Origin of the sequence: Alcaligenes aquatilis, from assembly GCF_003076515.1 — a bacterium.
Classification (GTDB): domain Bacteria; phylum Pseudomonadota; class Gammaproteobacteria; order Burkholderiales; family Burkholderiaceae_B; genus Alcaligenes; species Alcaligenes aquatilis.
Genome location: NZ_CP022390.1, coordinates 1,036,044 through 1,092,942, shown reverse-complemented (window position 1 = coordinate 1,092,942; position 56,899 = coordinate 1,036,044). Strand labels below are relative to the sequence as shown.

Sequence of the window (56,899 nt, the reverse complement as noted above, 5' to 3'; positions counted from 1 at the left end):
CTTGGGGCGGCCCGGCGGTAAAAAATGCCCCCACGCTGCGCCTTCGGCTTACGTCCCACCTCGCGGCCTGCATGCCGCTCGGATTCGTCTGGCGCACAGCAGTCCGCAATGGACTACTGTGTGTCCCGGCTCATCCCCGAGGGGGCGTTTTTACCTTGGGACGGCCCGGCGGTAAAAAATGCCCCCACGCTGCGCCTTCGGCTTGCGCTCCACCTCGCGGCCTGCATGCCGCTCGGATTCGTCTGGCGCACAGCAGTCCGTAATGGGCTACTGTGTGTCCCGGCTCATCCCCAAGGGAGCGTTTTTATCGGGGGCACCGTGCTTTAGGACGGCCCGGCGGTAAAAAAAACGCCTCCGAAGAGGCGTTTTAAGGGGGAAGCGACGACTAACTAGCGATCATTCAGCTTAGTAAGCAACGAAGGAGCCGTTGTTGTTGTTCCAGTCGTTGGCTTGAGCTGCAACTTGATCACGGCTCAGTTCGGAGCGGGTATCAATACGTGGGTAATCGCTCATGGAACCCGCGCTAACGTAGCCTTGCTCTTGAGCGGTAGCCAGTTCCTGAACCACTTGCTGACGGCTCAAAGGAGCGTCGGTCGATTGAATCGTTGGGTAGTTCAGGTTTTCACCGGTGGCGACGTTGTTGGTGGCTGCCATGGCGGTGCCGCTCAAAGCGGTAGCACCCAGAATCAGGCTGGCGATAGTTGCGCGTGTGATGCTTTTCATTATTTACTCCAAATATCTATGGTGTGTTTTTCGGTCGTTCGCTGTGGTGTTTAGCGAATCGTTAGATGGAGTATGAGCCTTTCTAAACCTAGTAAAAACCCTTAATATTGCAAATGTATTTCCATTCATGGAACAATCCAAATGAGTACCATTATCGCCGGCCCTTTGCTCAACGACATCGCGATCTTCGTGGAAGTGGCCCGCGCTCGCCACTTTAGTCGCGCTGCCCAGGCCTTGGGAATGCCCGTCTCCACGGTGTCACGCCGTATCCGTGAACTGGAAAAAGAAGTGGGGGTGGCTTTGCTAAAACGCAGCACCCGCAATGTGGATGTGACCGATGCCGGGCAAGTGTATTTCGAGCGTTGCCTGGCCGTAGTTGAACAGGCCCGGCTGGCCCACGAGCAGTTGCTGGATGTGGCCCAAACCCCCAAAGGCCGCTTGCGCGTTTCCATGCCGGCTAGCTTCAGCATTGTGCTGATGCCGTCCATTATCCGAGGCTTCAATCAGCAGTACCCCGATATCGAGCTGGAGTTTGATTTGACGATTCGGCCTATTGATTTGCAGTCGGACAATTACGATTGCGTCATTCGCGTGGGTGCCCAGCCCGACTCCAGCGCGGTCGCCACCATGTTGGGACAGATTCGATTGGGGCTGTATGCAACCCGCAATTATCTGGATCGCAAAGGGCGGCCCAAACACCCTTCAGAGTTGGAAGGACACACGTGTATCTGCGCCCGCCCTGCTCGTGCGGATCGTATCTGGTCCCTGCGCGGCCCGAATCAAGAGCGTTATGACGCTGTTGTGGAAGGGGCTATCACTGTGAATAACGCCATCATGATGCGCAAGCTGGCTGTGCATGATTTGGGAATTACCGCCGCATCCTTGCTGGAGCGCCGTCTGGATCCGGATTGTGCGCAACTGGAGCGTGTTTTGCCTGATTGGGAGTTTGCGCCTTTCCCCATTCTGGCGCTATTGCCATCCCGCCTGATGCCACAAAAAACTCGTGTGTTTTTGAACTATTTACGCAGTGAACTGGACCGATTGATGTCGCAACCGGAGCTGGATGTCGCAGCGGCCGGTCAGGCTTATCCCTAAAAATATAAGTGCTATGGCCGTGACGCGCTATTGATCAAAACCTAACTATGCTATTTATAGACGTTTGGCCCCTTTGGCCAAAGCCATGAAGGGGGAACGTACATGAGCGCAACAATTCAAGGCTTGTTGGCAGGACTGTTGATGGGCCTGGCCTTAGGAAGTGGCAACGTGTACTCGCAAACCGTTTTGCTGGAAGCAGTCGAACAAGGCGATAGTGCCAAGGTGCGCGAAATTCTGTCAGAAAAACGAGCACGCGCCAGTGTCAGTGTCAGCGATGATCAAGGGCAAAGTCCCTTGCTGCGTGCGACCTGGTTGAACCATGTGGATATTGCTGAGCAGTTGATACGCGCGGGCGCGGATGTGAACCAGACTGACTCCATTCACGACAGCCCTTATCTGGTTGCCGGTGCACAAGGCCGTTTGGAAATTCTACGCATGACTCTGAAAAATGGGGCTGATCTGCGTAGCGTGAACCGTTATGGTGGCACCGCTTTGATCCCAGCCGCTGAACATGGCTATGTCGATATCGTACGTTTGCTGCTGGCAGCGGGCGTAGACCCTAATCACGTGAATTATCTGGGTTGGACTGCCCTGCATGAGGCCATCGTGCTGTCCGATGGGGGGCCAGATCATCAGGAAGTGCTGCGCTTGCTGATCAAGGCCGGGGCGGATGTGAACTTGCCGGATCGTCAGGGTGTGCGACCGTTAAGTTTGGCGCGCCAACGTAGCCAAACCGAAATGGCCGAGATTCTGGAGCAGGCCGGGGCGAATCCCTAAGCCTGGTCTGTTCGTCCCTCTATTTTTTTCTTCTCATCAACAACAATAACGATTTTATGTCTTTTACTCAGACTGCGCCCGCACGGTCGGGCGCATTGGCCAGCCCAGGCTTGTGGCTGGCTTTCGTCATTTTGGTCGGGCTGAACCTGCGCCCTTTTCTGACATCCAGCGGTACTTTGGCCAGGCAGGTGGCCGAAGGCTTGGACATGCCTTTGAGCAGCCTGGCCTGGTTGACCTTGCTGCCTATGATGGTGATGGGGCTGGGGGCCTTTTGCATGCCCTCTTTGCGGCGTGTCCTGGCGCTGCGTCACGTGCTGATGACTGCTTTGCTTTTGCTGTGTCTGGGCTGCGTGTTGCGCTGGTTTGTGCCCAATGGAGCCAGCCTGATTGCCACAGCCCTGATCTGCGGTTTTGGGGTGTCTTTGTTGCAGGCTGGGATGCCCGGTTTGATCAAAGAGCAGTTTCCGCATCATATTGCTCAGGTAACCGGAATTTACTCGGCCACCCTGATGGGGGGTGGTGCTTTGGGCGCGCAGATTACGCCTTTGCTGAGTGCCTTGACGGATAGTTGGCGTATCGCCCTGGCATTCTGGGCCTTGCCCATTAGTGTGGCCTTGTGGATTGCGTGGAAAGTGGTGCCACGCCAGGAGCCGGGCGCGAATTTGTCGCCGCCCTCCTTGTCTTTGCTGGCTCGTCCCCGCACCTGGACCTTAATGGTGTGTTTTGGCCTGATCAACGGGGGTTATGCCTCCTTGGTGACTTGGCTAGCGACGTTCTACCAAGATCGAGGCTGGTCAGCGCAATCCAGCGGTAGCCTGGTGGCGGTTTTGTCGGTGGCGCAAGCGATTGCGGCGTTTGGTTTGCCCACCTTGGCGGCCAAGAACAAAGACCGCCGTATGTGGGTATGGCTGGCCCTGGCTTGCCAATGTGTTGGCTTTCTGGCCTTTACTTTTGTGCCCGATATGGCCCCATATTTATGGGCGATTATTATCGGCATCGGTCTGGGCGGTTGTTTTTCTTTGCTGCTGTTGGTGGCTCTGGACCATTTTCCGGATGCGGCTCGTGCCGGGACGTTGAGTGCCTTGATGCAAGGCGGTGGCTTTCCGATTGCGGCCCTCTTTCCCATGATCAGCGTGCAGTTGCGTGAAATGAGTAATGGCTTTCAGGCAGGCTGGCTGTTGCATGCGGCAATGGCGGCATTGGTGGCCATCATGGCCTGGAGCTTTCAGCCTGCGCAATACGCCAAAAAGATGAATCGGGACGACAGTCTTTAAGTCAATCTGATCATGTAGAAAAAAGCCTGGCTATTGATGCCCCCAGGCTTTTTTATCGCCTTGGGATTCTGTGGTCTAGCCGTTGACCGCAGATGCTGCGTTTGTCTTTTCCTATCAAAATGATGATCGTAGGATGGCACGGAAAATCGCAATCCTGCGCAGCCAATAAAAACGGCCATCCTTGGATGACCGTTTCCCTGTGTGCCAACACCCTGCTTATTCTTTTGGCGCACCCGCCATGATCCAGTCCACGACTACCTGGATGTCCGCATCGGAAATGGCCGGATTTGCAGGCATGGGTAAAGGACCATAAACCCCCTTGCTACCTTGACGAATATGCTGGGCAATCACCTCAGCATTGGCCGGATCGCTCTTGCGCATGGCAGCAATGTCTTTATAGGCAGGACCGACCACTTTCCTGTCCACAGTGTGGCAGGACAGGCAAGCGTTTCTGGTCAACACATCCTGGACCGATTCAAAACTGGCTTGGGCTGCCTGAGCACTGAAACCGGCACTGAACAAGGCTGTACAGACCAGTAGCTGCTTTACTCGCATGAGGGGTATCTCCTAATTAAAAGGCTGGTGCGCCAGAACGGTGGGCGAGAAAGGTGCGTCGCACTTGTATTTTTCCGCACATAAGTGGGGCTATGTGGCATGCACATCGTGATCATACGGTTATGATAGAACAAGCTTTCATAAATTGCGGTGGGTCTTGATGCTGATCAAGCGGGTCGCTGCGCTTATTCTGTAATGTCCTAGTAGAAGTTAGTGCTTCATACTTAAACAGTTCATACACTACAAGAGGTCTTCATGCTTAATGTTCTCGTTCCTGTCGATGGCTCAGATGCTTCCACGCGCGCTTTGAAAGCAGCGGTTGACATCCTAACGGGCAAACCAGAAGCCACTTTGCACGTACTGGCTGTTCCTACACCGATCGTGTCGGGCAACGTTAAACGCTTTTTCTCGGAAGACGTGTTGCAGGCGTACTACCAGGATGAAGGCAGCAATGCGCTTTTGCCTGCGCGCTCCGTGTTGGCTGGATCGCCCTTGAAAGTCAAAGAGAGCATTATTGCCGGCAACGCCGCTCAAACTATCAAAGAATATGTAGAAAATAACCAAATCGATCACGTTGTGATGGGGACTCGCGGTCTGAGCGCCCTACCCGGCCTGGTGCTGGGTTCGGTTACAACCAAGGTGCTGAGCCTGGTGCATGTGCCCGTCACCTTGATCAAGTAATTGAGCTGATTGTTCAGTCTCTGCAGGCCGTCCTTGAGACGGCCTTTTTTATGACTGTGTTCAATACAGCCATCACAACTACAAACGCGCCCCTTATGCCAGATTCCAACTTACTCGAACACAATGCCCGTGCCTGGGACAAGCAGGCGCAAACCGAAAGCCCCTGGTCCTTGCCTGTCAGCAGCGAGCAGGTTGAACAGGCCCGTCGTGGGCAATGGCAAGTGCATTTGCTGCCCTCGCCTGTTCCTGCGGATTGGCTGGGTGATATTCAAGGTAAATCCGTTTTATGCCTGGCCAGTGCCGGTGGGCAGCAAGCCCCTATTTTGGCCGCAGCCGGGGCTAAGGTAACGGTGTTTGATCTGTCTGCCGGGCAACTGGACAAAGACCGTATGGTGGCCGAGCGTGACGGCTTGTCCTTGCAGATCGAACAAGGCGATATGTGCGACTTATCGCGCTTTGCGTCCGAGAGTTTTGATCTGATCTTACACCCGGTGTCTAACCAGTATGTGCCTGATATCAGCGTGGTGTGGAAAGAATGCGCCCGCGTTTTGCGTCCAGGCGGACATTTGCTGTCCAGCTTCTTCAATCCGGCTGTGTTTATTGCCGACCGGGATCCCAGTTATGCCCAGCAGGGCTTGATCCGTCCCAAGTTCACGGTCCCTTATTCGGACTTAAGCAGCCTGGAGACCGAGGCCCTGCAAGCCAAGCAGGCTCGCATGGAGCCCTTGATTTTTGGGCACTCCCTGGCGCAGCAGATTGGTGGGCAGTTGCAGGCAGGTTTGCATCTGGTCGATTACATCGAAGAAATGCACCCCGCCCCGCGCTTTGAGATCGAGAAATACTTGCCCAGCTTTATGGCGACACGCAGTCGCAAACCGGCTTAAGGGATTAGGGCTTGGCTTGTATGCGCAGGAGCTGGCCGTTGTTTTCGTCGGTCAGCACATAGACATCGCCATCCGGCCCGACGCGTACATCCCGGATACGCTGCTTCAGGTCTTGCAACAAGCGCTCTTCTCCGACGATATGGCCGTCCTCTTCGTCAAATTGCAGACGAATCAAGGCTTGCTCTTTCAGGGCCCCAACAAACAGGCTGTGCTGCCAGTCCGGGACGCGCTCGTCGTTATAGAAAGCCATACCGCTGATAGCAGGCGACACTGACCAGTAGTGGAAGGGTTCGATCAGGCCCTCAATCAGTGTGGTACTGGCGTTGGGAATGGGTTTGCCATCATAGCCTTGACCCTTGGTACGCAAAGGCCAGCCATAATTGGCGCCCGATTGAATGCGGTTCAGCTCATCGCCGCCTTGCGGGCCATGTTCAGCGACCCAGAGTTCATTTGTCCAGGGGTTCCAGGCCATGCCCTGCGGGTTACGGTGGCCGTAGCTCCAGATCTCCGCCCTGGCACCGCGCAGACTGCGAAAGGGGTTGTCGCGTGGGACCATGCCATCCGGACGGATACGTACGACTTTGCCTTGCAGATGATCCAGTTGCTGGGAGGTTGCGGGCTGGTTGTTCTCGCCCAAGGCAATGTACAGGTCTCGTCCACCCGGATCAAAGGTCATGCGCACGCCATAGTGCTGCCCGGTGGACAAGGCGGGTTCCTGGCGGAAAATCGGACGGAAGGCATCGATACGTTTCAGGTCCGAAGACAGCACGCCATAGCCTACGGTGGTGGCCGAGTGTTGCTTGTCGCGCCGCTCTGCATAAGCCAGATAAATCCGGCGGCTGCGGAAAAAATCCGGGGCCAGAGCCACATCCAGTAAACCGCCCTGAGAGTGCGCGTGGACTTTGGGCACACCGGTAATGGGTTCAGACAAGCCGTTTTCTTTGGTCCAAATGCGCAGGCGACCTGGGCGTTCGGTAAGGAGAATTCCGGCATTATTGGGCAAAAAAGCCATGGCCCAAGGGTGTTCCAGTCCGCTGGCCAGGATTTCAACCGAGACAGCCGGCCCGCTGATAACAGGAACAGGTTCAGATTGTGCCCGGGCCGGCGTCGGCGCAATGGCGGCAGCCATGCCCAGCACGGTGGCAGCAAACGCCGAGGACAAGCCGAGAATTTTCTTTATACGCATAGGGCAGTGAAAGGCAGCTAGGTGGGGTGAAACACTCCCCTACTCTTTCATAGAGACACAGGGCCGTCTTCTTAGGTGTTCGCTCCCTTGATGGAGCGAACACGGTCAAGCATAACCGAGGCTGAGGTTTAGCCCGGGTGAGTCATATCCAACGGCACAATCCACTGATCGTACTGTTCGTTAGTCAGGTAGCCCGATTTCAGGGCGGATTCACGTAAGGTCAGGCCCTCTTTATGGGCGGTCTTGGCAATGTAGGCGGCCTTGTCGTAACCGATGTGGCGGTTCAAGGCGGTAACCAGCATCAGGTTCTGATCCAGATTGTGCTGGATTTTCTCCATGACAGGCTCCAGGCCCTGGGCGCAATGCTCATCAAAGGCTAGGCACGCATCGCTGATCAAGGCAATGCTCTCCAGGACGTTATGCACCATCACCGGTTTGTAGACGTTCAGCTGGAAGTTGCCTTGGCTGCCGGCAAAGCCGACAGCAGCGTCGTTACCGTAGACCTGCACGGCTACCATGGTCAGAGCTTCGCACTGAGTCGGGTTGACCTTGCCGGGCATGATGGAGGAACCGGGCTCGTTCTCGGGGATTTGCAGTTCGCCAATCCCGCAGCGAGGACCGCTGGCCAGCCAGCGCACGTCGTTAGCCATCTTCATCAAGGCACCGGACAGGGTACGCAGGGAGGCGGACAGGTTCACCAGCGCATCGTGGGCCGACAGTGCGAAGAACTTGTTTTCGGCAGCCTGGAATGGCAGACCTGTGATCTTGGCAATATGGGCCGCTGTGCGCTCGCCAAACTGCGGATGGGCATTCAGACCTGTACCCACGGCAGTGCCGCCAATCGCCAGTTGGTAAATGCCGTCCAGTGCCTTGTCCACGGTTTGCAGGCCGAAATCAATCTGCGCAACCCAGGCACCGATTTCCTGACCCAGCGTGATGGGCGTGGCATCTTGCAAGTGGGTACGGCCAGTTTTCACAATATTGTTGAATTGCTTGGCTTTGGCGGCCAGGGTGTCGCGCAACTGGCCCACGTTTTTACGCAGGCGGCGCTGACATTCCAGACCCACTGCGATGTACATGGCAGTCGGGAACGTGTCGTTAGACGACTGGCCGCGATTTACGTGGTCATTCGGGTGGACGGGCTTTTTGCTGCCCTTCTCGCCACCGGCCAGCTCAATGGCGCGGTTGGAGATCACCTCGTTCACGTTCATATTGCTTTGCGTGCCAGATCCGGTCTGGAACACTACCAGCGGGAATTCGGTGTCCCACTGGCCTGCAATCACTTCATCAGCCGCTTTGACAATCAACTGGGCTAGCTCGTCGGGCAATTCGCCCAGTTCCTGGTTGGCCAGGGCCGTGGATTTTTTCAGGATGCCCAGCGACTCGATCATGCTGCGGCCCCACTGGAAGCGGTCGCGACCAATCGGGAAGTTCAGAATCGAGCGCTGTGTCTGTGCGCCCCAATAGTGGTCGGCGGGAACCTCAATGGTTCCCATGGAATCCTGTTCAATACGTGTCGTACTCATCATGGCTCCTGTAAGAATTCGGAAGACAGTTCAGTTTGGAAATGGGGTGTTCACGGCTGGCGCAAAAAGCGCGCAGCCCACACACAGGCAATATCGAGCATGCGGTTGGAAAACCCCCATTCGTTATCAAACCAGACCAGCATATTGACCAGCCCGTCCCCATTGGTTCGGGTTTGTGATCCGTCCACCACGGCAGAGTGTGGATTGTGATTGAAGTCGATCGAGGCATGGGCCTGATCGGAGTAGTCAAGAATACCAGGCCATTGCTGTGCCGCTTTCTGAAATAGCTGGTTAATTTCGTCCCGGCTGGTGTCACGCTCCAGATTGACCATCAGATCAATGGCCGACACGTTCAAGATGGGCACACGTATGGACTTGGCCTGAACCTTGCCTTTTAGCTGCGGCAAAAGACGTTCTACGCCGCTCGCCAATCCGGTAGAGACGGGAATCATGGATTGCAAGGCGGAACGGGTACGGGCCAGATCGCTGCTGTGGTAGCCGTCGATCATGGGCTGATCGTTCATCACCGAGTGCAGCGTGCTTAAAAAGGCGTGGCGTATGCCAAAGGTTTTATCCAGTTCAGCCAGAACTGGGATGATGGCATTGGTGGTGCAGGACGCATTGGAGACAATCCGCTCGTCGCCTTGCAACTGCTCATGGTTAATGCCCAGCACGGTGGTGAAATCCACATCCTGGGCGCTATTGCCAGGGTTTGATACCAGCACACGAGGGCAACCGGCGTCCAGGAACTGTTGCAGCTCGGCGCGGCTGCCAAAGGCGCCACTGCACTCGATCAGCATGTCCAGATTCAGCGCCGCCCAGTCTATGGCTTTGGGGTCGGTTTCATGCAGAACCCGTATGGCTTTGCCACCCACAATCAGTTCGTGTTCGTTGTGCTCTACCTGGGCCGGGAATACGCCATGAGTCGAATCAAAGCGCGTCAGGTAAGCCATGGTGGCTATCGTGGCGGGCTCGTTGATAACCACCACATCAAACGCCTGACGTTGTGGGGATTCGTAAATGGCGCGCAGCAAGCAACGGCCTATGCGGCCATAGCCATTGATCGCGATGCGGATGGGACGAGGTAGCGGCATGATCAGGAAAAATCAGAAAGTAATGGAGAATCCGCCGTCTACAACCACGATATGGCCATTGACATAGGAAGCAGCCGGGGAGGCCAGAAACACAGCAGCAGCGCGGATTTCATCCGGATTGGCCCAGCGTCCCAAGGGATTGCGGCCAACCACCAGAGGGCCTTTGACCGGATCCTGGGCCAGCGCCGCATTGCTTTCTGTGGCAAACGTGCCAGGAGCAATGCCGTTGCTGGTAATGCCCTGCCCGCCAAATTCTACTGCCAGCGCACGCACCATCCCGGCCAGTCCCTGCTTGGCGACGGGGTAAATAGCGTCACCCGGACGGGCCAGCGGGCCTGCAATGGAGGTCAAGGTCACAATACGACCTTGCTGGGTTTGGGCGTGCAGCATGGCCTGGGCCGCGTATTTGGACAATTTCAGCGTCGCCAGCAGGTCCACATTCAGCAAATGCTCAATATCGTCCCAATTGGCGTCCTGCAAGCGGCTGCGCAGTCGCACGCCGACATTGTTCACCAGAATATCGGGCGTGCCGACGTGCTGGCATAGGGCTTGGTAGGAACCCGGCAAGGAGTCCAGATCGGCCAGATCGTACTCCCAGGTATCGACATGGGCGCCAGCGGCTTTCAGTTCCTCGGCAAGCGGCAGGAGTTTGCTGGCGTTACGACCATGCAGAATCACATGGGCGCCATGGGCGGCGTAGGCACGGGCGATTTCCAGGCCCAGACCAGCAGAAGAGCCGGTCACCAGAGCGCACCGGCCGGCCAGGGAAAAATTGGCTTGATAGGAGCTTAAATCAGTCATTGTCTACAGCGTATGGCGTGCTTCGCCACGGTGGAAAGCCGCAATGTTTTCGATCAGCTGGTTTGCCAGGGCTTGCATGGCTTCCTGACTGGCCCAGCCTATGTGCGGCGTCAAAATGTAATTGGGCAAGTCTAACAAGCGCATCAGGATATGGTCCGCGGGTGGCGGTTCGGGCGTGCAAACATCAATGCCGGCGCCACCCAGCCAGCCTTGCCGCAAGGCGTGCTCCAGCGCCTGATTGTCAATCAGCCCGCCACGGGCGGTATTGATCAGCAAGGGGCGGCGCGGGGCCATACGCTCGAATTCGGCCATGCCCAGCATGTTCTGCGTTTCTGCTGTCAGCGGGCAATGCAAGGAGAGGATGTCCGCCTGCTCCAGAACTTGCTCGAAAGGCAGGCGGTCATCAGCATGACTGACGATGGTCTGACCACGGCGCTGGGCAAAGATGACTTTCATGCCCAAGGCGCGGCCCATGGTGGCAACGGCTTGCCCCAAGGAGCCCGAACCGATCAGCCCCAAGGTGGAGCCGGCCAGATCGCGTATGGGATAGTCGAAATAACAGAACTGTTGGGCTTCTTGCCAGCGGCCTTCTTTGACAGACTGGCGGTAAGCGCAGATATTGCGACGCAAGGCAAAGATCAGCGCAAAAACGTGCTCCGGAACACTACGTACGGCATAGTCGCGGATATTGCTGACGACAATCTGGTGTTCGCGGGCGGCATCCAGGTCGATATTGTCGCTACCGGTAGCGGCCAGCGCGATCATTTTCAAGTTGGGCGCGGCCTGCAAATGCTCGCGCCGCAGCGCCACTTTATTGCTGATGACAATGTCGGCATCAGCAATACGTTCGGCCACTTGATCGGGAGCCGTACGTCCGTACACTTGCAGTTCATGCTTAAAGGGAACCTGTGGCAGCTGTACGCTGTCTGACAGTGTCTCTCTATCCAGAAAAACGATACGAGTCAAAGAAGTCATGCCTGTCCTTGTCCTGGGTTGTCCCCGCTATTCTGGCCCTATTTTCAGAGGGCTCTTAGCTTTGCCGGGTACCATCATCCGATATAGTAATGGGATTGACGCAGGCTTGTCCTTGGTCTGATCCTCATAACCCTGTTTTATAGGTTATTGCTTATGCTCTTGTCCCTCTTGCTTTCGTTGGGCGCCCACGCCCTGATACCGGATAACGTCGCTAGCACCACTCCCCCACTGTACGACATACGGGACTTCTTTCAGAATCCCAAGCGTAGCGGTTTCCGGATTTCGGACCAGGGGCGCATGATCGGCTTTATGGAGCCCGTCAAAATTGATGGCAATCCCGCCCGTCAAAATATCTTTGTGCAAGAGTTGAAAGGCAGTGAACCGGTCGGTGAGCCTCGTCGAGTCACCGCTGAACATCAGCGCGATATTGCCGAATACTTCTGGAAAGGCGACCAGACCGTTATTTACGCCAAGGACGTCAATGGCGACGAGAACTATCACGTACTGGCCGTGAACGTGATCACGGGCAAAGTCACTGATCTGACACCGCTGGAAGGTGTGCGCGCCGGTGTACAGGATGACTTGCCCGACGACCCGGAGCATATCCTGGTGTCACACAATGGCCGCAACCCGGAAGTGTTTGATGTCTACAAGGTGAATGTCCTGACCGGTGAAAGCACCCTGGCCGCTGAGAACCCAGGCGATGTACTGGGCTGGAGCACGGACCATCAAGGTCGTGTGCGTTTGGCGATCTCGATCTCGGGCGTAGATTCCGAACTGCGTTACCGTGACAGCGAATCCGAGCCCTTCCGCAGCATTTTGCAAACGGACTTCCGTACCGAAGTCAGCCCCCTCTTCTTTCACGCGGATAACCAGCGTTTTTACGCGCTGAGCAATCGTGGCCGTGACACTTCGGCCTTAGTCCTGATTGATCCTGCCAAGCCGCACGAGGAAGAGAAAATTTACGAATTGCCTGATTACGATTTGATGGGGGCCGGTTATTCCCGTCTTCGCCAGGTGCTGACCTCGGTGGATTACTACACCGACAAACCGGGTCAGCATTTCTTTGACGAGCACAGCGAGAAAATCCACGCGGCAATTGCGCGCCAGCTGCCCGGCTACGAGATCAGCGTTCAGTCCATCACCCGTGATGAAAAGAAAATGATTGTGGCCAGCTACAGCGACCGCAATCCAGGCTCACGCTACCTCTATGACGTGGATAGCAACAGCCTACATAAGCTGGCTGTCATCAATAGTGCGCTGCCTGAAAGCGATATGGCGACCATGCATCCCATCGAATTTACGGCACGCGATGGCATGAAAATCCACGGCTACCTGAGTCTGCCGCTGGGTGTACCCAGCCGTAATTTGCCAGTGGTAATCAACCCGCACGGTGGCCCTTGGGCGCGCGACTATTGGGGCTTTAACCCCGAGGTGCAGTTCCTGGCCAACCGTGGCTACGCCGTCTTGCAAATCAACTTCCGTAGTTCGACCGGTTATGGCCGCAAGTTCTGGGAAGCGGGCTTCAAGCAATGGGGCCTGAGCATGCAGGACGATATTACCGATGGCGTGCAGTGGCTGATTGATCAAAAGATTGCTGATCCCAAGCGTATTGCCATTTACGGTGCCAGCTACGGTGGTTATGCGACCTTGGCCGGTATCGTCAAAACCCCGGACTTGTACGCGGCTGCAGTGGACTATGTAGGCGTGTCCAACTTGCTGACTTTCATGAACACCATCCCGCCGTACTGGAAACCGCTGCTGGTGAAAATGCACGCCATGGTGGGCGATCCGGAGAAGGATAAAGAGCTGCTGGAAGCCAACTCTCCGGTTCTGCACGCCGACAAAATCCGTACTCCGCTATTTATTGCTCAGGGCGCACATGATCCTCGGGTGAACAAGGCGGAAAGCGATCAAATGGTCGAGGCTTTAAAAGCACGTGGTGTAGACGTGGAGTATATGGTCAAGGACAACGAAGGCCACGGCTTTCACAACGACGAGAACAAGTTCGAGTTTTACGAGCGTATGGAACGCTTTCTAGCGCGACATTTGCAGCCTTGATTGTTTTGGAGTGGCGCGACAAGCTCGCGCCATTTTGTTTATCGCAATTTTGGAAGGGGAACGTATGAAACTGTATTACATGACCGGTGCTTGTCCTTTGGTAATCCGCATTGCATTGGAGTGGCTAGGCAAGCCATTTGAATCCCAGCGCGTTAGCCGCGACGAACTGCAACAAGAAGCCTTCCTGAAACTGAACCCGAGCGGCGCTGTGCCGGTTCTGGTGGACGGTGATCTGGTCTTGACGCAAAGTATCGCTATTCTGGAATACTTGAACGAAAAGAACCCGCAAGCCAATTTGATTGGCAGCACGATCGAACAGCGCTTTGAAGCGCGCCGCTGGCTGGCTTTCCTGAACGCTGAAATCCACCGTAACGTGGGTGTGGTGTTCGGTGTGCATCGCTACGCTGATCAGGAAGCGACCCAGGCCGAAATCAAAGCCAAGACCGCTGCTTTGCTGACCAAACAACTGGGCGTGATTGACAAGCACCTGGAAGGCAAAGAAACCCTGTCGGGCTCCTTGTCTGTGGCCGATGCTTACCTGTACGTGGTGCTGCGCTGGGCTGGCCTGATGAAGCTGGACCTGTCGGGCATGAAGAACCTGAACGCGTTCTTTGCTCGTATGGAGCAGAACGAGGGCGTGAAAGCGGCCTTGCGTGGTGAAGGTCTATTGAAGGATTAAGCTTGTGTGCAAAGCGAATAGTGAGTGATTGATCCTTCAGATAGCACGAGACGAATCACACACTTATCTGGCGAGCCACACAGCATCATGCTCTGGGACAGGTTGATAGTGAGTAAAAACAGACTGTTCAGTTTTTATCGGCAAAGACACGATGGGCCTGCTCCCAGAAACCTCGGCTATTATGCGGCAAGCTGGCTTGCCGCATTGGCCGTCTTGGCCTTGTTTGCCTTCATTAATTTTCATGTATTAAAACCCACGGATGTCAGCGGAACGCTATTGGGCGGTATGTTTGGCGCCCTATTCAATCTTAGCTACTGGGTTTTTGGCGTATCAGGCCTATGCGCTCTAGCGTTGTTCCGGCTCTCGGGATGGCATATTACCTGGGTATTAGCGGGGCTACTGCAAGTGGGTATCAGTGCGCTGTGGCGGATTCAATATTGGCAGGCGTACGAACGACATGAGCAGATGTTGTCACCTGGGCTTGGCGAGCTCTATGTATCCATGCTGGTAGGGGCGGGCCTCGCGGCGATCGGCATTGTGAAATATCGACAGGCCGGACCTTACCCGATAGCATCCCGACCAAGCAAGGTTAAAACAGTCGTTGCGTTATTGTTGGTCGTGCTTTACTTGGTGCTGCCGCTGCATTTCAATTTACGTACCCCTCTTCCTGATTGCGCCTTTGGCCCCAACGGGCAGCAGCTCACACTCTGTTTGGAAAACGAGTAGAAGTGAACGGTGGCCCAGCCTCTTTTTGCCTTGCGCCACTTTTTGTTGAAACGGATACTTATTTGAGACTGAGCAGGGGTAAATAAAAAAACCAGAGATTGGCAGATACGCCATCTCTGGTTTTTTGGGTGTTCAGCTTTTTTCTGGGGTGCAAATACGTCAAGCCCCCAAATACGCCTTCCGAATATCCGGATTGGCCAACAGATTGGCCCCGGTATCCTGCATCACCACTTTCCCGGTTTCCAGCACATAACCACGGTCTGCAACTTGCAGAGCCTTATTGGCGTTTTGTTCCACCAGGAACACCGTCACACCTTCTTCCCGAATCATGCGGATGATGTCGAAAATCTGGGCGATGATCAGTGGGGCCAGGCCTAGCGTAGGTTCGTCCAGTAGCAGCAAGGAAGGCTTGCTCATGAGCGCACGCCCGATGGCCAGCATTTGCTGCTCACCACCTGACATGGTTCCGGCACGTTGGGCTGCGCGCTCTTTCAGGCGGGGAAACAGTTTGTAGACGTGCTCCTCCCCTTCTTCGATCTCGCTGCGGCTCAGAAAGAAGCCGCCCATCTTCAGATTTTCCGATACGGTCAAGTCTGGAAAGACGCGGCGGCCTTCGGGAGAGATAGCGATGCCTTTGCGCATGATGCGGTGCGTATCGGCTTGGGTAATGTCCTCGCCCATGAAGCTGATGCTGCCCGAGCTGGCTCGGGGTGAGCCACATACGGTCATGAGCAAGGTGGTTTTGCCAGCGCCGTTCGCGCCAATCAGGGTGACGATTTCGCCCTGATTCACGTCCACGCTAACTTGATCCAGCGCCTGAATAGCGCCGTAATGGGTAGATACGGAATCCAGCTTCAGCACTTATTCTTCCCCCAGATAGGCTTTGATGACGCGCGGATCATTGCGCACTTCTTCAGGTAGGCCGGTGGCAATGGGTTTGCCATACTCCATGACCAGGATCCGGTCTGATACGCCCATAACCAGGCTCATATCGTGCTCGATCAGCAAGACAGCCACGCCAAACTCCCGGCGTAGCTGGTCGATCAGGGCCTGTAGATCGCGTTTCTCTTGGGGGTTCAGGCCCGCTGCAGGCTCGTCCAACATCAGCAAGCGAGGCTTGGTAATCATGCAACGTGCAATTTCCAGGCGGCGCTGGTGGCCGTAGGCCAGGTTGCCCGCTTCACGGTTGGCCAGATCGGTCAGACCCATGAAGTCCAGCCATGTCACGGCTCGTTCTTTGGCCTGTTTTTCTGCCAGCTTGTAGCGTGACAGGTTTAACAGGCCAGACAGAAAGCCGGCCTTGAGCTGACTGTGCTGGGCAACCAGCAGGTTTTCCAGTACGGTCAGTTTCTTGAACAGGCGTACGTTCTGGAAGGTACGCACCAAGCCTTTTTGTGCCACTTTATGGCTGGACAAGCCGTGGATGGGCTGGTCTTCCAGGGTGACCGAGCCGGAGGTGGGTTTGTAAAAACCACCGACACAGTTAAATACGGTGGTTTTCCCAGCGCCGTTAGGGCCAATAATGGCAAAGACTTCGTCTTTCTTTACATCGAAGCTGACGGAATCGACTGCCAGCAAGCCACCAAAACGCATCGACAGGTTTGATACTTGGAGTAATGGGCTCATGTACGCAACTCCACATGAGGGCGTTGTACAGGTAACAAGCCCTGTGGACGCCAAACCATCATGGCAACCATGACCAAACCAAAAATCAACATCCGATACTCCGCGAACTCTCGGGCCAATTCAGGAACCACTGTCAGCACAATGGCAGCCAGAATGACGCCAATTTGTGAACCCATACCACCTAGCACGACGATGGCCAGGATTAAGGCTGATTCAATAAAAGTGAAGGACTCTGGGTTGACCAGCCCCTGACGGGCAGCAAAGAAAGCACCGCCAAAACCGGCAAACATGGCGCCCATGGTAAAGGCGGACAGTTTGATGGTGGTGGGGTTCAGACCCAGCGATCGACAAGCAATCTCGTCCTCGCGCAAGGCTTCCCAGGCACGGCCAATAGGCATGCGCACCACACGGCTGGAGACTAACAAGGTAATCAGGGCCAGAGCCAAGGCCATCAAATACAGATACACCACGACGTCCTGATTGCTGAAGGTCCAGCCCATCAGATCGTGGAACGTGGTCTGCCCTTCTGGTGCACGGCGGGCCATGGGGAAACCGAATACGGTTGGCTTTGGAATACCGGAGATGCCGTCTGGGCCACCGGTCAGGTTATACATATTGATGAGCAAGAGGCGGATGATTTCACCAAAGCCCAGGGTAACAATGGCCAGGTAGTCGCCGCGCAAGCGCAGTACGGGGAAACCCAGCAGGAAGCCAAACAGGGCCGCCATACCACCCGCCAGCGGCAGCGCTTCCCAGAAGCCCCAGCCTGCGTAGTGATAGAGCAAGGCGTAGGTATAGGCACCTACGGCATAAAAACCCACAAAGCCCAGGTCCAGCAGACCGGCAAAGCCGACCACAATGTTCAGCCCCAGGCCCAGCATGATGTAGATCAGCACCAGGGTGGCAATGTCCACTTGGGCACGACCACCAAAAAAGGGCCAGACCACGGCACAAGCGATCACGATGTACAGCAGGATCTTCTTGTGCTGCATGCTCAGTTTGGGCAAGGTCCAGCGGCTTTCACGCACCTTGGTGCGATTGACGTTAGGGCGGATCAACTGGACGACAAAGACCAGTGCCATGCCGATAAGGATGATCTGCCAATCGCTTTCCAGGTGGGTGGTCATCCCGGTGCGTATAATTTGCAGGCCAAAGACGGGAGCCACAATAATGCCTGCCAGGACAGCGGCGATAAATGCATTGCTAAAGCGGTTCATCATTAGACTTTCTCCACCTCGGGTTTACCCAGCAGGCCCGTTGGGCGGAACAGCAGGATAAAGACCAACAGTAAAAAGGCCACGATGTCCTTGTACTGCGACGAAATAAAGGCAGCGGCAAAGGTTTCTGCCAAACCTAGCAAGACTCCGCCCAGCATGGCGCCGGGGATGCTGCCAATCCCGCCCAGCACGGCGGCTGTAAAGGCTTTGATGCCGGCAATAAAGCCGATAAAGGGGTTCAGTTTGCCAATGGCGGTGGCAATCAGCACGCCGCCCACGGCAGCCAGCATGGCACCGATGATAAAGGTGAAGGAGATGATTTTATTGGTGTCGATCCCCAGCAGATTGGCCATGCGCAAGTCTTGTGAACAAGCACGCGAGGCACGACCCAGACGCGAGTATTTGATGTAGAGGCTCAGCATGATCATCAGCACTACGGTGACGACAATAATCATGACGCGAGAGTAAGGCGCGGTAACCGTAAAGCCGTCCGAGCCCAGACTGAACTGGAAAGAACCCGTCAGCAAGGCGGGTACAGCCATATCGCGTGCGCCTTGGCCCAGGGCAACCCAGTTCTGCAAGAAAATGGACATACCAATGGCTGAAATCAGCGGGACCAGCCGAGGGCTGCCACGCAATGGCGCATAGGCAACTTTTTCAATTGCGTAGCCGTAAACGGCAGTTACCAGCATGGCAACCAGCAACATGATAAGAATGATCAGCCAGATGGGCAGACCCGAGCCTACGCCAATCGCAGTCAGGGTAACCAGCCCGACATAAGCGCCGATCATGTAGATCTCGCCGTGGGCAAAGTTAATCATTCCGATAATGCCATAGACCATTGTGTAGCCGATGGCGATCAGTGCATAAATAGCGCCCAAGGATAAACCATTGAACAGCTGCTGCACGATCTGAGGGAGTAAATCAGACATGCTTGTTTTTTTCCGTTGAGTCCGTCGTTTTGTTTTGAGGCTTTGTGGGCATCTAAAAGCAATGCCCCCGTTCTTCGTAGAGAGCGGGGGCACATCATCCAGTCTTATTTCTCAACCAGATCAAAGTTACCTTCTTTATCCCACTTGAAAACGGCAAATTCGAAATGCTTCAAATCACCCTTGGCGTCGTATTCTACCTTGCCAATGGCAGTATCGAACGCATTTGCGTGCATGTAGTCGGCTCCCTTGGCGGAATCTTCGCCTACGGCATTGATCGTGTCGGCAATAATTTGCACGGCCGCGTAAGCCGGGAAGGTAAAGGCCCCGTTAGGATTGCGCTTGTATTTGCTGAAGTTCTCCATCACATCCTTGTTGGCCGGCATCTTGGTGAAGTCGGTTGGCAAGGTCACCAGCAAACCTTCCACGGCCGGGCCGGCAATGGCGACCAGATCGCGGTTGGCAACGCCTTCCGGGCCCATGAAGGTGTTGGTCATGCCTTGCTCGCGAGCTTGACGCAACAGCAGGCCCAGCTCGGCGTGGTAACCGCCGAAATAAATCAGATCGGGGTTCACACCCTTCAGTTTGGTGATTACGGCCGAGTAATCGCTGTCGCCAACGTTAATACCCTCGTACATGACAATATTCATGTTCTTTTTCTTGAGCGCGTCACGCACTTGAGTGGCAACACCTGAGCCGTAAGTCTGCTTGTCGTGCAGGACGGCAATGCTCTTGGGCTTGAGAACGTCAGCAATATAGTCGGCTGCAAAGGGGCCTTGTTGGTCGTCACGCCCAATGGTGCGGAAAAAATAATGAGGCTTGATGGTGTCGGTCACCAAGGGCGAGGTGGCTCCGGGAGTAATCGCGACAATGCCTTCTTGTTCGTAAATATTGACCGCAGGCACCGTTGTACCCGAGCAGGCGTGAGCAACAGCGAATTTTGCGCCAGAGTTGAGCACGCGGTTGGCCGCCGGCACAGCCTGCTTGGGTTCGCATGCGTCATCAATCAGAACGGCTTCCAGCTGTTTGCCTTTGACACCCCCAGCGGCATTAATCGCGTCAATCGCGGTCAAGGCACCGGCCTGGATCTGGTCACCGTATTGGGTGGACGGGCCGGTCATGGGCTGAGGAATACCAATTTTGATGGTGTCCGCCGCGTAGCTTGTGCCCATGGCCATTACGGTGGCCAAAGCGGTCAGAGCGGGGGTGAAGCGTCGAGTAAAGGTCATAGCAACTGTCTCCCGAGGCCGGGGTCTACCGGCATTACTTTTAGAAAGTGCTTGTTCTGGTGCTTGCATTCACATTGTTCTGCACCAGGGGAACCCATTTTGGGGGAGCCGCCTAAAACTTGTCACTTCGTATAAGCCCTAGCGCCCTACTTATTTATCTTTGCAATAAGGAGGCACTGTTAATGGGTAGGCTAAAATCCGCCTGCTTACTAAACGCCTTCTCTATAAAAAAGAAAAGAGGAGATCCTTTCGGAGCCCCTCTACTCTTTGACTGCTTTTTTATTGCGCTATATCAATTCCTGGCAACGTGCTAGGGAGTTATCCGAGTGTCAGGAAAACTCTGCAGCCAATTCACCGGCCCGCACTTTGGCGGCATTGACGGCTTTTTGCACCAGTGGCGTAAAACCGCCCTCATTAAAGACCGTCAAGGCCGCTGCCGTTGTCCCCCCTTTGGAAGTAACCCGTTCGCGCAAGACTGAAGGCTCCTCCGGCGACAGAGTGGCCAGTTGGGTTGCGCCGTGCAAGGTGGCCAGGGACAACTGACGAGCCTGTTCAGGGGACAAACCTTGTTCAATCCCGGCTTTAATCAAGGCTTCGATGAACAAAAACACGTAAGCTGGACCACTGCCCGATACTGCGGTGACAGCATCAATGGCGGCATCGTTTTCAACCCAGACGACTTCCCCGACGGATTTCAACAGTTGTTGTGCAATGGCTTTATCGCTTTCATCGACTTGTTCCAGAGCCATCAGGCCGGTAATGCCACAACCAATAAAGGCTGGGGTATTGGGCATGCAGCGGATCACGCGCTGGTATGGCTTACCGGGTTCGCCCAGCCAGTCGGCCAGAGCGGTTGCCGGGATGCCAGCGGCGACGCTGATAACCAGAGTGTCCTCTTGCAGATAGGGTTTGCAGGCCAGCACGGTTTCCTTCATGACCTGGGGCTTGACGGCAAACACCCAGATACGTTGCTTGGACAAGGCCGGGCCGGGTTCATGGGTGGTCTGTACACCCTGCTGAGCCCACGACTCCAGTGCTGGGGGGTAAATATCAATGGCCAGAACGTCCGAGCCGCCGCAGCGTTTCCCGATTAAACCAGCGGCCAAGGCACTGGCCATATTGCCCGCGCCAATAAACGCCAGCTTAAAAGAGGTATCGTGTGGATTCATCATCGCTCCCATTAGAAATCTGTCCTTTGACGCGTTTTTCAGCAGTCGAGGGTAATTAGTCATTGCTTATATAACGTTCCCATGGCTACATTCATGAGAGCGTCATAAACAAGTAATAAGCTTGAGTTTTAAACCTGCTACACCATTAGCGGCACCTTTTATACAGGAGAAAGCCTGATGCGAACAAAACTATTTGCTCTGTCTCTAGCCGGTCTGATTGCTTCTATCGGCACTGCGCAAGCGGCCACGGAAATTCAGTTCTGGCACTCAATGGAAGGGGCCTTGGGCGAACGGGTTAATGCATTAGTCAAAGACTTTAACGCATCTCAGTCGGACTACCAGGTTAAAGCTTCGTATAAAGGCAACTATGGCGAGTCCATGAACGCTGGCGTCGCCGCTTTCCGTGCTGGTAATGCCCCCGATATTTTGCAGGTATTCGAGGTGGGTACTGCCACCATGATGGCGGCCAAGGGCGCCATTGAGCCGGTGCAGGAAATGTCGGAAAAAGTAGGCAAGCCTATTAATCCAGCGGAGTTCCTGGGTGCCGTTGCCGGTTACTACTCGTCTAATGAAGGCAAACTGATTTCCATGCCCTTTAACAGCTCCACGCCGGTGCTGTACTACAACAAGGATGCCTTCAAGAAAGCCGGCCTGGATGCTGAGAAACCACCCAAGACCTGGCAAGAATTGCACGCAGCAGCCAAGAAACTGCGTGAATCTGGCCAAGAGTGTGGCTACACCTCCTCCTGGCCCTCGTGGATATTGCTGGAGAACTTTGCCGCTTGGCACAACATTCCCTTTGCCAGCGAGAATAACGGCTTTGGTGGCCCCGGTGCCCGTCTGCAACTGGATAACCCGCTGTTTCTCAAGCACATTAGCTTTCTGGCGGACATGTCCAAGGACGGCACGTTCTCCTACGGTGGTCGCGGCGATACCGCTAATGCCCTGTTTACCAGTGGCAAATGCGGCATGTTTACCGGTTCCAGTGGTAACCGCGCCAACATTATCAAAACCGGCGAATTTGAGTTTGGCACCAGCAGCCTGCCCTACTACAGCGATGTCCAGGGCGCGCCCCAGAACTCCATCATTGGTGGTGCCTCCCTGTGGGTCTTTGCCAAAAAATCGGATGATGTCTACAAAGGCGTGACCGAATTCTTCCACTTCATCTCCAGCCCGGAACAAGCTGCGGCCTGGCACCAGGACACCGGCTATGTGCCTGTGACCAAAGCCGGCTTTGAAATGACCAAGGACTCCGATTTCTATGCCAAGAACGTGGGTGCAGACGTTGCCGTCAAACAGCTCGATGCCAGCACCACCGAGAACTCGCGTGGTATCCGTCTGGGTTACCTGCCCCAGATTCGTGATATCGAAGACGGTGTCATGGAGCAGATTTTTGCGGGTAAGGTCACGCCTGAAGAGGGTTTGAAAGCCATGCAAAGCCGTGGTAATGAACTGCTGGAGCGCTTTGAAAAGAGCGTGAAGTAAGCCCGACCCGCCTTGCGCGGGTGGTTTACAATCGAGCGTATGAGCGCAGTTGCTGATGACTTGCTGTTCTGGCGCCAAGCCAGCATCGTGTCGTGATGCAGTCCAAGCCGCTCATACGCTTTTCGTTTCACTTGTAGTCTGTCCACCCTGATGGTGGCGCTCCCTTCCCACTGCGCGCAAACCTATGGAAAAACGAGTCGTCTTTCGTCATAAGACACTGCCCTATTTGCTGCTGGCCCCGCAGCTAGCCATTACCCTGATCTTCTTTTTTCTGCCTGCCGGTCAAGCGCTGTGGCAGGCTTTTCATTTGGAAGATCCTTTTGGTCTGTCTTCGCAGTTTGTGGGCCTGGACAATTTTGCCGAGCTGTTCAGTAGCGCGGAATATAGGGCCTCGTTCAAGACAACGGCCGTATTTTCGCTTGCCGTGTCGGTGCTGGGCTTGGTGGTGGCACTGATCTTGGCCGTGATGGCAAATCGGGTAATACGAGGTGCACTGCTGTATCGCAGCCTGCTGATCTGGCCTTATGCGGTGGCAACCGCGGTGGCCGGGGTATTGTGGTTGTTCCTGTTTTCTCCATCAGTGGGGATCGTGGCCGTGTTCCTGCTGGAGCATGGTATTGAGTGGAATCCGCGTTTAAATGGCAATGACGCCATGTTGCTGGTGGTGATTGCGTCGGTCTGGAAGCAGATCTCCTACAACTTCCTGTTTTTTCTGGCCGGCTTGCAAGCCATCCCGCGTTCGCTAATCGAAGCCGCGGCGATGGATGGGGCTGGTCCCATGCGCCGCTTCTGGGGCATTGTGTTTCCTTTGCTGGCCCCTACGACCTTCTTCCTGCTGGTCGTGAACATTATTTATGCCTTCTTTGACACCTTCGCCATTATTGACGTGGTCAGCCAGGGTGGCCCAGGCGAGGCGACCTCGATTCTGGTTTACCGGGTTTACAACACGGGTTTCCGTGGTTTGGATATTGGCTCCTCGGCGGCTCAGTCTGTGGTGCTGATGGCCGTGGTTGTGGCGCTGACAGTGATTCAGTTCCGCTATATTGATCGCAAAGTGACGTACAGCTGATGCGCAGCAAGGAACACAGTCATGGTTGAACGACGCCCTATTCTTGATTTTTTCACGCATCTGACCCTGATTCTGGGTGTGATCGTGATTGCCCTGCCCTTGTATATCACCTTTGTGGCTTCCACCCAGACCAGTGCGGAAGTCGCGCGTGCGCCTATGTCGCTCTGGCCTGGCTCGCACATGGTGGAGAACTACATTACTGCCTTGCAGGGTACGGCTACCAACTCCCCTCCAGTCGGACGCATGTTGCTGGTCAGCATGGTCATGGCCTTGGGCATTGCGGTGGGCAAAATCATTATTTCCATGCTCTCGGCCTTTGCCGTGGTGTATTTCCGCTTCCCTTTTCGCATGCTGTGTTTCTGGATGATTTTCATCACCCTGATGCTGCCGGTGGAAGTGCGCATCATGCCTACGTATGAGGTCGTTGCGGACTTGCATTTACTTGATAGCTACGGGGGCCTGATCCTGCCCCTGATCGCCTCTGCAACCGCTACCTTTCTATTTCGTCAGTTCTTTCTGACGGTGCCTGATGAACTGATCGAGGCCGCTCGCATTGACGGTGCTGGCCCCATGCGGTTTTTTAAAGATGTTCTGCTGCCTTTGTCCAAGACCAGCATTGCCGCTTTATTTGTGATTCAGTTTATTTACGGCTGGAACCAGTATTTGTGGCCGCTGATTATTACCACCAAAGAGGATATGTACCCGATCGTGGTCGGGATTCGACGCATGATCTCCGGTGGTGACAGCGTGACCGAGTGGAACGTGGTGATGGCAACGGCTCTTTTGGCCATGATCCCACCTGCTTTGGTGGTGATGCTGATGCAAAAGTGGTTCGTCAAAGGTCTCATCGACTCTGAAAAGTAATTCTCTACAGGCTTTATTGAATGGCTAGCTTACGATTTGAAGGCGTCAAGAAAACCTACCCGAACGGGACGGTCGTAATTCACGGCATTGATGTGGACGTGAAAGATGGCGAGTTCGTGGTGATTGTGGGTCCCTCTGGATGCGGTAAATCAACCTTGATGCGTATGGTGGCGGGCCTGGAGTCTGTCACGGGGGGCCAAGTACTGATCGACGGTAAAGTCGTCAATGATATGGAACCGGCAGAACGCGACATCGCCATGGTGTTCCAGAACTACGCGCTCTACCCGCATATGTCGGTCTTTGACAATATGGCCTACGGCTTGAAGATCCGTAAGTTTTCCAAGGACGAAATCAAGCAAAGGGTCAATGCCGCTGCGGCGATTCTGGAGTTGGGCGCCTTGCTGGAACGCCGCCCTGGGCAACTGTCGGGTGGACAGCGTCAGCGTGTTGCCATGGGGCGTGCGATTGTGCGTGAACCTAAGGTGTTCTTGTTTGACGAGCCCCTGTCCAATCTGGACGCCAAGCTGCGGGTACAGATGCGACTGGAAATTCAGAAGCTGCATCGCCGTCTGAAAACCACCAGCTTGTATGTGACTCATGATCAGATCGAGGCCATGACCTTGGCCGAGCGCATGATTGTGATGAATCAGGGCATGCCCGAGCAAATTGGCACTCCAGCCGAGGTGTTCGAGAAACCTGCTTCCGTTTTTGTAGCCACGTTTATCGGTTCACCCCCCATGAACTTGTTGCCCGTGCAGGTGAACGAGCAAGGCGCAATCATGCAGGATAACGGTCAGCCCGTACAGTTTGGCCCGGAGATGGTGCCCGCTGCAGTACGTGGTCGTAAGGTGTTCTTGGGTATACGCCCCGAGCACATCAAGCTGCATGTGCCCGGTGTGACAACGCAAGTGGAAATGGTGGAAGTCTTGGGTTCTGAGCAGTTGTTGCACTTGGGTTGTGGCGACTATCGCATTATCGTGCGCTGCCCGATTGAGCAGACCCGCAAATACCCGATTCAAATTGGTGAGGCCATTCAGATTGGCTATATGCCGCCCCACCCTCTACATTGGTTTGATCGCGATACGGGCTTGCGTATTGAGGCCTGAGCAAACGCCAAGGTAAGGCACAATAAAAAACCGGCCCGAAGGCCGGTTTTTTTACGAGCAATAATCAGGGATTACTTGCCGTAGACGGTTTTAGTACCGTCAGCGTGCCAGCTAAAGACGTCAAATTTGAAGTCGTTCAGGTCGCCCTGCTTGTTCCAGCTGATTTGGCCGATGGGCGTTTTCACGCTATTGGCGTGCAGGTAGTCGGCAACTTTGATGGGATCATCAGCGCCAGCGCCCTTGATGCCTTCGGCAATCGCGAGAGTGGCGGCATAGGCGGACAGTTGGAACGCGCCGCTAGGGTCACGCTTCTTGTCTTTGAAGGCTTGGACGATAGCCTGGTTATCCGGATCTTGCGAGAAGTCCGCAGGCAAGGTCAGCAGCATGCCTTCAACAGCTTTGCCAGCAATCGCATTAATGTCGGGATTACCCACGCCTTCTGGGCCCATGAAGTGAACTTTCACGCCTTGCTCAGCGGCTTGGCGCAGCAGTAGGCCCATTTCCGGGTGGTAGCCACCAAAGTAGACGAAGTCCACGCCGGTGGATTTCAGCTTGGTGATGACGGCAGAATAATCGCTGTCGCCTGCGTTAATGCCTTCAAACAGAGCAACTTCGGTGCCCGCTTTTTGCAGTTCGGAGCGAACCGAAGCGGCAATACCTTGACCATAGGACTGTTTGTCGTGCAGGACGGCGACCTTAGTCGGTTTGATCTGTTCCAGAATAAACTTGGCCGCTGCCGGGCCCTGCTGGTCGTCACGACCAATGGTGCGCAGGATCATGTCGTAACCTTTGCCGTCGGTAACAGCGGGTGCTGTTGCCGAAGGGGTCACCATTAACACGCCTTCGTTGTTGTAGATGTCAGTGGCCGCGATGGTCGCGCCCGAACACACGTGACCGACAACATAGTGGATCTTGTCATTCACGATGCGGTTGGCTGCGACGGGACCTTGCTTGGGTTCGCAGGCATCGTCAACAGTGACTAGTTCGAGCTGTTTGCCCAACACGCCACCAGCCGCGTTGATCTGTTCGATGGCCGTATCGACGCCTTGTTTGACCATGTCACCGTATTGAGTCACCGAGCCGGTGAAAGGACCAGCCAGCGCGATACGGATATTGTCAGCGTGAGCAGCACCGGACAAGAGCAGACCCGTTGCCAGGCTCATGGCCGCTGCAACAGGAGTGAAACGAATTTTCATAGAAAACACCTCCGTGAATATGCAGGAAAGCATACACCGATAACAGAGCTTTATGCCTGCCTTGCGGGCGAATTCAGGGTTTTCTATAAGGGGAATAGGAAAGGCCACCGTATGGTGGCCTTTTTTTATCGCTATTTGAGGGCGATAAGCAGGTAATTACTGCAGCAGGCTACGCAGCATCCATGCATTTTTCTCGTGTACGTCCAGGCGCTGGGTCAACAAGTCAGCCGTAGGCTGGTCGTCGGCAGAGTCAGCACGATTAAATGCGGCGCGAGCAGTACGAGCCAAGGCTTCGTTACCTTTGACCAGCAGTTCGATCATGGTGGTGGCGTTTGGAACGGACGTAGGCTGCGAGATGGACGACAGTTTCTGGAATTCGGCGTAAGTACCTGGGGCGTAGTGACCCAGGGCACGGATACGCTCGGCGATATCATCCAGGGCTTGCCACAGTTCGGTGTACTGCGTCATGAACAGCTCATGCAGTGTCTTGAACATGGGGCCGGTGACGTTCCAGTGGAAGTTATGCGTCATCAGGTACACGGTGTAGGAGTCGGCCAGTACCTTGGACAGCTCGTTGACTACCGCAGCACGGTCTGCTGTCGAAATACCGATATCGATCTTCAGGGCGCTGCTGGCGGCTCCAGCAGGAGCGGTGGGTTTGGCAGCGACAGGCTTGCGAGCAGAGGCCGGCTTCGCCGCAGGTTTAGTTGCTGTCGCGGGCGCTTTGGCAGTCGTGGCAGGCTTTTTGGCGACGGGCTTTTTAGCGGTCACTTTCTTGGCGGCTACCGGTTTTGATTCAGCCTTTGTTTCAGCTGCAACTGCAACCTTGGTATCAGTGTTTGGGGCTGCTTCGGCCTTGCTGACCTTGGCGGTTTTACTCACTGCTTTCACGGCTTTTGCCATAGTGGACTCCTGTTAAACAGAGGGCTAAATAGGTACTGAAGCAGAATAACACGCAGTAATGATGCGACTTACGCTAGTTCAGGATACGGGAAATTGCTGTTGTATTCGACTTTTAAGTAGTTGACCCCACCTAAGCCACTTTCCATGATCCCACGGGTCAACGCATCAATGGCTGAAATACGTGGAAAACTTTTGCGCCAAACCAAGGCAATGCGTCGATCTGGAATGGGTTTTTTGAAGGGAACGTAAGCGAGCAACTCGTTGGCTTGGCCTGGGGCACTTAAGGAGCTTGCAGGCAGGACCGTCAGACCGATGCCGGTAGCAACCATATGTCGAATGGTTTCCAGTGAAGAGCCTTCAAAGGTGCGCTGTATACCTTCACTGGATGCTGAAAAGCGCGACAGTTCCGGACACACATCCAGCACCTGATCCCGAAAGCAATGCCCGGCACCGAGCAGCAACATGGTTTGATCTTTCAGTTGTTCAGGATCGATTTCCTTGCGCTTGGCCCAGGCATGTTCATGGGGCATGGCCACCACAAAAGGCTCGTCGTACAGCTCGCGGATAACCAGGCCGGTTTCGGGCAAAGGCAGGGCCACAATGGCGCAATCAATTTCCCCTTGGCGCAGCAGTTCCAACAGGCGTACGGTAAAGTTTTCTTGCAATAAAAGTGGCATTTGTGGGGTCAGCTCGATCTGCTTGGGAACGAGCTTGGGCAGCAGATACGGTGCCACGGTGTAAATAATGCCCACGCGCAAAGGGCCCGCCAAGGGGTCGTGGCCTTGGCGGGCAATCTCCCGCAGATTGGCCCCCTCTTCCAGCACTTTCTGTGCCTGGGTGACAATGCGCAGCCCAATCGGGGTAATAGCCACTTCGGGCCCGCCACGCTCGAAGATGACCACGCCTAATTCGTCTTCCAACTTCTTGATGGCCACCGACAGGGTTGGTTGGCTCACAAAGCAGGCTTCGGCAGCACGTCCGAAATGACGCTCGCGTGCTACGGCAACGATGTACTTCAGCTCGGTCAATGTCATGACAATTCCTTGTGCAAAACAGCATTAAGACCTTGGGTGAAGAACTCCGGCCTGACAGCCAGAGCCTCTCCGCCCCAATACGGGGGCGCCTGCGGCGCCATATCCATCATGCCTCGCGTAAGCACGCCGTAAATGGTCAGGCTTGCATGCAGGCTCGTGGTCAACTACGGAGTAATTCTTCTCGGCCCTTCATCCAACGCTGTAAATGGTGGTGTGCGTGGTCTGGATAATCACGGCGAAAGGTGCTGGCCAAGGTTTGGGCCTGCTCGATCAAGTCTTCATCGGACTCCAGACTGGCAAACCGCAAGCCTGCCTGTCCGGATTGGCGCATGCCCATGAACTCGCCCGGGCCGCGTTGTTCCAAGTCGCGCCGGGCAATTTCAAAACCATCAGTCGTTTCATACATGGCGCGTAAACGCAGGCGGGCAATAGCCGAAAGTGGCGCTTGGTACAGCAACACGCAAACAGACTGAATCTGCCCCCGCCCTACCCGACCCCGCAACTGATGCAGTTGCGCCAGACCAAAGCGCTCGGCATGTTCAATGATCATTAAAGAAGCATTGGGCACGTCTACACCGACTTCAATCACGGTGGTCGCAACCAGCACGTCCAGGTTGCCGCTGCGAAAAGCTTCCATGACCTCCGCCTTTTCCGTGGAGGACAGGCGGCCATGAATCAGGCCTACCCGCAAAGGGGCTAAGGCTTGCTCCAGAGCCGCATGGGTGTCTACAGCGGTTTGCAATTGCAGCGCTTCGCTTTCTTCAACCAGGGGGCAGACCCAATAGGCTTGTCTGCCTTGGGCGACTTCGGCCCGAACGCGCGCCATGATTTCATCGCGGCGATTATCGGCGGCCAGTTTCGTAATAATGGGGCTGCGGCCCGGCGGCAGCTCGTCAATGGCGGAGACATCCAGATCGGCAAAGAAGGCCATGGCCAAGGTACGCGGGATGGGCGTGGCACTCATATTCAGTTGATGCGGCAAGTAGGCTTGCCCTTTCTTGTCCTGCGCGTCCCCTTTGCGGTTCAGTTCCAGGCGCTGGCCAACACCAAAGCGGTGCTGCTCATCCAGAATCACCAAGCCCAATTGCTGGAACTGGACATTGTCCTGAATCAGAGCCTGAGTGCCGATGGCCAGTCTGGCTTGTCCGGAGCTGATGGCGTCATAAGCCAGACGTTTGGCCTTGACGCCCAAACTGCCGCTTAGCCAGGCCAGCTCTACACCCAAAGGCTCCAGCCAGGCGCGCATTTTCAGGTAGTGCTGCTCGGCCAAGATTTCAGTGGGCGCCATCAGGGCCACTTGAAAACCGCTGGCAATCGCTTGCACGGCGGCAATGGCTGACACAATGGTTTTGCCGCTACCCACGTCACCCTGCAACAAGCGGTGCATCGGGTAAGCGCGTTTCATATCCGCACTGATTTCCTTGGCACAGCGTTGTTGAGCCGCTGTTAACTGGAAGGGCAAAGAAGCCAGCAAGGCTTTGGCCAGATCACTATTGCCTGCACGCATGGGCTTGGCGCGCTGAGCCTGACGGGCAGCGCGTGCCTGCGCCAGGGATAGTTGCTGAGCCAGCAACTCATCAAATTTGATGCGGCTCCAGGCTGGATGGCCATGCTCGAACAAATCGTCGTAGCTGAGCTCTGGTGGTGGGTAATGCAAAAGCCGGATGGCCTCGTTAAAGGGCATCAGACCATATTCGTTACGCACTGCTTCAGGTAGCGTGTCGCGCAGGTCTGCGTTATTGAGCGCATCGGCAATGGCTTTGCGCAACTGCACCTGACTCAAGCCATCAGTCGTGGGATACACAGGGGTCAAGGCGCGGGCCAGGGGCTGACCGGCTTTGGTGACTTTGGGATGCACCATTTCCAGGCCATGAAAGCCCTGGCGCACTTCGCCGCGCACTCGCAGCGGCAAATCCCCTTGCAACTGCTTGAGCTGGCTGGGGTAAAAGTGCAGCCAGCGCAAGGCCAGCTCGCCACTTTCATCGGCAATACGTGCATGCAACTGCGCACGGGGACGAGCCTGGACGTCTGTACTCAGGATACGTCCTTCAATTTGCGCCATCTTGCCAGGGTAAAGATGGGCGATAGGCTCAACCTGAGTCTCGTCCTCGTAGCGCAAAGGAAGATGGACCACGAAGTCGGCAGGCTCTCGTAGGCCGAGCTTTTCAAACTTCTGATCCAGGCTGAGCGCTTTGCGCGGCGCAGCCCGTTTGGCCTGAGGCGCAGGCCGACCTGCGGTCATGGCAATACGTCTTTAGAAATTGAGGATAGCCTCGACCTCGAACTGAGCGCCTTTGGGCAGGCTGGCCACACCGATGGTGGAGCGTGCAGGGAAAGGCTGGGGAATCAGTTCGGCCATGATGGCGTTGGCGCTGGCAAAGCGGGACAGGTCGGTCAAAAACAAAGTCAGTTTGACGATGTCACCCAGATTAGCGCCAGCTTCTTTGACCACAGCTTCCAGGTTGGCAAATGCCTGGCGTACCTGACCTTCAAAATTTTCAGATACCAGTTCGCCAGTGGCAGGCTCCAGACCGATTTGGCCAGACAGGAATACTGTCTTGCCGCCCGAAGCGATAATGGCCTGAGAGTATGGGCCTACAGCTGCCGGAGCGGCATCGGTGAAGACAACTTGCTTAGTCATAAGAAACCTCTGATGAGTGTTGTACTATCAGAGTTTAAGCGCCTATAGCTAAAATTAACAGATCTTGGCGGGATTATTTTTCCACGAAGGCGCGTTCAATTACGTAGTCACCGGGCTGACCAACACCGGGCGACACTTCAAAACCGCGTTTATCGAGCATGGCGCTAATGTCGGCCAACATAGCTGGGCTACCGCACAGCATGGCGCGATCCTGAGCGGGATCCAGTTGAGGAATGCCCAGGTCTTCACACAGCTTGCCCGTTTCGATCAGATCGGTAATTCGGCCGGTATTGCGAAACGCTTCGCGGGTAACGGTGGGGTAATACAGCAGTTTTTCGCGTACCACTTCACCAAAGTATTCGTTCTGTGGCAATTCGTTCTGGATGAAATCGGAGTAGGCCAATTCGCTGACGAAACGTACGCCGTGAACCAGTACGACTTTTTCAAAACGCTCGTAGGTGTCGGGGTCCTTGATGATGCTCATGAAGGGAGCCAGACCGGTGCCGGTACCAAACAAGAACAGATTGCGACCTGCGCGCAGGTCGTCAATAACCAGAGTGCCAACGGGTTTGCGGCTGACCAGAATGGTATCGCCTTCCTTCAAGTGCTGCAGGCGCGAGGTCAAGGGGCCATCCTGTACCTTGATGCTGAGAAACTCCAGGTTTTCTTCGTAGTTGGCGCTGGCAATACTGTAAGCGCGCATCAGCGGCTTGCCATCAACTTCCAGACCGATCATTACAAAGTGCCCATTATGAAAACGCAGGGCGGCGTCGCGGGTGGTGGTAAATGAGAACAGGGTGTCATTCCAGTGGTGGACGCTGAGCACTTGTTCGGTATTGAAAGCTGCCATGGTAGGTATCGTCTAAAGGGGCAATATCGCCCGGATCAGTAAGCAAATATTTGCCCATTGTACCGAGTTCCCTCGGTAAATCCATGCTCATTCACCGATACGATTTGATCGCAATCAGGACTTACCATTAAGTTCTGGGATCTGCTTTTTTCTGCTTTGGCGTGGATGACACGGCGATTTTTAGCTGGTGAGTGGGCTTGTATGTCAAATAGCTCTTGCCTAGTTTCTGCATACGTTTGATAATCATTCACATTTTCCGGCCTCGTATCGGTTTTAACGTTATTTCCGTCTGTTTTTGGAGTGTTGATCATGCGCTTTACTCTTCGTAGTCGTGCCCTGACCCAAGCCTTGCTTCTGTCCGCGATGGGCACCATGTCGATGGCCGCTTTTGCCTCTGGCGAAGTCAACCTCTACACCACACGTGAACCCGGCTTGATCACTCCCCTGCTGGAAACCTTCAGCAAGGACACGGGCGTGAAGGTCAATACCGTGTTTGTCAAAGACGGTTTGATCGAGCGCGTGAAAACCGAAGGCGACAAGTCCCCTGCTGATATTTTGATGACGGTAGATATTGGTAATCTGCTCGATCTGGTCGAGGCTGGTATTACCCAGCCTGTTGAGTCCGCCACCTTGGACAGTGCGATTCCTGCCAATTTGCGTGGTGCCGATAAGCAGTGGTATTCCCTGTCTCTGCGCGATCGTGTGGCGTATGTGGCCAAGGATGTGGATGTAAAAAGCATTCACTACGAGGATTTCGCCGATCCTAAATGGAAAGGCAAAGTGTGTATCCGTTCCGGTCAGCACCCTTACAACACGGCTTTGGTCGCTGCCATGATTGCCCATAACGGTGCACCAGCAACCGAGCAGTGGCTGCGCGGTGTGAAAGACAATCTGGGCCGCAAGGCAGCCGGTGGTGACCGCGATGTAGCCCGCGATATTCTGGGCGGCATTTGTGATATCGGTATCGCCAATGCTTACTACGTGGGCCGCATGAAAAATGCTGAACCCGGTAGCGACTCCTACAAATGGGGTGAAGCGATCAATGTGGTCCGCCCAACTTTTGCCGATACCAAAGGCGGTGGCACACACGTGAACATCTCCGGTGCCGCCGTGGCCAAGCATTCTCCTAATAAAGACAATGCCGTCAAACTGCTGGAGTACCTGGTTTCCGAAAAAGCCCAGAGCCTGTACGCCAAGGCCAATTACGAATACCCGGTACGCGCTGGCGTTGAGCTGGATCCTGTTGTTGCCAGCTTCGGCCCCATGACGATTGATCCTTTGCCTCTGACTGAAATTGCCAAACACCGCAAGCAAGCCAGCGAGTTGGTGGATAAAGTTGGCTTCGACAATTAAAATCGCCCTACTCTTTTTCTACGACCGCCAGCTTTGAGAAATCAGAGCGGCGGTCGTCGCGCATTTAAGCGCCTGTAATACCTAGCCTTTCATAATGCCTTTTTTTCGTCGTCTGCCCCTTTGGTCCCTGGCTGCCGCTGTGATTGCCCTGATTGTGGCAGCGCCCGTGATTACTTTGCTGACCCACGCCTTAGGCGGCTCGACCGAGCACTGGTCACACCTGTTCCAGTTTGTTCTCCCCCATGCAATGAGTAATACCTTGCTGCTGCTGTTGGGCGTGGGGGTAGTAGTGAGCTGTTTGGGAGTGGGATCCGCCTGGCTGATTACCGCCTACGAGTTTCCCGGACGGCGGATTTTGCAATGGGCATTATTGCTGCCTCTGGCGGTGCCAACCTATATCGTGGCCTTTGCTTACCTGGATTTGTTACATCCGATCGGTCCGATTCAATCGGCCATTCGTTATGTTTTGGGCTATAGCAGCCCGCGTGAGTTTCGTTTGCCGGATTTGCGCTCTTTGGGTGGTGCGATTTTCCTGTTGGGTTCGGTACTTTATCCCTACGTCTATCTAAGTACACGGGCTATGTTTGCCACCCAATCGGCCAGTTTGCTGGAGGCGGCACGCATTATGGGGGAGTCGGGCCGCAGTGTGTTTTTCCGTGTTGTTTTGCCCATGGCTCGACCGGCCATCGCAGTGGGCGTCAGTCTGGCCTTGCTGGAAACGCTGAATGATATCGGTGCTTCCGAGTTCCTGGGCGTACAGACCTTGACGGTGTCTATCTACACCACGTGGGTGACACGTTCTGATTTGGCAGGTGCGGCACAAATTGCTGTTTCCATGCTCTGTCTGGTTGCGGCGCTGATCAGCATCGAGCGCTATGGTCGCCGTCGCCAGGCTTACTCCAGTAATCAGCGCTCTGAACCTATCCGACCCACCAGGCTGAAAGGTTCGGCAGCGTGTATCGCTATTGCTTTGGGGTTGGCGCCTGTGTTGGTGGGTTTTATTGCCCCGTCCCTGTATTTGTTAAATGAGACGATCAAGCATGTGGCTTTGGCAGGTGGCGTGTCGGCGCAATTACTGAGCAGTGCCTGGAACACCTTGTATATCGCCGCGCTGGCAACCGTGGCGACTTTGACCTGTGGTCTGGTCGTCGCCTGGGCAGCTCGTGCGGTACGTTCGGGACGCAAACCACGTCTGGCCCGTTTTCTGGCCGGTGTCAGCAGCCTAGGTTACGCCATTCCAGGGACTGTACTGGCAATTGGACTGTTGACTCCCTTGGTCCTGTTTGACTCTTTCTACAATCAAATCATGTCCTGGTTTGGCGTCTCTGCCACAGGTTTGTTGTTGATGGGCTCGACCCTGGCTTTGGTCTTGGCCTATACCTTGCGCTTTCTGGCAATTTCGATTGGCGGTATTGAAGCCGGACTGGCTCGTATTCCAGCTTCCCTGGAACAGGCTTCCCGTTTATTGGGGGAGTCTCCGGCAGGTACGTTAAAACGCGTACATTTGCCCTTGCTGCGCCCCGCGATGGGCGCCGCTGCCCTGCTTATTTTTGTTGATGCCATGAAGGAGCTACCCGCTACCTTGTTGCTGCGCCCGATGAATTTCGAGACATTGGCAACCTGGCTGTATGCGGAAGCGGCTCGTGGGACTTACGAGGAAGGCGCCGTTGCCGCCTTGGCCATTGTTTTGGCTGGTTTGATCCCCGTTATTTTATTGGCACGTACTCAATTGATGGCCTCTGGCCCACGCGCATCATGAATGATTTTCTGGATTTGCAGGCAATTACCCTGTCTTATGAAACGTCTGAAGGCTTTCGACCGGTTGTTGATCAGCTCAGCCTGCACCTGCCCCAAGGGGAGATTGGCTGTCTGCTAGGTGCATCGGGCTGCGGCAAGACCACGGTCTTGCGAGCCATTGCCGGTTTCGAGCCTTTGCGTGCCGGACATATTCTGTTAAATGGCCATGTCTTGTCGGCTGTTTCTCATCAAGTGCCACCAGAAGATCGCCATGTGGGCATGATGTTCCAGGATTACGCCCTTTTTCCTCACTTGACGGTAGAAAAGAACGTGGCCTTTGGCCTGCGTAAATGGGATAAAGCTCAGCGTCAGGCCCGAGTGCTGGAGATGCTGGAACTGGTGGATCTGGCCCGCTTGGCGCAGCGCTATCCGCATGAGTTGTCGGGGGGGCAGCAGCAGCGCGTGGCTTTGGCACGGGCCTTGGCCCCCAAGCCTTCCCTGCTATTGCTCGATGAACCTTTTTCTAATCTGGATGTAGATACTCGCGAGCGTCTTGCGTTCGAGGTGCGCGACATTCTGAAAGGCGCAGGTATGACTGCGATTTTAGTGACCCATAATCAGGCTGAAGCGTTTGCGATTGCTGATCGTATTGGCGTGATGCAGGCTGGCAAAATTGTCCAGTGGGATTCCCCTTACAGCTTGCACCACCACCCCGTGAATGACTTTGTGGCGGATTTTGTTCGCCGTGAAGCCATCATGGCGCAGCGGGCCCAGGCCTTTTTGCGTGGGGAACCTGCGGAGCTGTAAAAACCACAGTACCGTCGTAGCCCGCTAGACGCCGTTTTCTGCTGCGGGGCGATGAGGCGCCGGTTGTTTACGTGCCCAGCAAGAATGGCTTGATCATCATCCATACCGCCATCGCAACCATCATCAGGTTTTCAGTCAGGGATACAAAGCCCAGAGGAACCTTGCTGTCGCCACCTACGCAGGCGCATTTCAGTTCACGTTTGTCGATATAAACGGCCTTGAACACAGACCAGGCCCCAATGCTGCCAATCACTAATGCAATGGGCACCGACAGCCACATCATGGCACCAGCCAACATCAACACGCCTGCCAAGGCTTCGCCAAAGGGATACAGGTAGGCGTAGCGCACCCATCGCTGGGCGAGCAAGTCGTAGTTAAGAAACATGGTGGCAAAGCCATCCACATCTTTGAGTTTTTGCACGGCCAACAAACACATGGCAATGGCAATAAACCACTCTAGTGTCTGAAGGCGCACGATTTGCTCAAAGGTCGCCCAGGAAACGGCCAGAGCCATCAAGGCAGCCATCATCAATAAGGCGATTACAGGTGTGTAGCTGACAGCATCCTTGTCTTTGACTGTCCCGCCGAAGTGCTCGACCAGTTCGTCGTAGCCCCCTATCCGCTTTGCATCGATAAAAGTTTGCGGTGTGGTGCGGACGTGATGTTGGGCCTTGAAAGCATCGATCTCTTCCCGATTTTCAAGCCAGTGATCTTCCACTTCGTAGCCTTTACGTTTGAGCAGTGCGCGTGCTTTCAGCCCGAAGGGGCAGATATGTTCTGCCGTCACCATGCGGTAAAGCTTGGCGCGTTTGGCGGTGTGCGTAGCCATATGCGACTCTCCTTTGACGTGATGCCGTTCGGTAATTGACCTCCCTTAGACGCTTATGCAAGCGTTAATCTGCCACCCTAAACCAGGTGCTTTTGGGGATCAGTAAGCAGATGTAGAGCGTTAGGCGTGTTAGTGATCCACCGCCTGTGTCTGATCGTGATGGGGATTCAGTCTGGCGACAGTGCTGCGCAGGAAAATAGGCAAGGCTACAGCAACAAGTGCCATCAGACACAGCAAGGTATAGAGCGCTGATAGAGACAGGTCCTGACCACTCAAGATCGTGGATGGAAGGGCCAAGGCAATAAAGCTGCCAAGATGGTTCGTTGTAGTTTGTAGCGCCATGAAACGACCTCGCTGCACGTGATTGGGATAGCTCGCACTGCAAGCGCTGGCACACACAAGACGGATGTAGCTGCCTGCCATGAACAGAATCATGAATCCTTGGGCTGTGCCCCATTTCAAGGCCAGCATGATCAAGGACAGGATCAGAAGCAGTGTGCCCAGCTCAGATGTTCGGACCTGCCCCCATTTCTTGATAGCGATGGCGGACAGACGTGAGGCCAGCCAAGCCGCAACGCCACCCAGAATGAACGTCGCTGGCATGTGTTTGAGCTCAGAGCCGTAGCACAAGGTTAAAACAGGGATCAGAACCGGGATGAGCAGCAGTGACCCTGCTTGTGCAACAGCCGGCAAGCATAACCAGCGCCACGCCTCTTTTCCCAAACACAGTTGAGGTACTTGCTGGGCGGATGTGGGAGTGCGTGAAGGCAGGTAGCGATAGGCCAGCGCGGCAGCCAGCAAGCAAAGTCCGGCCAGAACCAGCAAGGCGATACGCCAACCCAGCTCCACAGCGATGAGCAAGGTGGCGGGCATTCCGACAATGCTGACCAGGGCAAATGCGCTGACGACAATCGCAATCGCGTCGGTCCGTTGCTCGGCATTCAGGTCAGTCAGCAGCAAAGCCATGGCTGCACTCATCAGAAAACCGCCGAGCAAACCGGCGCCCAGGCGCAGTATCAGAAATAGTCCAAATGCAGAACTGTTCGCGCCCCAGGCTGTGAGCATGGCCAACAGAACCAGGGCCAGTAGCAACAAGGGCTTTAAAGCCACTCGATGCATCCAGCGTGCCGCCAATATGCCAGACAAGGCGGCAGCCCCCATGTAGATGGAGGCGACATAACCGGCGTAGGTCGCAGGGACATCAAAATCCACTGCCATCCAGACAAACAAAGGCGTTAAGGCCATAAACTCCAGGGCATGAACAAACTGGATGAACGACACAGCATGGGCACAAAGCCGGGGGTGACATACGTCAGAATCAGACATGGTGATAGATACCAACAAGAAAGGCTTTAGCCTAACTTCTCTCGGTTTTGATATGCAGTCTCTATAATTTGAATGTTTATTTATCAAAACCGGGATAATCCATGAGTTCCCAACTGAATCTAAATGCCTTGCGGGTTTTTGTACAAGTTGCTGAGAGCGGTAGTTTTACCGCTGCAGCACAGGCCTTGGATTTACCAACCTCGAATGTCAGCCGCTATGTAGCGCAACTGGAGCGGCAGATTGGGCAGCGTTTGCTGGAGCGCAGTTCCCGGCAACTGCGTCTCACCAGCGTTGGCCAAGGCCTGTTTGACACGCTCCAGCCTTGGTGGGGAGCCTTGAGGCAGGCTGAGCAGGATTTGCTGGATCAACGTACCCGTTTGTCAGGCCGCTTAAGAATTTGTATTCCATCGGAGGTGGGGCCGGTTTTATTCGCCGGTGCTCTGGCCGATTTCGCGTCCCAGCACCCTGATCTGGAGCTACATTGTCAGACCAATTTGGAAGGCCCTGGCGTGCTGATGCAGGATTTTGATCTGGCTTTGTTGATGTGCCGGGGTGCTCTGCCAGACAGCAGTCTCGTGGTGCAGCCGCTATGTTCTTTCGATTGCCAGGTTGTGGCTGCGCCTGCGTTGATCGAGCAATACGGCATGCCGAGCAGCCTGGAAGAATTGGAGCATTTACCCTGCATTACGACCGATACAGCCTTGGATGGTCAGGCCTGGCAGTTTGTTTTGCCTGATGGTCGTTTTCACGTTCTGAATGTTTCCAGCCGTTTTCGCGTCAATAGCGGTTTGCTGGCTGGGGCTGGTGCCGTCAAAGGTTTGGGTTTTGCGATCTTGGCACGCCAAGGATGTGAAACCGACATTGCTCAAGGACGTTTGGTTCCAGTCCCCCTACCCTTGTCGCCTGCTCCTTTGCGTTTGGTGCTGGCTTATACGCATCGACGGCACCTGTCGAACTCGGCGCGGGCCTTGATTGAGTATCTAAAGGAGCAAGGCGAGAGCGGTACTTTGCCTGGATTAGACACGAATTAGATTTGGAGGCTGACGCTTCTTATTTATCGCTTGTTGCCGGGTATCGAATGCTTTGATACTTGTCCTTGCAAGTCAAATTTTTTGGGGCTGGTTGAGGATTCTCTCCGGCCTTTGTCATGTCTGGCGTGCCAAGAGCCAGGATCTGAGCTTTATACGGAGCAAAACCGGGCAGAGGCAGTTGTTACCGTCGTGCAACGTTGCGTTTCTATCGCCACGCTACTTAATGAGGCTATCGAGCAAGGACACTCGGTTTGAGCATATCAATATGAGGAATGCCGTCTTCGTCGTAGACCTCGCCCACAGGTTCAAACCCTAAAGAACCGTAGAACTTTTGCAAATGCGCCTGTGCGCCAATGCGTATGCCCGCGCCAGGATAATGGGCTTCGGTAAAGCGGATGGCTTCGGCCACCAGTGCATAGCCAATTTTCAGGCTGCGAAACTGGGCCAAGGTCAGGACGCGGCCAATCGAAGGCTCGGCATATTTCAAACCGGGCGCGACGACACGGGCATAGGCAACCAGCTCATTACCTTTGAGCACGGACAAATGCCAGGAATGCAAATCCAGGCCGTCCACGTCCTGGTAGGCGCACTGTTGCTCGACCACAAACACGGCTTCGCGCGCCTGGATGATCGCGTACATTTCTCGCGTGGACAGATCGTCCAGCCGTTTCCATTGGAAAATCAAATCCATCTCTACTTCCATACCGATCGTGATTTATAGACTGTGTCTGGTTGATTGTCTAAGCATGAATTGCAGGTGCAAGCCGGCAATGTCCTTGCGGCTACAGAGAAATAACATACCGTGAAGGTCTGGCTCCTGGATTGCTACGTATAGGCACGACGACGGTTGGTAAGCCTATAAAAAGAGCGGCCCGAAAGCCGCTCTTTTTGTTCGTACTGGCCAAAGCCAGTGCCTTTCATCTTACAGGCCGTAGTACATGTCGAACTCAACCGGATGCGGCACCATGCGCAAACGAGTGATTTCGGCTTGTTTCAGCTCAATGTAGGCGTCCAGCATTTCATTGCTGAACACACCGCCACGGGTCAGGAATTCGCGATCTTTGTCCAGGGACTCGATAGCCTGTTCCAGCGACACACAAACGGTTGGGATTTTTGCATCCTCTTCGGGTGGCAGATCGTACAAGTTCTTGTCGGCGGCATCGCCGGGGTGAATCTTGTTTTGCACACCGTCCAGGCCGGCCATCATCAAGGCCGAGAAAGCCAGGTAAGGGTTGGCCATTGGATCGGGGAAGCGGGCTTCAACACGACGTGCCTTGGGGTTGCTGACGTAAGGAATGCGGATCGAGGCCGAACGGTTACGGGCGGAGTACGCCAGCTTGACCGGGGCTTCAAAGTGCGGAACCAGACGCTTGTAGGAGTTGGTTGAAGGGTTGGTGATGGCGTTCAGGGCACGAGCGTGCTTGATGATGCCGCCAATGTAGAACAAGGCGAACTCGGACAGACCGGCGTATTCGTTACCGGCAAACAAGTTCTGGCCGTCTTTCCAGATGGACTGGTGTACGTGCATGCCAGAGCCGTTATCACCAACGACAGGCTTGGGCATGAAAGTGGCTGTTTTGCCATAAACATGCGCCACGTTGTGGACGGTGTATTTCAGGATCTGGTTCCAGTCAGCACGCTCGACCAGAGTCGAGAAGCGAGTGCCGATTTCCAGTTGACCGGGGGCCGCCACTTCGTGGTGATGGATTTCAACAGGAACGCCCTGCTGTTCCAGCAACAAACACATTTCGGAGCGCAAGTCGGCAAACGAATCCGTGGGTGAAACAGGAACGTAACCGCCTTTGACACCAGGACGATGCCCCAGGTTGTTGCCATTGAGTTCCAGACCGCGCGACCAGGGGGCTTCTTCGGAACGAATCTTCACGAAGCTGCCCGACATGTCGTCGTTCCAGGTAATACCGTCGAACACGAAGAATTCCGGCTCGGGACCAAAGTACGCGGTATCGCCCAAACCACTGGAGCGCAGATAGGCTTCAGCACGTTTGGCCAGCGAACGAGGGTCGCGGTCGTAGCCTTTCAAATCGGAAGGCTCGACCACATCGCAGGTCAGAATCAGGGTGGGCTCTTCACGGAACGGGTCCATACGGGCGGTTTTGGCGTCCGGGATGAGCAACATGTCCGAGGCTTCAATTCCTTTCCAGCCAGGCAAGGAAGAGCCGTCAAAAGCGACACCAGACTCAAAGCGATCCTCGTCCACCGCGTGTGCGGGGGTGGTCAAGTGGTGCTCGCGGCCCAGAGTATCGGTAAAGCGGAAATCGACAAACGTGATTTCGCGTTCGGCAATGATCTTCAGAACATCTTCGGGGGAGGACATGATTACTCCAGCGTCAATGACGTTAACAAAAAGTGAGGAGGAGTGGCGCGGATCATTGTGTAACCCACTAAGGCAGGTCTTCAACACGCTTATCAAAATCGGGGCTGAATTGATGCAAACAGACCGGCATCGATAAATTCGTTATGGCATAGGACTTACCAGAAATTAATTGTAGAGCAATTGTGCGGATGCACAATAAAAAATGTCTTAAATAAACAATTAAATGTCAGGAGCCTTCATCTGGCAGGAATGATTCCTGTAAATCATTTAAGAATCGCCAGCCTAAATCGGTGGTACGAACGCGAACCGGGTCGGCAGCCAGCAAACCTTTCTCGATATTGCGCTTGATGACGGGAAGGATCTGCGCAAGTGGTATGCCCGTACGCTCCTGGAAGTACTGGGCAGGTACACCCTCTTTCAGACGCAGCACGTTCAGCATGAACTCGAAAGGTAGCTCTTTGGGCATGACGCGGGCGTTATGCGCATAGTGGCTGCCGTCGCGCTTGATGGCGTTCTGCATCCACTGCGCCGGGCTGCGGGTGGTCGCCGTACGGATAATACGGTCGTGAAAGGACAGCTTGCCGTGGGCCCCTGGGCCGATGCCGATATAGTCGCCAAATTCCCAGTAATTCAGATTGTGGCGGCTATGGCCACCCCGCTTGCTGTAGGCTGAAATCTCGTACTGGTTCCATCCACGGCTGGCAGTTAACTCGATCAACCTGTCCTGCATGGCGGCGCTATCGTCGTCATCGGGCAAGGCGGGCGGGTATTTGGCAAAGACGGTATTGGGTTCCAGCGTCAAATGGTAAAGCGACAAGTGCTCGGTCTCATACGACATGGCTTGCACAATGTCCTGCTCGGATTGCGTTGGGGTCTGGCCCGGCAAGGCGTACATGATGTCCAGATTGACACGCTCCACAGCCTTCATGGCGGCTTCAATGGCCTGCCGTGCTTGCTGGCTGTCATGAATACGACCCAGTGCCTTCAGGGCTTGATCGTTAAAGCTCTGAATACCCAAGGAAATTCGGTTTACACCGCTTTGCGCAAAGTCCATGAAGCGCGAGGCTTCCGAGGCACCGGGATTGGCTTCCAGGGTGATTTCTGCGTCGGGCAGCAGGTTCAGATGGGAGCGCAGCAAGGCCAACATGCGGTCCAGCGCCTGGGCCGACAGCAGGCTGGGCGTGCCGCCACCGATAAACACGGAAATCACCTGTCTGCCCCAGACCAGTGGCAAGGTTTGCTCCAGATCGGCTTGCAAGGCGTCCAGATACTCGTTTTCGGGTAGCTCAGCCGGTGCTTCGTGTGAGTTGAAGTCACAGTACGGGCATTTGCGCACGCACCAGGGCACGTGAACGTACACAGACAAGGGAGGCAGACTGGGAAGCAAAGTGGCAGGGCCGGAGCCAGGCCGAATGCGCACTTCGGGAGAAAAAACAGTCATGTTTTTACTCGGCGGCCAGACGGGCCAGCAGTGCTTGCATGGCTTGCGCCCGGTGGCTGTATTGGTTCTTCACTTCCGGCGAGAGCTGCGCCGCGGTTTGCTTGAATTCAGGCAGGTAAAAATGCGGATCGTAGCCAAAGCCATTCTCGCCAACGGGCTGATCCTGAATCTCCCCTTCCCAGACGCCTTCAATCACGATAGGCCGTGGGTCCTGGGCATGGCGCACATACACCAGAACGGCCACATAACAGGCGCGGCGGTCGCGTTGTCCTTGCAGACGTTGGACCAGCAAAGCGTTATTGGCAGCATCGGACTTTTCACCACCCAGTTCGCGGGCGGCAAAACGAGCGGAGTACACGCCGGGAGCTTGGTCCAGGGCGCGCACACACAGGCCGGAGTCGTCGGCCAAGGCGGGTAAGCCGCTTAACTGGCTGGCATGGCGAGCCTTGGCCAGCGCATTCTCGATAAAAGTAGCAAAGGGTTCCTCGGCCTCAGGAATGTCCAATTGGCCTTGCGGGACCATGCTGATACCGGCCTGGGCCAGGATGGCGGAAAACTCCTTGAGCTTGCCGGCATTGTTGGAGGCCAGGACAACACGCTTGGATTCAGTGTTCATAAGTCGCTGCAGGCGGCAAAGCGCCCTGTTCAGTAAAAATGGCAAGGCGCCGTGCCAGGCAGTGGATGCTGCGCGGAACGGCACGGCGTCCCAATAGCAGGTTTGTCCCGTCGCCTAGCCGTGTGGCGTAGGTGGCAGGACAAACCCAATTCATAACAATCAGCCCTGCAAAGCTTGTTTCTGGGCTTGCATCAGTTCGGCAATGCCCTGCTCGGCCAGATCCAGCAAGCGGTTCAAGGTGGGTCGTGCAAAGGTCTGGCCTTCGGCAGTGCCCTGCACTTCCACCAGATTGCCGCTGCCTGTCATGACGATATTCATGTCCACGCCGCAGGCGGAGTCTTCCAGATAGTCCAGATCCAGTACGGGATTGGATTCGAAGACACCGACCGAGACGGCCGCCAACTGATCCTGAATGGGCGAGGCTTGCAGCTTGCCCTGCTCTTGCAGACCGCGTACGGCCAGACTGGCAGCCACCCAGGCACCGGTAATGCTGGCGCAGCGGGTGCCGCCGTCGGCTTGCAAAACGTCGCAGTCAATGTGAATGGTGCGCTCGCCCAGGGCTTTCAGATCGAAGACGGCGCGCAGGCTGCGGCCGATCAGACGCTGGATTTCCTGGGTGCGGCCATTTTGCTTGCCACGGGCGGCTTCACGGTCCGAGCGGGTGTGTGTGGAGCGAGGCAGCATGCCGTATTCTGCCGTTACCCAGCCCTGCTCCTTGCCTTTCAGAAAGGGGGGGACTTTGTCGAGCACGCTGGCATTGCACAAAACATGGGTTTCACCCAGACGGATCAGTACCGAGCCTTCGGCGTGACGGGTAAAACCGGTCACCAGTTCGATAGGACGGCATTGTGCAGCAGATCGACCCGAGGGGCGTGCAATCGTAGCGTTTTCAGACAAGGCTAGGCTCCGGATAACATTCAAAACGCTTATTGTACGCCTTGCGGGACAGGCCGTAGCGCCACACCCATGTCCATCCACTTATCGGCCTGACAGGTGAAAAGCAGGATCTGATGGCGTTGGGCGGCATCGTGAATAATGCGCTTCATGGCACCCAGCCGATCGTTGTCGCTGTGGACCAGCACGTCATCCAGAATCAGCAAGGTAGGACGTCCGGCTTGCTGCAATAGATCCGCATAGGCCAGGCGTGCGATCAGGCCAATTTGCTCGCGCGCACCAAAGCTCAAACCGTCGATATCGTCCGCCAGCCCTTGCCCATTGTCGCGTTGCAACCAGCGTGGGGCCAGATGCTCGTCCAGCTCCACCTGTGCCTTGCCCAAAAGCAGGCGCAGATAGTGATTGATGTGTTTTTGCAAAGGTTCGTGTAATTGCTGGGTCAAGGCGTTGCGCTGTTCGCGCAGCACAGACAGCAGCAGGCGCAAGGCTGCAACACGGCGCTCGTAAGTGGCGCACCGACGCTGGCAGTCGTGCAGACGCAGTAAAGTCTGGTCGATTTGCTCTTCCAGACCTTGTGCTCCGTGAGTTTCCAGCTTGGTTTGCACCAGTTGGGCGGCCAGACAGGCCTCGTTATAGCTTTGCTCCTGCTGCAGGGCGCTGCGCTCCAGACGTTGCAGGTCCTGCTCCAGAACCGAGACAGGCAAGGCGGCCAGTTCGGTGGCCAGCGTCTTTTGGTCGGTCAGTTGTTGTTCGCGTTGCAGGCGCAACTGTCCCCATTGCTGCTCGCGCTCCTGCTGGGCTTGCTGGCGTTGCGGGTCAGCCCATTGCTGCTCCAGGCTGTTGGCTTCGGCCCGTGCCTGCTCCAGGTGGGCCTGGGTGCGGGCGACGGCTTCACGGGCGTCGTGCCAATCGCTTTCCAGCGCACGGTACTGTTGCTCGGCCAGGACCGTTGCTTGGGCGATACGGTCCCGTTCCGAAGCCTCAATCGCCTCGCCTTGTGGGCGCTGCGGGGCTACGCGCTGCTGAGCCGCCTGAACCAGGCCCTGCAAATGCGCCTTACCCTGCGGGGCAAGCGCTTTCATGGCGCTGCGTAACAATCGGTCTTGCTGCTCTTGTTCCCGATATTGCTCGCGGCGACGCTCTAATTCTTCCAGGCTTTGCGCGCCCAGTTGGCTAAGCGCCTGTGTGTATTCTTGCCGGGTTTGCGCCAATTGTTGCTGCACTTTACCCAGATCGCGACCACCCGGAATGATGCGTAGCTGGCCCATTCCGGGCAGCTCAATCAGGGTGCTGGTGCTCAGGTGAGCGCGGTGTTGGCCTTGAATGGACTCGCCATCCAATAGCAGGCTGGCTCCGTCTTGCAGTTCGATCTGCACTTCGGTGGAAATCGTCTCAAGCTGGTGTTGTAAGCGCTGGATAAGCTGATGCTGCTGGCGCACTTGGTCCAATGCCTCATCGCTTATTTTCAACTGCACCAAGGCGGCACCGCATTGAGCCAGCTGGGTTTCCAGCTTGCCCAACTCCTCCAGTTGTCCTTGTACCTGCTGCAATTGCTGCTGCGTACCTTCAAAGCTGGCTTGATCTTGAAACCATTGCTGCCAGGTACGGGCGCGCTCCTGCTCCTGCCGGCTGGCGTCTGCATGGCTGCGAGCCTGCTCCAGACGCTGGCTGAGGGTGTTGAGCGTGCCCTGCTCTTGCTCTAGCTTGGCGCCTAAGGATTTCACCTGTTCGGCGCGCTGGCTGCGTTGGCTGGCCGATTCCTGATCGCGCTCCCTGGCTTGCTGATAGAGCTTCTCGCGCTCTGCCAGCATGGTCAGTGCCTGTTGTATTTCCTTGGCACGCTCCTGTAATTGGCGGGCTTGACGCAGCTGAACTTGCACGTGTTTGGCTTGTTCGCGCAGTTGTTCCCATGGGCGGTTTGTCTCGGCATGGGCAATTTGCTTGCGGGCCTGCGCCAGTTCGTTCACCCACTGTTGATACTGTTGCAAGGCGGACTGCTGGCTTTGTAACTGCTCTTCCAGCTCCTTGGCCTCTTTCTGCGCTGCCAACCAGACGCCACGCGGCTGTCCTTGAGCCTGTGTCACATATTGGTCCAACTGTTGCTGGGCCTGTTCGATCAGATAATCCCCGTCGGCACTGGTCAGATCGGCGATTTCACTACCTAAAGCCTGCTGTAAGGTGCCGCTGGCGTGTTCGACCGAGCTGCGCAGATCCTGCCCCTGCCCTTGCTCGATCCACAACAGGCCCGGCACACCCCAGTTACGGGCCTGGCTGCTGCCTTTGGCGGCGTACTCAAAGCCCATTTGCTGGGCCAGGTACTGCTCGGCTTCATCATTGTCCAAATGCTGATTGCCTATGTACAGATCGCAGCGCTTGCGCTTCAGAAAACGCTTGCTCAGGCGCATGTCCTGGCCGTTCAGGCTGAAATCCAACTCGATTTCTGGCGCGGCCGAGGAGTCGCCCCAAGGCAGGATTTTTGTCAGGCTGCCCGTGCCATAGCGCTCGAAAAACACCGTGCGCAGGGCTTCAGCCAAGGTGCTTTTACCGGCCTCATTCGGGGCGCTGATGATATTCAGGCCCGGCTCCAGCTTGTCCAGTGAGACGGGCTGACGAAAGCGCTTGAATTGCTCGACGCGCAGGGACTTAATGTGCATGACCGCCTTCCTTATCGCGCAGCAAACCGGCCAGAATCAACAAGGCATCTTCGGCGGCTTGCTGTTGATTGCCGTGACGCAGCTCCTGCAATTGTTTCAATGCCGCCTGCAGATAGCCATCGGCTTGTAAGGCGTTCAGATCTTCCTCGGACGGGGCCAGACGCAAGGCATCGCGCTGGCAATCCCAGGCGCGACAACGGGCCTGGGCCTGCCCCAGAATGCTCTCCAGACGCTCAAAACCGCCTAGGCTTAGTTGGCCAGATAGTTCCAGCTCCACCACGCTTTGATCGGTCAACGCACTGAGTTCCCGCTCTAGCAGATCCAGGTCCGTGTCGTCATTCAAATGCTGCTGAATGCTGCGCCAAGGGTGCTGGGCAACCGGCAAGGCTTGAACCGCAGGTGTTGCGCCGGGTTCGCTGATATCGACCAGCAAGGCTTGGCCGGCGTCATTATCCCGAAAGCGGTCTGGCTCGGGGGTGCCGCTGTAGTAACAGCGATCGTTGATTTTAACGGTGCCATGCCAATCGCCCAGCGCCAGATAGTCCAGATTGGCTCGTTGTACGCGGTTTTGATCAATGAGATTGTGGCTGTCCAGGTGTTCCAGCACCCCGCTGACGCTGCCGTGCGCCAAACCCAGACGCCAGTAGCCTGCTGGGCTTTCAGCCTGATCGAACCACTCGCTCAAGTCCTGGTAAGTCTGGCGTTGTGTCAACGGTGCTGGCAAGACCGCAAGTTTCAGGCTCTCCAGCAGAAACGTCTCTGGTTTATCAAGCACATGCACGTAGTTGGGAATGCAGTTCAAGCGGCGCGCGCGCGTCCAGACGCTTTCGCTCAAGGCAGCGTCATGGTTACCGGGCAGGAGTAGCCAGGGGCCGGTGAATCCCGCCATGGCATTGAAGCTGCGGCGTAGATTGCGATCGCTCAGGGTTTGCGAGTCAAAGACGTCGCCTGCGACTACCAGCAGATCAGCCTGATGTTCCGTCGCCAGTGCGGCCAGCTTCTCGATGGCCTTGAAACGCGCCTCGGCCAGGGCGGCTGCGTCCTCCAGCTCAAAACGCGAGTACTGGCGACCTATTTGCCAATCGGCTGTATGCAGGATTCGTAGCATGACTGCCCTTCGTGATGAAAAAAATTGGCCCTCACAGGCCTTGAATGCCTAAAGTATAGAGCTTTGTAGCAGCGAGAGGAGCGGCCAAAGCCGGGACCTGAGAGTACAATTGGCGGCTTTATTCCATTCTTAAAGCGACCCACCCATGATCCGTAGCATGACCGCGTTTGGCAGTGCCAAGGCCGAGTCCGAAGCAGGCACCCTCAATATCGAGATGCGCAGCGTTAATAACCGCTTTCTGGACCTGAATCTGCGTCTGCCCGAAGAGCTGCGCTTTGCGGAGAATCTGCTGCGCGAGCTGGCTGCAAAGGGCGTGCAGCGCGGCAAGCTGGAATTGCGGGTCAACTTTGCCCGTAGTGGCACGGATCAGCAACGAAACCTGGACATGGAAGCAGTCGAGCGCACGGCGCAGATGCTGCAAGTAGCACGTGTTGCCATTCCAGACCTGCCTGCGCCCGAGTTGCATACCTTGTTGAGCAATCAAAGCGGCAATAATTCGGGCATGGACCCGCAAGTCTGGCTACCCATGGTCAGTGAGGCGTTTGAGGCTGCCTTGCTGGATTTTCAGGCCACCCGAGAACGTGAAGGCCAGCGTCTGGCACAAGCCATGCTGGCTATTCGTCAAGACATAAGCGCCATTGTGGACGAGGTCGAACAGCACCTGCCCGCAATCCTGACAGAGCAAAAGAACAAGATTGCTACTCGTCTGCATGACGCCTTGCTGCAAGCCAGCCCAGACGGCTTTGCCCTGATTTCGGGCCAAGAGCTGTCTGCCCGCGTTGCCCAGGAAGCGGCTGTCTTCTCTCTGCGTATTGATGTGGCCGAGGAAATCGCCCGCCTGCGTTCGCATTTGACCGAGCTGGAGCTGATTCTGAACGGCGATACCAGTGTGGCGTCCAACAAGAAAAGTACCCGCCAAGGCAGCACCGGTAAGCGTTTGGACTTCTTGTTCCAGGAGATGAACCGTGAGGCCAATACCTTGGGCTCCAAGGCTGGCAGCATGGATGTGACACGTGCCTCTATCGACCTGAAGCTGTGTATTGAGCAACTGCGCGAACAAACCCAAAACATCGAGTAAAACCAAGTCAGCCTCTTTTTTTTCCCTTCCCACAGTTTTTTTTGCAGGTGCTGTCTGCTTAAGCCGCATTAACCCCCAAGGTTTATGCGGTTTTTTTCAGAAAACCGTCTGGTTCAGATCTGGCGGTTTTTTTGTGGGCCTTTCCGGATGATCGCCAAACTCCCGGTAGCATTTTTTTAAAAGTGGTCTGGTTGAATGAGTAAAAAACATCAACACTTTATAAGTCGCCTTAATATATAAAAATAAAACAGCAATTTTTAAAATAAAAAAATAAAACAAAAATAAGAAATGATTTTTATAAACAATGAATTCACTTTTAAAAATTTAAAAACAAGTCATTAAGTTTAAATAAATACGCGCTTAATTATCTGCCTGCTAATTAGTTGGCTTGCACGTTTTGTCCTGGGGTATGGCAAATAAAGTCATGACAAACGTCATCTCTTTGACAACTGTGTTTCTGGTTTTAAAACAGCCGTTTTCTCTGTCCCTGACCTTGATACCTTGCTTGGCCTGCTATATTTTTTCCGCCTTTTTTCACCTTTGGCCTTCCCGTACAATAGCCAGCGTTGCACTGCACTTAGGCGGCTTATTAAAGGACAGGAAACACATGAATTTCATTTTTCGTGGAAATGAAATATTGGTCAGCAGCCAGGAAGGGCAAGCCTTGATTCCCGCCAAACCCGCTCTGGATTTAGCTCCGGCGCAATGGCATGCTCTTTTTCCGGGCGAGGATTGTCAGGATTTTGCCTGCCACGTCGCCGTCCAGACCCCGGCTCCAGATGGCTTTATCTTTCGTCCCTTGCGCGGCGTGCTCTCGCAGTTGGGCGATCAAGCCAGTCTGGTGAACCGGGCTTTTCAAGTCTCAGAATGGGCACGTAGTCATCGTTACTGTGGGGTGTGCGGCTCCGCCATGGAACGCGTCAAGCATGAGCTGTGTTTTCGCTGCACTTCCTGTGGCTTCTCGGCCTACCCCCGAATCTCCCCGGCCATGATGGTGCTGATCCGCGACAAGGACCGTATCTTGTTGGCCTGCCACTCTACGTATGCCACGGCGCGTTACACCGCCTTGGCTGGTTTCGTGGAAGCTGGTGAGAATCTGGAAGAAGCCATTCACCGCGAGGTGATGGAGGAGGTGGGACTGCGCGTGGACCGTATCCAGTATTTCGGCAGTCAGTCCTGGCCTTTTCCACATTCTTTGATGGTGGCTTATACCGCCGAATATGCGGGCGGTGATTTGCGTATCCAGGCTGACGAGATCAATGACGCGCGCTGGTTTGGCCCGGGTGATGCCTTGCCGGATCTGCCCCATACCGATTCCATTGCGGGTCGTTTGATTCGGGCCAATCTACCGGGCCAGGCCCAGCGTTAACCCTTGCCTCAGGTCGCCAGATGCGCGGCAACATGGCGCAGCATGCGGCCAAAGTCTTCGCGCTCATCAGGACTGAGCACGGACAGGGCGTTATCAATCATTGCCTTGGCGGCGGGCCAGACTTGCGCATAGCGTTCGCGGCCCGTTTCGCTCAGGTACACACGCATATAGCGACTGTCGTTTTCGTCTGCGCGACGCTGAACCAATTCACGCTCTTGCATTTGATCAATTACCCGGCTCAAGACCGGCTGATGCACGACAATGGCCTTGGCAATTTCACCGATGCTGCGCCCGTCTTCATCCCACAGATATTGCAAGACCCGAAAATGCACATAAGTCATATTGTGCTCACGCAAGGTGGTCGATCTTAGCGTTTGGTCCAACTTGTAGATAATGCTTGCCATCTGGAAGGCCAGATTGGTTTCTACACAGCTATCAGGGATGGAAACGGAAGTTTTGCTCATGGTGCCTTGGAGGAGTCAGTCCTGCGCTTGACGCCCCATGAAACCGGAGCGACAAGCGGACCGTCAGTATACTAGCAGCGCTCTGCTTGGACAGTGCCCGTCGGCGTATGACTGGCAGCGCGGAAAATCTGCGCGTAGCTCCAGGGATTGGCCATGGCAGAACGCACAACTTGCGTACGCACGGCATCGGGCAAGGCACTGATCTCGCCATATAAACAGGACCACTTCTGGCAGTGCTCAACAATCTCGCGCTCATTGTTCTCCCAGGCCTCCAAGGCGTCGGGTATATCGCGCACATCCTGGACCTTTTCCAGGAAGGTGGCCAGAGCCAGACCATTTTGCATGGCCATGCCCCCGCCCTGCCCCAGATTCGGAGGTTGAGCATGAGCGGCGTCACCTAAAATCGCCGTACGGCCGCTGGACCAGGTTTTGCAGCGTGTCACACTGTAACGACCCCAACTGACTGGGCCATCGGCACGCGCAATCAGGTGTGCCCAATGCGGGAACAAAGCGGACCAGTATTCCTTGTCGATCTGGGTATTGCTTGCGCGCACATCGTCGTGTGGACAAGTCAGGGCCAGATAGGTTTGGGTTTCACTGACTGGCGTAATCAACAAACGATGCAGGCCGTTCCAGTTCTCGATGTATTTTTGAGCATCTTGCTCTTGGGTGTCGTCCGGCCTGCGCTCGATCATGGTGCGTAAGGCCCCTTCGCGAGTTTGCTCGTGTACCAGCTCCAGCCCCAGAGCCTGGCGGATACGTGACCAGATGCCATCGGCGCCTACCACCAGATCAGCACGCAAGCGCTCGCCCGAGGCCAATTGAACTTCCCCGCGTGCGTTAGCGGCGATGACTTCTACATTCGTGCGAACCTTCACGCCGGCGCGCTTGCCTGCTTGCTCCAAGGATTTCAGCAGTTGCGAGCGCATGACGGTAATCAGCCGACGGTCGGCCGGTGTGGGGCCGCAATCGATGACTTCGTTATTCAGGTCACGCTGTTCAAAATGGCTACCGTAAAAAGCACCTTCAATGGCTTGCTCGTAGGCCCCTAAGGCCTTCAAAACGCGCAGGCCATTTTCCCAGATATAAATACCGGAGCCATTGGCGCGCAATTCAGACTGGCGCTCCAGCACGGTGACATCCCAGCCACGCTGAGCCAAAGCGGCAGCGCTTGCCAAGCCACCCAGGCCACCGCCTGCGACCAAGGCACTTCGTTTTTTATCGGACATGCTGGTTTCCTTAAACTTGCGCCCACAAAGGCAAAGAGTGATGGCGATCCAGAGCGCGCTCGCCTGCCTGCGTCACATACCACTCGCTGAGCAGACCGTCCGGATCACGCAAGAAGAAAGCGCGCTTCCAGGGCAAGTTCACATCGTAAACGGGGATGATGTTCTGGGCTTTCAGGCGCTCCAGCGTTTGTTCCAGATCCTGAACGCTGGCCAGCTCGAAACTACCATGAGAGAAGGAAGCTTGTTTGTCACGTACCAGAATCAGGCTGTAATCATAATTGGCCAGGCCGGCACGTAAATAGACGACTCGATCGTTTTCATAGACCACGTCCAGACCAGCGACGTCGGTATAGAAGTGGCGCATGGCGTCCAACTGAGCGGTACGCAGCACGGCGTGGGTGACACGACGGGGTTGGACCGGGGCGTCAGGCACTGTTTCCAGAACCGGGTCAGCATCGTAGCGGCCTTCGGAAAACGGCTCCTGCCCTTCGGGATCCCAGCGGCTGGTCAGCAATTCCATGGGGCCACCTAGCACGCTGCGCCAGTCTTTAATGGTGTCGCAGTAGAACTCGTTGTAGTTGCCATCGGGGTCAAACATATAGACGCTATGAGCGACCTGGTGGTCCACCGTCATGTCAATGTCGCACCCCTGTTCTTTTGCACGCCTCCAGCCAGCCACCAGTTCAGCCTCGTTCTCCAATTCCCAGGCCAGGTGATTCAGGCCGGGATTCAGGCCAATCGTGCCGGGCAGTTGCAGCAGACCGTCACGGCCATAGCGATTCACGCCTTTGGTCGTTTCCATCATGCCCAGGTCATGGGGAGTGTGGCCGGTGCCCAAAAAGGTGGCCACCAGATCAGGCTCGGTAAATTCCACTTTCAGGCCGCAGACCTGGCTGTAAAAATCTTCACCGCGTTGCAGCTCATCAACCCACAGGTTGACGTGGCCCAGACGGCGGGGCTCAAAGCACGCGGTTAGGGTGGAGTGGGAAGTTGCTTGTGTCATAGTCTCTCCTCCTGGGTATGACGATTCATGGTCTGCAACACGGCCAGCGTCAATGCGCTGTCGCTCTGCTCCAGATCCATCAAGACGTTGAAATGATGTCGGTTTGGCACGGACATGCTTCGCACCAGGCAGCCCGCCAGCTCGCATTGCCGGGCGTAGTGACGGCTTTGTTCGTGCATGACGGCCGGTTCCAGTGCGCCCCAGGCCACGAGCACGGGGGTTCCTTGCGCTGGTGGGTGCAAAGCCGGGCTATAGCGTTGGGCTTGTTCGTCGTCCAACTGCAGCCAGTCATTCACGGCGGTCTGCAAGATGGGATGCAAATCCATCACGCCGCTGAGAATGCTGGCGCTGTGGATCAGGCGCTGTTCGCGTTGGGCATCGGCCGCCAGCAACATGCCGCTTAAGTGCCCTCCTGCCGAGCTGCCACTAATATGAATACGCTGTGGGTCGCCATTGAATTGCCTGGCATGCGCGTGAACCCACTGCAAAGCGCGTTCGCATTGCGCCACGATCTGCGGCAGGCGGTAAGCGGGAGCCAGGCCGTAGTCCAGGCAAATCACTGTGGCACCGGCTGCATGCAGGCTTTGCGCCATCATGGCCGAGTCGTCCTTGGACAACATGCGCCAGTAGCCACCATGAATGAACAAATAAACCGGGGCACCGGCGTGGCGGGCTGCATAGACATCCAGTTTTTCTGCCGGGTCATCGCCATAGGCGTGCGTGCAGAAACAATTGCTCAAGGCAGCGCGGGCCCGTTCACTGGCGTGCTTGTAGGCGGCCATTTCAGCGTCAAAATCAGCCACCGAGGCCTGGAGCCGGTATTGCTCCAGGTCTGCCGGATCAAAAATAAGTTTGTTCATTTCTTTAGTCCGGCTGTGCTGACGGCAAGCGGTTCAATAGGAGGAAACCGATAAAAACCAGCACTTCTACCGCCAGGAAACTGCCAAAGGCCCAGACGTAGGAGCCGGTCAGACTCAGCAGCAGGCCCAGCAAGGACGGCGCGACAAAGGTGGCAAACACACCGCCCATCTCGGCATAGCCAGCAGCACAGGGGCCCAGGTTCACGCCATAGCGTTCACCCACGTAACTGAAAATAGCGCCACCATGAAAGACCCCTACGCCACAAAGAATGGCCACGATCAGCAAGCCGCTGTAGGGCAATGCTTGCCAGGCAACCAGAACACAGGCGCTGGCCGCCAGAATGGTGAGCCACATGCCCACACGCATCACGCCAACACGGGTGAAGCGGTCGCTGACGTAACCGCCCAAAATCAGGAAAAAGACCTGGGACAAACCCATGATGGTGCCGAACAAGGGGGCTTGTTCGGGGGCCATTTTCTGCACATCAATCAAGGCAGGAATCAGCCAGGTCGCCGTTGCGGCAACCGAGAACAAGGCACCAAAAATGGCCAGAATGCCCACCCAGATCCAGGGGCGTGCGGCAATGGAGCGCAATACACCGGCGTCGGTTTTGATCTTGTCGTGAGGATCCTGATAAGGGCCGGCGCGTACCACCAATTGTGTGATCAAGCAGGCGCTTAATGTCAGCCCGCCCAGGACCAGAAAGAAAGCACGCCAGCCATGCGCCATGGCGTAAGGCAGACCCAAGGCAAAATCCAGGGTAATGGCCAGCGAATAGGCGGCCAGAATAATGCCCAGTACCAGACCCTGGCGGCGTGGCGCAAACCATTGCATGACGATTTTCATGGACCCGACCCAGACGGCGGAGTCAAAAAAGCCCACCACCAGACGCAGCAGAAAGAGCTGCGTGAAATCCTGCGCCTGGGTCTGCAGAAGCATGAGCAAGCCGCTGCCACCCAAGCCAATCAGGTACAAACGGGCCGAGCTCATGGAACGACCACGTGGTGCCCAGAACAACATGCCCAGCGCGAACGAAACACCGAAAGCGCCCTGCACCAAGCCAGCTTGTGCGGGGCTGAGTGACAGGTCTGCCGACACAATTTTGATAACGGCTGCAAAGCCATAAAAGTCGGCTGCCAGGCACATCTCACCCAGCACAGCCATTAACAGCATGAGCAAGGCCACTGCGCCGCGTGGCTTGGCCTTGTCGAGCGGATTTCCGATAACCCCCTGTTCCACCATGTCATCCTCTCCTTTTGGATAAATGTTCAAGCTGAGTGTTTGTCAGACACACTCTTCAATTGCTTTAAACATGAAGGATTATGGTGATTCGACTTAATCTATGTCAATACATATGTATTAGCATATACCCTATAGTGAGGTGCCTTACGAAGGGCATGTCAGGGTTTTTCTCAAGTCCTATTCAGGGGTAAAGCCAGGCAAATAGCGGCCAGAACGGCACAAATAAGGGTCACATCAGCCAGATCCCCCCACCAGGCTGACAAGGCCAAGCCCAGACCCAGCAGCAAGCTGTACATTAGGCCAAAGACCGCACCGGCCATACCCGCTACCGAGCGATAGTGCTGCAAGGCGCCGGACAAAAGGTTAGGAATCGCCACCGCATAGGCCAGCGCAAGCAGCATGGCAGGGAGCAGAAAAATCAGGTGTTTGCCTGCAAATTCCAGACCAGTAGCCGATACCGCCAACAGCGCAATGCCCCGCCAAATCAGCCTACGGGACGACTGCCCCGCAGCCAGCCAGCGGCGGTTTAAAAATGCACCCATGAACGTGCCCCCAGCCAGCAAGACACCGGCAATCATCATGAGTTGCTTGTCCGAACCCAAGCCTTGCAGCAAGAAAGGAGCCCACTGATAAAACGCAAAAATCGTGGTGTTGAACAAAGCTACCAGCAAGGCGGACTGCCAGATTGCGGGATCTTGCAGCAGGCGAATCAGAACGTGCAACAAGCTGCTGTGCGGGTTTTGAACGGGGCGGGTTTCAGGCAGGTACAACAGACAAGCAGCCAACAGAAGTAAGGCCAGAACCAGCAAGCCGATGAAAACCGGCATCACTTCAGCACCCGAAGACAGGACCACACCCATGGCCAAACCCAGCAAAGGGCTCAGCGCCAGAGCTGCCCCGATAGTGCCGAAAATCTTGGCCAGTTCTTCGGCCTGATAACGGTCCCGCAGCATGGTTTGCACGCCAATGGAGCCGACCGCCGCACCAAATGCGCTCATCATGCGAGCCAGCAAGAGCACTATGAAGTTCGGGCTGAACAGGGCGAGCAGACAACCCAGGCCATACACCGTCAAACCCGCCAAAACAGCCGGTCTGCGCCCAGCCCGGTCGCACAGCCAGCCCCAGAACAGTACACCGAGCGCAAAGGCAATAAAGTAGACGGACAAG

The 56,899-nt window shown here is 55.5% G+C and carries 53 protein-coding genes (1 of these 53 running past the window's edge); 18 read left to right on the top strand and 35 right to left on the bottom strand.

The genetic code is table 11. The features are described from left to right. Positions 1 to 405: 405 nt before the first annotated feature. Positions 406 to 723, bottom strand: coding sequence for a DUF4148 domain-containing protein (locus CA948_RS05120; RefSeq protein ID WP_108727498.1), 318 nt, complete (start codon positions 721 to 723; stop codon positions 406 to 408). A gap of 141 nt (positions 724 to 864) precedes the next feature. Between CA948_RS05120 and CA948_RS05115 the strand changes: the two genes are divergently transcribed. The 3 genes from CA948_RS05115 (at position 865) to CA948_RS05105 (ending at position 3,869) form a co-directional block, all read left to right on the top strand. Then, entirely contained in the window at positions 865 to 1,818 is a 954-nt protein-coding gene (locus CA948_RS05115; protein ID WP_094196709.1) for a LysR family transcriptional regulator, read from the top strand. Positions 1,819 to 1,920: 102 nt separating this feature from the next. Then, on the top strand, positions 1,921 to 2,595 hold the full coding sequence (locus CA948_RS05110; RefSeq protein ID WP_108727497.1) for an ankyrin repeat domain-containing protein: 675 nt from the start codon (positions 1,921 to 1,923) through the stop codon (positions 2,593 to 2,595). A gap of 56 nt (positions 2,596 to 2,651) precedes the next feature. Continuing rightward, positions 2,652 to 3,869: a cyanate transporter gene (locus CA948_RS05105; protein ID WP_108727496.1), complete on the top strand. Its 1,218-nt coding sequence runs from the start codon at positions 2,652 to 2,654 to the stop codon at positions 3,867 to 3,869. Between the two features lie 216 nt (positions 3,870 to 4,085). Here the strand turns inward: CA948_RS05105 and CA948_RS05100 are convergent, their stop codons facing one another. Then, positions 4,086 to 4,424 carry a c-type cytochrome gene (locus CA948_RS05100; protein WP_108727495.1) on the bottom strand — a complete coding sequence of 113 codons (339 nt, stop codon included), beginning with the start codon at positions 4,422 to 4,424 and terminating at the stop codon, positions 4,086 to 4,088. Between the two features lie 255 nt (positions 4,425 to 4,679). Between CA948_RS05100 and CA948_RS05095 the strand changes: the two genes are divergently transcribed. Both CA948_RS05095 and CA948_RS05090 read left to right on the top strand, forming a co-directional pair. Further along, on the top strand, positions 4,680 to 5,105 hold the full coding sequence (locus CA948_RS05095) for a universal stress protein (protein ID WP_094196705.1): 426 nt from the start codon (positions 4,680 to 4,682) through the stop codon (positions 5,103 to 5,105). Positions 5,106 to 5,200: 95 nt separating this feature from the next. Beyond that, complete coding sequence (locus CA948_RS05090; protein ID WP_108727494.1) at positions 5,201 to 5,989, top strand: class I SAM-dependent methyltransferase; 789 nt, start codon at positions 5,201 to 5,203, stop codon at positions 5,987 to 5,989. Between the two features lie 4 nt (positions 5,990 to 5,993). Here CA948_RS05090 and CA948_RS05085 read toward each other — a convergent pair whose 3' ends face one another. From CA948_RS05085 to CA948_RS05065, 5 genes are all read right to left on the bottom strand, one after another. Then, positions 5,994 to 7,175: a PQQ-dependent sugar dehydrogenase gene (locus CA948_RS05085; RefSeq protein ID WP_203226753.1), complete on the bottom strand. Its 1,182-nt coding sequence runs from the start codon at positions 7,173 to 7,175 to the stop codon at positions 5,994 to 5,996. 128 nt (positions 7,176 to 7,303) lie between these two features. Next, positions 7,304 to 8,701, bottom strand: a complete 1,398-nt coding sequence (gene fumC / locus CA948_RS05080; RefSeq protein WP_108727492.1) for a class II fumarate hydratase — start codon at positions 8,699 to 8,701, stop codon at positions 7,304 to 7,306. 50 nt (positions 8,702 to 8,751) lie between these two features. Then, positions 8,752 to 9,795, bottom strand: a complete 1,044-nt coding sequence (locus CA948_RS05075; protein WP_108727491.1) for a type I glyceraldehyde-3-phosphate dehydrogenase — start codon at positions 9,793 to 9,795, stop codon at positions 8,752 to 8,754. A 12-nt stretch (positions 9,796 to 9,807) separates the two neighbouring features. Then, positions 9,808 to 10,596, bottom strand: coding sequence for an SDR family oxidoreductase (locus CA948_RS05070; RefSeq protein ID WP_108727490.1), 789 nt, complete (start codon positions 10,594 to 10,596; stop codon positions 9,808 to 9,810). Positions 10,597 to 10,599: 3 nt separating this feature from the next. Then, complete coding sequence (locus tag CA948_RS05065; protein WP_108727489.1) at positions 10,600 to 11,571, bottom strand: D-2-hydroxyacid dehydrogenase; 972 nt, start codon at positions 11,569 to 11,571, stop codon at positions 10,600 to 10,602. Between the two features lie 153 nt (positions 11,572 to 11,724). Here CA948_RS05065 and CA948_RS05060 point away from each other — a divergent pair, with 153 nt between their 5' ends. The 3 genes from CA948_RS05060 (at position 11,725) to CA948_RS05050 (ending at position 15,037) form a co-directional block, all read left to right on the top strand. Then, complete coding sequence (locus CA948_RS05060; RefSeq protein ID WP_108727488.1) at positions 11,725 to 13,632, top strand: S9 family peptidase; 1,908 nt, start codon at positions 11,725 to 11,727, stop codon at positions 13,630 to 13,632. 64 nt (positions 13,633 to 13,696) lie between these two features. Then, on the top strand, positions 13,697 to 14,311 hold the full coding sequence (locus tag CA948_RS05055; RefSeq protein ID WP_094198345.1) for a glutathione S-transferase family protein: 615 nt from the start codon (positions 13,697 to 13,699) through the stop codon (positions 14,309 to 14,311). 108 nt (positions 14,312 to 14,419) lie between these two features. Next, positions 14,420 to 15,037 (top strand): hypothetical protein, encoded by a 618-nt coding sequence (locus CA948_RS05050; RefSeq protein WP_108728709.1) that lies wholly within the window; start codon positions 14,420 to 14,422, stop codon positions 15,035 to 15,037. 159 nt (positions 15,038 to 15,196) lie between these two features. Here the strand turns inward: CA948_RS05050 and CA948_RS05045 are convergent, their stop codons facing one another. The 6 genes from CA948_RS05045 to proC all read right to left on the bottom strand — a co-directional run bounded on the left by CA948_RS05045 (position 15,197) and on the right by proC (position 21,219). Further along, positions 15,197 to 15,898 carry an ABC transporter ATP-binding protein gene (locus CA948_RS05045; protein WP_094196701.1) on the bottom strand — a complete coding sequence of 234 codons (702 nt, stop codon included), beginning with the start codon at positions 15,896 to 15,898 and terminating at the stop codon, positions 15,197 to 15,199. Continuing rightward, on the bottom strand, positions 15,899 to 16,663 hold the full coding sequence (livG, locus tag CA948_RS05040; protein WP_094196700.1) for a high-affinity branched-chain amino acid ABC transporter ATP-binding protein LivG: 765 nt from the start codon (positions 16,661 to 16,663) through the stop codon (positions 15,899 to 15,901). After that, positions 16,660 to 17,883 (bottom strand): high-affinity branched-chain amino acid ABC transporter permease LivM, encoded by a 1,224-nt coding sequence (gene livM, locus CA948_RS05035; protein WP_094196699.1) that lies wholly within the window; start codon positions 17,881 to 17,883, stop codon positions 16,660 to 16,662. Before livM ends, livG begins: the two co-directional genes overlap by 4 nt. Further along, positions 17,883 to 18,812: a high-affinity branched-chain amino acid ABC transporter permease LivH gene (livH, locus tag CA948_RS05030; protein ID WP_094196698.1), complete on the bottom strand. Its 930-nt coding sequence runs from the start codon at positions 18,810 to 18,812 to the stop codon at positions 17,883 to 17,885. Before livH ends, livM begins: the two co-directional genes overlap by 1 nt. 104 nt (positions 18,813 to 18,916) lie before the next feature. After that, positions 18,917 to 20,038: a high-affinity branched-chain amino acid ABC transporter substrate-binding protein gene (locus CA948_RS05025; protein ID WP_094196697.1), complete on the bottom strand. Its 1,122-nt coding sequence runs from the start codon at positions 20,036 to 20,038 to the stop codon at positions 18,917 to 18,919. A gap of 329 nt (positions 20,039 to 20,367) precedes the next feature. Continuing rightward, entirely contained in the window at positions 20,368 to 21,219 is an 852-nt protein-coding gene (gene proC, locus CA948_RS05020) for a pyrroline-5-carboxylate reductase (protein ID WP_094196696.1), read from the bottom strand. Positions 21,220 to 21,384: 165 nt separating this feature from the next. On the opposite strand from proC, the gene ugpB reads away from it, so the two are divergent. The 4 genes from ugpB to CA948_RS05000 all read left to right on the top strand — a co-directional run bounded on the left by ugpB (position 21,385) and on the right by CA948_RS05000 (position 25,731). Then, entirely contained in the window at positions 21,385 to 22,692 is a 1,308-nt protein-coding gene (ugpB, locus tag CA948_RS05015) for a sn-glycerol-3-phosphate ABC transporter substrate-binding protein UgpB (RefSeq protein WP_094196695.1), read from the top strand. A 184-nt stretch (positions 22,693 to 22,876) separates the two neighbouring features. After that, positions 22,877 to 23,761 carry a sn-glycerol-3-phosphate ABC transporter permease UgpA gene (ugpA, locus tag CA948_RS05010; RefSeq protein WP_108727487.1) on the top strand — a complete coding sequence of 295 codons (885 nt, stop codon included), beginning with the start codon at positions 22,877 to 22,879 and terminating at the stop codon, positions 23,759 to 23,761. A 21-nt stretch (positions 23,762 to 23,782) separates the two neighbouring features. Continuing rightward, positions 23,783 to 24,625, top strand: a complete 843-nt coding sequence (ugpE, locus tag CA948_RS05005) for a sn-glycerol-3-phosphate ABC transporter permease UgpE (protein ID WP_094196693.1) — start codon at positions 23,783 to 23,785, stop codon at positions 24,623 to 24,625. Positions 24,626 to 24,645: 20 nt separating this feature from the next. Next, positions 24,646 to 25,731, top strand: a complete 1,086-nt coding sequence (locus tag CA948_RS05000) for a sn-glycerol-3-phosphate import ATP-binding protein UgpC (protein ID WP_094196692.1) — start codon at positions 24,646 to 24,648, stop codon at positions 25,729 to 25,731. Positions 25,732 to 25,802: 71 nt separating this feature from the next. On the opposite strand, the gene CA948_RS04995 is transcribed toward CA948_RS05000, so the two are convergent. The 7 genes from CA948_RS04995 to CA948_RS17585 form a co-directional block, all read right to left on the bottom strand. After that, positions 25,803 to 26,927: a branched-chain amino acid ABC transporter substrate-binding protein gene (locus tag CA948_RS04995; protein ID WP_094196691.1), complete on the bottom strand. Its 1,125-nt coding sequence runs from the start codon at positions 26,925 to 26,927 to the stop codon at positions 25,803 to 25,805. A gap of 156 nt (positions 26,928 to 27,083) precedes the next feature. After that, positions 27,084 to 27,551, bottom strand: coding sequence for a Dps family protein (locus CA948_RS04990; RefSeq protein WP_094198343.1), 468 nt, complete (start codon positions 27,549 to 27,551; stop codon positions 27,084 to 27,086). A 347-nt stretch (positions 27,552 to 27,898) separates the two neighbouring features. After that, the gene (locus CA948_RS04985) at positions 27,899 to 28,864 is read right to left on the bottom strand and encodes a LysR substrate-binding domain-containing protein (RefSeq protein ID WP_094196690.1); all 966 of its coding nucleotides are present in this window, start codon (positions 28,862 to 28,864) and stop codon (positions 27,899 to 27,901) included. A 160-nt stretch (positions 28,865 to 29,024) separates the two neighbouring features. Beyond that, a complete protein-coding gene (gene recG, locus CA948_RS04980) occupies positions 29,025 to 31,106 on the bottom strand; it encodes an ATP-dependent DNA helicase RecG (protein WP_108727486.1) in 2,082 nt (693 codons plus the stop codon). A gap of 12 nt (positions 31,107 to 31,118) precedes the next feature. Further along, on the bottom strand, positions 31,119 to 31,505 hold the full coding sequence (locus tag CA948_RS04975) for a Rid family detoxifying hydrolase (protein ID WP_042480596.1): 387 nt from the start codon (positions 31,503 to 31,505) through the stop codon (positions 31,119 to 31,121). Between the two features lie 73 nt (positions 31,506 to 31,578). Beyond that, on the bottom strand, positions 31,579 to 32,355 hold the full coding sequence (locus CA948_RS04970; protein WP_094196688.1) for a ferredoxin--NADP reductase: 777 nt from the start codon (positions 32,353 to 32,355) through the stop codon (positions 31,579 to 31,581). 35 nt (positions 32,356 to 32,390) lie between these two features. Further along, a complete protein-coding gene (locus tag CA948_RS17585) occupies positions 32,391 to 32,666 on the bottom strand; it encodes a hypothetical protein (RefSeq protein WP_159086121.1) in 276 nt (91 codons plus the stop codon). Between CA948_RS17585 and CA948_RS04965 the strand changes: the two genes are divergently transcribed. From CA948_RS04965 to CA948_RS04955, 3 genes are all read left to right on the top strand, one after another. After that, the gene (locus tag CA948_RS04965; RefSeq protein WP_108727485.1) at positions 32,665 to 33,708 is read left to right on the top strand and encodes a Fe(3+) ABC transporter substrate-binding protein; all 1,044 of its coding nucleotides are present in this window, start codon (positions 32,665 to 32,667) and stop codon (positions 33,706 to 33,708) included. The genes CA948_RS17585 and CA948_RS04965 overlap by 2 nt on opposite strands. A gap of 94 nt (positions 33,709 to 33,802) precedes the next feature. Continuing rightward, the gene (locus tag CA948_RS04960; RefSeq protein ID WP_108727484.1) at positions 33,803 to 35,467 is read left to right on the top strand and encodes an ABC transporter permease; all 1,665 of its coding nucleotides are present in this window, start codon (positions 33,803 to 33,805) and stop codon (positions 35,465 to 35,467) included. Continuing rightward, on the top strand, positions 35,464 to 36,252 hold the full coding sequence (locus CA948_RS04955; RefSeq protein ID WP_094196685.1) for an ABC transporter ATP-binding protein: 789 nt from the start codon (positions 35,464 to 35,466) through the stop codon (positions 36,250 to 36,252). Before CA948_RS04960 ends, CA948_RS04955 begins: the two co-directional genes overlap by 4 nt. 67 nt (positions 36,253 to 36,319) lie before the next feature. Here the strand turns inward: CA948_RS04955 and CA948_RS04950 are convergent, their stop codons facing one another. Continuing rightward, the gene (locus tag CA948_RS04950) at positions 36,320 to 37,081 is read right to left on the bottom strand and encodes a MauE/DoxX family redox-associated membrane protein (RefSeq protein ID WP_199827891.1); all 762 of its coding nucleotides are present in this window, start codon (positions 37,079 to 37,081) and stop codon (positions 36,320 to 36,322) included. Positions 37,082 to 37,210: 129 nt separating this feature from the next. Then, positions 37,211 to 38,407, bottom strand: a complete 1,197-nt coding sequence (locus CA948_RS04945; RefSeq protein ID WP_108727483.1) for an MFS transporter — start codon at positions 38,405 to 38,407, stop codon at positions 37,211 to 37,213. A gap of 101 nt (positions 38,408 to 38,508) precedes the next feature. Here CA948_RS04945 and CA948_RS04940 point away from each other — a divergent pair, with 101 nt between their 5' ends. Then, positions 38,509 to 39,438, top strand: coding sequence for a LysR family transcriptional regulator (locus tag CA948_RS04940; protein ID WP_108727482.1), 930 nt, complete (start codon positions 38,509 to 38,511; stop codon positions 39,436 to 39,438). A 229-nt stretch (positions 39,439 to 39,667) separates the two neighbouring features. Here the strand turns inward: CA948_RS04940 and CA948_RS04935 are convergent, their stop codons facing one another. From CA948_RS04935 to CA948_RS04905, 7 genes are all read right to left on the bottom strand, one after another. Then, positions 39,668 to 40,129 carry a GNAT family N-acetyltransferase gene (locus CA948_RS04935; RefSeq protein WP_108727481.1) on the bottom strand — a complete coding sequence of 154 codons (462 nt, stop codon included), beginning with the start codon at positions 40,127 to 40,129 and terminating at the stop codon, positions 39,668 to 39,670. Between the two features lie 231 nt (positions 40,130 to 40,360). Beyond that, positions 40,361 to 41,773: a type I glutamate--ammonia ligase gene (gene glnA, locus CA948_RS04930; RefSeq protein ID WP_094196681.1), complete on the bottom strand. Its 1,413-nt coding sequence runs from the start codon at positions 41,771 to 41,773 to the stop codon at positions 40,361 to 40,363. Between the two features lie 226 nt (positions 41,774 to 41,999). Next, positions 42,000 to 43,214 (bottom strand): radical SAM family heme chaperone HemW, encoded by a 1,215-nt coding sequence (hemW, locus tag CA948_RS04925; protein WP_094196680.1) that lies wholly within the window; start codon positions 43,212 to 43,214, stop codon positions 42,000 to 42,002. Positions 43,215 to 43,218: 4 nt separating this feature from the next. Continuing rightward, complete coding sequence (gene rdgB / locus CA948_RS04920) at positions 43,219 to 43,830, bottom strand: RdgB/HAM1 family non-canonical purine NTP pyrophosphatase (protein WP_094196679.1); 612 nt, start codon at positions 43,828 to 43,830, stop codon at positions 43,219 to 43,221. Positions 43,831 to 43,989: 159 nt separating this feature from the next. Further along, complete coding sequence (gene rph / locus CA948_RS04915; protein WP_108727480.1) at positions 43,990 to 44,727, bottom strand: ribonuclease PH; 738 nt, start codon at positions 44,725 to 44,727, stop codon at positions 43,990 to 43,992. 29 nt (positions 44,728 to 44,756) lie between these two features. Continuing rightward, a complete protein-coding gene (locus CA948_RS04910; RefSeq protein ID WP_108727479.1) occupies positions 44,757 to 47,378 on the bottom strand; it encodes an AAA family ATPase in 2,622 nt (873 codons plus the stop codon). Then, positions 47,368 to 48,486, bottom strand: a complete 1,119-nt coding sequence (locus CA948_RS04905) for a metallophosphoesterase family protein (protein WP_108727478.1) — start codon at positions 48,484 to 48,486, stop codon at positions 47,368 to 47,370. Before CA948_RS04905 ends, CA948_RS04910 begins: the two co-directional genes overlap by 11 nt. A 145-nt stretch (positions 48,487 to 48,631) precedes the next feature. Here CA948_RS04905 and CA948_RS04900 point away from each other — a divergent pair, with 145 nt between their 5' ends. Then, a complete protein-coding gene (locus CA948_RS04900) occupies positions 48,632 to 49,564 on the top strand; it encodes a YicC/YloC family endoribonuclease (protein ID WP_094196675.1) in 933 nt (310 codons plus the stop codon). Between the two features lie 607 nt (positions 49,565 to 50,171). Next, positions 50,172 to 50,933: an NAD(+) diphosphatase gene (gene nudC / locus CA948_RS04895; RefSeq protein ID WP_094196674.1), complete on the top strand. Its 762-nt coding sequence runs from the start codon at positions 50,172 to 50,174 to the stop codon at positions 50,931 to 50,933. A gap of 8 nt (positions 50,934 to 50,941) precedes the next feature. On the opposite strand, the gene CA948_RS04890 is transcribed toward nudC, so the two are convergent. From CA948_RS04890 to CA948_RS04865, 6 genes are all read right to left on the bottom strand, one after another. After that, the gene (locus CA948_RS04890) at positions 50,942 to 51,397 is read right to left on the bottom strand and encodes a MarR family winged helix-turn-helix transcriptional regulator (RefSeq protein ID WP_094196673.1); all 456 of its coding nucleotides are present in this window, start codon (positions 51,395 to 51,397) and stop codon (positions 50,942 to 50,944) included. A 71-nt stretch (positions 51,398 to 51,468) separates the two neighbouring features. Continuing rightward, the gene (locus CA948_RS04885) at positions 51,469 to 52,626 is read right to left on the bottom strand and encodes an FAD-dependent monooxygenase (RefSeq protein ID WP_108727477.1); all 1,158 of its coding nucleotides are present in this window, start codon (positions 52,624 to 52,626) and stop codon (positions 51,469 to 51,471) included. A 10-nt stretch (positions 52,627 to 52,636) separates the two neighbouring features. Further along, positions 52,637 to 53,629: a VOC family protein gene (locus CA948_RS04880; protein WP_094196671.1), complete on the bottom strand. Its 993-nt coding sequence runs from the start codon at positions 53,627 to 53,629 to the stop codon at positions 52,637 to 52,639. After that, the gene (locus CA948_RS04875; RefSeq protein WP_108727476.1) at positions 53,626 to 54,489 is read right to left on the bottom strand and encodes an alpha/beta hydrolase; all 864 of its coding nucleotides are present in this window, start codon (positions 54,487 to 54,489) and stop codon (positions 53,626 to 53,628) included. The genes CA948_RS04880 and CA948_RS04875 overlap by 4 nt, the downstream gene beginning before the upstream one ends. A 4-nt stretch (positions 54,490 to 54,493) precedes the next feature. Beyond that, positions 54,494 to 55,732: an MFS transporter gene (locus tag CA948_RS04870; protein WP_108727475.1), complete on the bottom strand. Its 1,239-nt coding sequence runs from the start codon at positions 55,730 to 55,732 to the stop codon at positions 54,494 to 54,496. Positions 55,733 to 55,902: 170 nt separating this feature from the next. Next, positions 55,903 to 56,899, bottom strand: the 3' portion of a protein-coding gene (locus CA948_RS04865; RefSeq protein ID WP_108727474.1) for an MFS transporter. 128 nt of this gene lie beyond the right edge of the window; 997 of the gene's 1,125 nt are visible here — the last part of the coding sequence; the start codon falls outside the window, past its right edge; its stop codon occupies positions 55,903 to 55,905.

Bases quoted from the DNA above. Each gene is read 5' to 3' on its own strand.
- CA948_RS05120 (WP_108727498.1), bottom strand. From the start codon at position 723: ATGAAAAGCATCACACGCGCAACTATCGCCAGCCTGATTCTGGGTGCT.
- CA948_RS05115 (WP_094196709.1), top strand. From the start codon at position 865: ATGAGTACCATTATCGCCGGCCCTTTGCTCAACGACATCGCGATCTTC.
- CA948_RS05110 (WP_108727497.1), top strand. From the start codon at position 1,921: ATGAGCGCAACAATTCAAGGCTTGTTGGCAGGACTGTTGATGGGCCTG.
- CA948_RS05105 (WP_108727496.1), top strand. From the start codon at position 2,652: ATGTCTTTTACTCAGACTGCGCCCGCACGGTCGGGCGCATTGGCCAGC.
- CA948_RS05100 (WP_108727495.1), bottom strand. From the start codon at position 4,424: ATGCGAGTAAAGCAGCTACTGGTCTGTACAGCCTTGTTCAGTGCCGGT.
- CA948_RS05095 (WP_094196705.1), top strand. From the start codon at position 4,680: ATGCTTAATGTTCTCGTTCCTGTCGATGGCTCAGATGCTTCCACGCGC.
- CA948_RS05090 (WP_108727494.1), top strand. From the start codon at position 5,201: ATGCCAGATTCCAACTTACTCGAACACAATGCCCGTGCCTGGGACAAG.
- CA948_RS05085 (WP_203226753.1), bottom strand. From the start codon at position 7,175: ATGCGTATAAAGAAAATTCTCGGCTTGTCCTCGGCGTTTGCTGCCACC.
- fumC (WP_108727492.1), bottom strand. From the start codon at position 8,701: ATGAGTACGACACGTATTGAACAGGATTCCATGGGAACCATTGAGGTT.
- CA948_RS05075 (WP_108727491.1), bottom strand. From the start codon at position 9,795: ATGCCGCTACCTCGTCCCATCCGCATCGCGATCAATGGCTATGGCCGC.
- CA948_RS05070 (WP_108727490.1), bottom strand. From the start codon at position 10,596: ATGACTGATTTAAGCTCCTATCAAGCCAATTTTTCCCTGGCCGGCCGG.
- CA948_RS05065 (WP_108727489.1), bottom strand. From the start codon at position 11,571: ATGACTTCTTTGACTCGTATCGTTTTTCTGGATAGAGAGACACTGTCA.
- CA948_RS05060 (WP_108727488.1), top strand. From the start codon at position 11,725: ATGCTCTTGTCCCTCTTGCTTTCGTTGGGCGCCCACGCCCTGATACCG.
- CA948_RS05055 (WP_094198345.1), top strand. From the start codon at position 13,697: ATGAAACTGTATTACATGACCGGTGCTTGTCCTTTGGTAATCCGCATT.
- livG (WP_094196700.1), bottom strand. From the start codon at position 16,663: ATGAGCCCATTACTCCAAGTATCAAACCTGTCGATGCGTTTTGGTGGC.
- livM (WP_094196699.1), bottom strand. From the start codon at position 17,883: ATGATGAACCGCTTTAGCAATGCATTTATCGCCGCTGTCCTGGCAGGC.
- livH (WP_094196698.1), bottom strand. From the start codon at position 18,812: ATGTCTGATTTACTCCCTCAGATCGTGCAGCAGCTGTTCAATGGTTTA.
- CA948_RS05025 (WP_094196697.1), bottom strand. From the start codon at position 20,038: ATGACCTTTACTCGACGCTTCACCCCCGCTCTGACCGCTTTGGCCACC.
- proC (WP_094196696.1), bottom strand. From the start codon at position 21,219: ATGGGAGCGATGATGAATCCACACGATACCTCTTTTAAGCTGGCGTTT.
- ugpB (WP_094196695.1), top strand. From the start codon at position 21,385: ATGCGAACAAAACTATTTGCTCTGTCTCTAGCCGGTCTGATTGCTTCT.
- ugpA (WP_108727487.1), top strand. From the start codon at position 22,877: ATGGAAAAACGAGTCGTCTTTCGTCATAAGACACTGCCCTATTTGCTG.
- ugpE (WP_094196693.1), top strand. From the start codon at position 23,783: ATGGTTGAACGACGCCCTATTCTTGATTTTTTCACGCATCTGACCCTG.
- CA948_RS05000 (WP_094196692.1), top strand. From the start codon at position 24,646: ATGGCTAGCTTACGATTTGAAGGCGTCAAGAAAACCTACCCGAACGGG.
- CA948_RS04995 (WP_094196691.1), bottom strand. From the start codon at position 26,927: ATGAAAATTCGTTTCACTCCTGTTGCAGCGGCCATGAGCCTGGCAACG.
- CA948_RS04985 (WP_094196690.1), bottom strand. From the start codon at position 28,864: ATGACATTGACCGAGCTGAAGTACATCGTTGCCGTAGCACGCGAGCGT.
- recG (WP_108727486.1), bottom strand. From the start codon at position 31,106: ATGACCGCAGGTCGGCCTGCGCCTCAGGCCAAACGGGCTGCGCCGCGC.
- CA948_RS04975 (WP_042480596.1), bottom strand. From the start codon at position 31,505: ATGACTAAGCAAGTTGTCTTCACCGATGCCGCTCCGGCAGCTGTAGGC.
- CA948_RS04970 (WP_094196688.1), bottom strand. From the start codon at position 32,355: ATGGCAGCTTTCAATACCGAACAAGTGCTCAGCGTCCACCACTGGAAT.
- CA948_RS04965 (WP_108727485.1), top strand. From the start codon at position 32,665: ATGCGCTTTACTCTTCGTAGTCGTGCCCTGACCCAAGCCTTGCTTCTG.
- CA948_RS17585 (WP_159086121.1), bottom strand. From the start codon at position 32,666: ATGATCAACACTCCAAAAACAGACGGAAATAACGTTAAAACCGATACG.
- CA948_RS04960 (WP_108727484.1), top strand. From the start codon at position 33,803: ATGCCTTTTTTTCGTCGTCTGCCCCTTTGGTCCCTGGCTGCCGCTGTG.
- CA948_RS04955 (WP_094196685.1), top strand. From the start codon at position 35,464: ATGAATGATTTTCTGGATTTGCAGGCAATTACCCTGTCTTATGAAACG.
- CA948_RS04950 (WP_199827891.1), bottom strand. From the start codon at position 37,081: ATGGCTACGCACACCGCCAAACGCGCCAAGCTTTACCGCATGGTGACG.
- CA948_RS04945 (WP_108727483.1), bottom strand. From the start codon at position 38,407: ATGTCTGATTCTGACGTATGTCACCCCCGGCTTTGTGCCCATGCTGTG.
- CA948_RS04940 (WP_108727482.1), top strand. From the start codon at position 38,509: ATGAGTTCCCAACTGAATCTAAATGCCTTGCGGGTTTTTGTACAAGTT.
- CA948_RS04935 (WP_108727481.1), bottom strand. From the start codon at position 40,129: ATGGATTTGATTTTCCAATGGAAACGGCTGGACGATCTGTCCACGCGA.
- glnA (WP_094196681.1), bottom strand. From the start codon at position 41,773: ATGTCCTCCCCCGAAGATGTTCTGAAGATCATTGCCGAACGCGAAATC.
- hemW (WP_094196680.1), bottom strand. From the start codon at position 43,214: ATGACTGTTTTTTCTCCCGAAGTGCGCATTCGGCCTGGCTCCGGCCCT.
- rdgB (WP_094196679.1), bottom strand. From the start codon at position 43,830: ATGAACACTGAATCCAAGCGTGTTGTCCTGGCCTCCAACAATGCCGGC.
- CA948_RS04910 (WP_108727479.1), bottom strand. From the start codon at position 47,378: ATGCACATTAAGTCCCTGCGCGTCGAGCAATTCAAGCGCTTTCGTCAG.
- CA948_RS04905 (WP_108727478.1), bottom strand. From the start codon at position 48,486: ATGCTACGAATCCTGCATACAGCCGATTGGCAAATAGGTCGCCAGTAC.
- CA948_RS04900 (WP_094196675.1), top strand. From the start codon at position 48,632: ATGATCCGTAGCATGACCGCGTTTGGCAGTGCCAAGGCCGAGTCCGAA.
- nudC (WP_094196674.1), top strand. From the start codon at position 50,172: ATGAATTTCATTTTTCGTGGAAATGAAATATTGGTCAGCAGCCAGGAA.
- CA948_RS04890 (WP_094196673.1), bottom strand. From the start codon at position 51,397: ATGAGCAAAACTTCCGTTTCCATCCCTGATAGCTGTGTAGAAACCAAT.
- CA948_RS04885 (WP_108727477.1), bottom strand. From the start codon at position 52,626: ATGTCCGATAAAAAACGAAGTGCCTTGGTCGCAGGCGGTGGCCTGGGT.
- CA948_RS04880 (WP_094196671.1), bottom strand. From the start codon at position 53,629: ATGACACAAGCAACTTCCCACTCCACCCTAACCGCGTGCTTTGAGCCC.
- CA948_RS04875 (WP_108727476.1), bottom strand. From the start codon at position 54,489: ATGAACAAACTTATTTTTGATCCGGCAGACCTGGAGCAATACCGGCTC.
- CA948_RS04870 (WP_108727475.1), bottom strand. From the start codon at position 55,732: ATGGTGGAACAGGGGGTTATCGGAAATCCGCTCGACAAGGCCAAGCCA.